At 42.0% G+C, this 57,671-nt stretch carries 52 protein-coding genes (2 of these 52 cut by a window edge); 13 read left to right on the top strand and 39 right to left on the bottom strand.

Translation table 11 applies throughout. The annotated features are described in order from the left end of the window. The 3 genes from CWD77_RS08405 to CWD77_RS08395 form a co-directional block, all read right to left on the bottom strand. Window positions 1-179, bottom strand: the start of a protein-coding gene (locus CWD77_RS08405) for an AMP-binding protein (protein WP_101073123.1). 1,459 nt of this gene lie to the left of the window's left edge; only the first 179 of its 1,638 coding nucleotides appear in the window; the start codon lies at window positions 177-179; its stop codon lies beyond the left edge, outside the window. 259 nt (window positions 180-438) lie between these two features. Then, window positions 439-780: a DUF5615 family PIN-like protein gene (locus CWD77_RS08400; protein ID WP_101073122.1), complete on the bottom strand. Its 342-nt coding sequence runs from the start codon at window positions 778-780 to the stop codon at window positions 439-441. Further along, window positions 777-1,001: a DUF433 domain-containing protein gene (locus tag CWD77_RS08395; protein ID WP_101073121.1), complete on the bottom strand. Its 225-nt coding sequence runs from the start codon at window positions 999-1,001 to the stop codon at window positions 777-779. Before CWD77_RS08395 ends, CWD77_RS08400 begins: the two co-directional genes overlap by 4 nt. Window positions 1,002-1,347: 346 nt before the next feature. Here CWD77_RS08395 and CWD77_RS08390 point away from each other — a divergent pair, with 346 nt between their 5' ends. Continuing rightward, on the top strand, window positions 1,348-1,764 hold the full coding sequence (locus CWD77_RS08390) for an OsmC family protein (RefSeq protein WP_101073120.1): 417 nt from the start codon (window positions 1,348-1,350) through the stop codon (window positions 1,762-1,764). A 356-nt stretch (window positions 1,765-2,120) separates the two neighbouring features. On the opposite strand, the gene CWD77_RS08385 is transcribed toward CWD77_RS08390, so the two are convergent. The 24 genes from CWD77_RS08385 to CWD77_RS08270 all read right to left on the bottom strand — a co-directional run bounded on the left by CWD77_RS08385 (window position 2,121) and on the right by CWD77_RS08270 (window position 30,203). Next, window positions 2,121-3,995 carry a glycoside hydrolase family 13 protein gene (locus CWD77_RS08385; RefSeq protein ID WP_101073119.1) on the bottom strand — a complete coding sequence of 625 codons (1,875 nt, stop codon included), beginning with the start codon at window positions 3,993-3,995 and terminating at the stop codon, window positions 2,121-2,123. Window positions 3,996-4,124: 129 nt separating this feature from the next. Further along, complete coding sequence (gene gap, locus CWD77_RS08380; protein WP_101073118.1) at window positions 4,125-5,123, bottom strand: type I glyceraldehyde-3-phosphate dehydrogenase; 999 nt, start codon at window positions 5,121-5,123, stop codon at window positions 4,125-4,127. A 261-nt stretch (window positions 5,124-5,384) separates the two neighbouring features. Then, on the bottom strand, window positions 5,385-6,074 hold the full coding sequence (locus tag CWD77_RS08375) for an ankyrin repeat domain-containing protein (protein WP_101073117.1): 690 nt from the start codon (window positions 6,072-6,074) through the stop codon (window positions 5,385-5,387). A 147-nt stretch (window positions 6,075-6,221) separates the two neighbouring features. Continuing rightward, on the bottom strand, window positions 6,222-7,148 hold the full coding sequence (gene fmt / locus CWD77_RS08370; RefSeq protein WP_240596742.1) for a methionyl-tRNA formyltransferase: 927 nt from the start codon (window positions 7,146-7,148) through the stop codon (window positions 6,222-6,224). A 12-nt stretch (window positions 7,149-7,160) separates the two neighbouring features. Further along, window positions 7,161-7,718, bottom strand: coding sequence for a peptide deformylase (def, locus tag CWD77_RS08365; protein ID WP_101073116.1), 558 nt, complete (start codon window positions 7,716-7,718; stop codon window positions 7,161-7,163). 5 nt (window positions 7,719-7,723) lie between these two features. Beyond that, on the bottom strand, window positions 7,724-8,155 hold the full coding sequence (ruvX, locus tag CWD77_RS08360; protein ID WP_101073115.1) for a Holliday junction resolvase RuvX: 432 nt from the start codon (window positions 8,153-8,155) through the stop codon (window positions 7,724-7,726). A 4-nt stretch (window positions 8,156-8,159) separates the two neighbouring features. Then, window positions 8,160-8,516 carry an HU family DNA-binding protein gene (locus CWD77_RS08355; RefSeq protein ID WP_240596741.1) on the bottom strand — a complete coding sequence of 119 codons (357 nt, stop codon included), beginning with the start codon at window positions 8,514-8,516 and terminating at the stop codon, window positions 8,160-8,162. A gap of 133 nt (window positions 8,517-8,649) precedes the next feature. Then, window positions 8,650-10,893: a RelA/SpoT family protein gene (locus CWD77_RS08350; RefSeq protein WP_101073113.1), complete on the bottom strand. Its 2,244-nt coding sequence runs from the start codon at window positions 10,891-10,893 to the stop codon at window positions 8,650-8,652. A gap of 112 nt (window positions 10,894-11,005) precedes the next feature. Beyond that, complete coding sequence (locus CWD77_RS08345; RefSeq protein ID WP_101073112.1) at window positions 11,006-11,596, bottom strand: hypothetical protein; 591 nt, start codon at window positions 11,594-11,596, stop codon at window positions 11,006-11,008. Between the two features lie 117 nt (window positions 11,597-11,713). Continuing rightward, window positions 11,714-12,226 (bottom strand): cupin domain-containing protein, encoded by a 513-nt coding sequence (locus CWD77_RS08340; RefSeq protein ID WP_101073111.1) that lies wholly within the window; start codon window positions 12,224-12,226, stop codon window positions 11,714-11,716. A gap of 13 nt (window positions 12,227-12,239) precedes the next feature. Next, window positions 12,240-13,448, bottom strand: coding sequence for a GAF domain-containing sensor histidine kinase (locus CWD77_RS08335; protein WP_101073110.1), 1,209 nt, complete (start codon window positions 13,446-13,448; stop codon window positions 12,240-12,242). A 2-nt stretch (window positions 13,449-13,450) separates the two neighbouring features. Then, complete coding sequence (locus CWD77_RS08330; protein WP_101073109.1) at window positions 13,451-13,813, bottom strand: response regulator; 363 nt, start codon at window positions 13,811-13,813, stop codon at window positions 13,451-13,453. A gap of 27 nt (window positions 13,814-13,840) precedes the next feature. Continuing rightward, the gene (locus CWD77_RS08325; protein WP_101073108.1) at window positions 13,841-16,015 is read right to left on the bottom strand and encodes a PAS domain-containing sensor histidine kinase; all 2,175 of its coding nucleotides are present in this window, start codon (window positions 16,013-16,015) and stop codon (window positions 13,841-13,843) included. A gap of 148 nt (window positions 16,016-16,163) precedes the next feature. Further along, window positions 16,164-16,568 carry a response regulator gene (locus tag CWD77_RS08320; protein WP_101073107.1) on the bottom strand — a complete coding sequence of 135 codons (405 nt, stop codon included), beginning with the start codon at window positions 16,566-16,568 and terminating at the stop codon, window positions 16,164-16,166. Window positions 16,569-16,667: 99 nt separating this feature from the next. Beyond that, the gene (locus CWD77_RS08315) at window positions 16,668-17,330 is read right to left on the bottom strand and encodes a response regulator transcription factor (RefSeq protein ID WP_101073106.1); all 663 of its coding nucleotides are present in this window, start codon (window positions 17,328-17,330) and stop codon (window positions 16,668-16,670) included. A 5-nt stretch (window positions 17,331-17,335) separates the two neighbouring features. Beyond that, entirely contained in the window at window positions 17,336-21,562 is a 4,227-nt protein-coding gene (locus CWD77_RS08310) for a PAS domain S-box protein (RefSeq protein WP_101073105.1), read from the bottom strand. A gap of 86 nt (window positions 21,563-21,648) precedes the next feature. Continuing rightward, a complete protein-coding gene (gene pheA, locus CWD77_RS08305; RefSeq protein ID WP_101073104.1) occupies window positions 21,649-22,797 on the bottom strand; it encodes a prephenate dehydratase in 1,149 nt (382 codons plus the stop codon). 3 nt (window positions 22,798-22,800) lie between these two features. Further along, a complete protein-coding gene (locus CWD77_RS08300) occupies window positions 22,801-24,516 on the bottom strand; it encodes an ATP-binding protein (protein ID WP_101073103.1) in 1,716 nt (571 codons plus the stop codon). Between the two features lie 61 nt (window positions 24,517-24,577). Beyond that, window positions 24,578-25,861 carry a hemolysin family protein gene (locus tag CWD77_RS08295; RefSeq protein WP_101073102.1) on the bottom strand — a complete coding sequence of 428 codons (1,284 nt, stop codon included), beginning with the start codon at window positions 25,859-25,861 and terminating at the stop codon, window positions 24,578-24,580. 14 nt (window positions 25,862-25,875) lie between these two features. Further along, window positions 25,876-26,661, bottom strand: coding sequence for an enoyl-CoA hydratase/isomerase family protein (locus tag CWD77_RS08290; protein ID WP_101073101.1), 786 nt, complete (start codon window positions 26,659-26,661; stop codon window positions 25,876-25,878). Next, entirely contained in the window at window positions 26,658-27,542 is an 885-nt protein-coding gene (locus tag CWD77_RS08285) for a hypothetical protein (protein ID WP_101073100.1), read from the bottom strand. Before CWD77_RS08285 ends, CWD77_RS08290 begins: the two co-directional genes overlap by 4 nt. Continuing rightward, complete coding sequence (locus CWD77_RS08280) at window positions 27,535-27,987, bottom strand: hypothetical protein (RefSeq protein ID WP_101073099.1); 453 nt, start codon at window positions 27,985-27,987, stop codon at window positions 27,535-27,537. The genes CWD77_RS08285 and CWD77_RS08280 overlap by 8 nt, the downstream gene beginning before the upstream one ends. A 30-nt stretch (window positions 27,988-28,017) precedes the next feature. Beyond that, complete coding sequence (locus CWD77_RS08275) at window positions 28,018-28,782, bottom strand: PspA/IM30 family protein (RefSeq protein ID WP_101073098.1); 765 nt, start codon at window positions 28,780-28,782, stop codon at window positions 28,018-28,020. Window positions 28,783-28,856: 74 nt separating this feature from the next. Further along, complete coding sequence (locus CWD77_RS08270; RefSeq protein ID WP_101073097.1) at window positions 28,857-30,203, bottom strand: thymidine phosphorylase; 1,347 nt, start codon at window positions 30,201-30,203, stop codon at window positions 28,857-28,859. A gap of 98 nt (window positions 30,204-30,301) precedes the next feature. On the opposite strand from CWD77_RS08270, the gene CWD77_RS08265 reads away from it, so the two are divergent. The 6 genes from CWD77_RS08265 (at window position 30,302) to CWD77_RS08240 (ending at window position 37,707) form a co-directional block, all read left to right on the top strand. After that, on the top strand, window positions 30,302-31,432 hold the full coding sequence (locus CWD77_RS08265) for a 4-phosphoerythronate dehydrogenase (protein WP_101073096.1): 1,131 nt from the start codon (window positions 30,302-30,304) through the stop codon (window positions 31,430-31,432). A gap of 284 nt (window positions 31,433-31,716) precedes the next feature. Further along, on the top strand, window positions 31,717-31,914 hold the full coding sequence (locus CWD77_RS08260) for a hypothetical protein (protein ID WP_101073095.1): 198 nt from the start codon (window positions 31,717-31,719) through the stop codon (window positions 31,912-31,914). Between the two features lie 137 nt (window positions 31,915-32,051). Further along, a complete protein-coding gene (locus tag CWD77_RS08255) occupies window positions 32,052-34,772 on the top strand; it encodes a UPF0182 family membrane protein (RefSeq protein ID WP_101073094.1) in 2,721 nt (906 codons plus the stop codon). Between the two features lie 75 nt (window positions 34,773-34,847). Continuing rightward, the gene (gene fabF / locus CWD77_RS08250) at window positions 34,848-36,095 is read left to right on the top strand and encodes a beta-ketoacyl-ACP synthase II (protein WP_101073093.1); all 1,248 of its coding nucleotides are present in this window, start codon (window positions 34,848-34,850) and stop codon (window positions 36,093-36,095) included. A gap of 160 nt (window positions 36,096-36,255) precedes the next feature. Beyond that, entirely contained in the window at window positions 36,256-36,543 is a 288-nt protein-coding gene (locus tag CWD77_RS08245; protein WP_101073092.1) for a sll1863 family stress response protein, read from the top strand. Window positions 36,544-36,612: 69 nt separating this feature from the next. Then, window positions 36,613-37,707 (top strand): site-2 protease family protein, encoded by a 1,095-nt coding sequence (locus CWD77_RS08240; protein WP_101073091.1) that lies wholly within the window; start codon window positions 36,613-36,615, stop codon window positions 37,705-37,707. Between the two features lie 9 nt (window positions 37,708-37,716). Here the strand turns inward: CWD77_RS08240 and mscL are convergent, their stop codons facing one another. Together mscL and CWD77_RS08230 are read right to left on the bottom strand one after the other, a co-directional pair. Then, window positions 37,717-38,118, bottom strand: a complete 402-nt coding sequence (gene mscL / locus CWD77_RS08235; protein ID WP_101073090.1) for a large-conductance mechanosensitive channel protein MscL — start codon at window positions 38,116-38,118, stop codon at window positions 37,717-37,719. Window positions 38,119-38,308: 190 nt separating this feature from the next. After that, a complete protein-coding gene (locus CWD77_RS08230) occupies window positions 38,309-39,358 on the bottom strand; it encodes an ABC transporter ATP-binding protein (RefSeq protein ID WP_101073089.1) in 1,050 nt (349 codons plus the stop codon). A gap of 210 nt (window positions 39,359-39,568) precedes the next feature. Here CWD77_RS08230 and CWD77_RS08225 point away from each other — a divergent pair, with 210 nt between their 5' ends. Further along, window positions 39,569-40,054 carry an SPOR domain-containing protein gene (locus CWD77_RS08225; RefSeq protein WP_101073088.1) on the top strand — a complete coding sequence of 162 codons (486 nt, stop codon included), beginning with the start codon at window positions 39,569-39,571 and terminating at the stop codon, window positions 40,052-40,054. 74 nt (window positions 40,055-40,128) lie between these two features. Here the strand turns inward: CWD77_RS08225 and CWD77_RS08220 are convergent, their stop codons facing one another. Further along, window positions 40,129-40,665 carry an outer membrane protein gene (locus CWD77_RS08220; RefSeq protein ID WP_101073087.1) on the bottom strand — a complete coding sequence of 179 codons (537 nt, stop codon included), beginning with the start codon at window positions 40,663-40,665 and terminating at the stop codon, window positions 40,129-40,131. A 398-nt stretch (window positions 40,666-41,063) separates the two neighbouring features. On the opposite strand from CWD77_RS08220, the gene CWD77_RS08215 reads away from it, so the two are divergent. From CWD77_RS08215 to CWD77_RS08205, 3 genes are read left to right on the top strand one after another with little or no spacing between them, the layout of a single operon-like run. Then, a complete protein-coding gene (locus CWD77_RS08215) occupies window positions 41,064-41,417 on the top strand; it encodes an STAS domain-containing protein (RefSeq protein WP_101073086.1) in 354 nt (117 codons plus the stop codon). Between the two features lie 6 nt (window positions 41,418-41,423). Then, window positions 41,424-41,846 (top strand): ATP-binding protein, encoded by a 423-nt coding sequence (locus CWD77_RS08210; protein WP_240596740.1) that lies wholly within the window; start codon window positions 41,424-41,426, stop codon window positions 41,844-41,846. 11 nt (window positions 41,847-41,857) lie between these two features. Continuing rightward, on the top strand, window positions 41,858-43,582 hold the full coding sequence (locus tag CWD77_RS08205; RefSeq protein WP_101073423.1) for a SpoIIE family protein phosphatase: 1,725 nt from the start codon (window positions 41,858-41,860) through the stop codon (window positions 43,580-43,582). On the opposite strand, the gene CWD77_RS08200 is transcribed toward CWD77_RS08205, so the two are convergent. The 7 genes from CWD77_RS08200 to CWD77_RS08170 form a co-directional block, all read right to left on the bottom strand. Then, a complete protein-coding gene (locus tag CWD77_RS08200) occupies window positions 43,575-45,116 on the bottom strand; it encodes an MltF family protein (protein ID WP_101073084.1) in 1,542 nt (513 codons plus the stop codon). The genes CWD77_RS08205 and CWD77_RS08200 overlap by 8 nt on opposite strands. A gap of 313 nt (window positions 45,117-45,429) precedes the next feature. Beyond that, complete coding sequence (locus tag CWD77_RS08195; RefSeq protein ID WP_240596739.1) at window positions 45,430-46,344, bottom strand: DMT family transporter; 915 nt, start codon at window positions 46,342-46,344, stop codon at window positions 45,430-45,432. Window positions 46,345-46,349: 5 nt separating this feature from the next. Then, window positions 46,350-46,757, bottom strand: coding sequence for a DUF4293 family protein (locus CWD77_RS08190; protein WP_101073083.1), 408 nt, complete (start codon window positions 46,755-46,757; stop codon window positions 46,350-46,352). A 110-nt stretch (window positions 46,758-46,867) separates the two neighbouring features. After that, a complete protein-coding gene (locus tag CWD77_RS08185; protein WP_101073082.1) occupies window positions 46,868-50,650 on the bottom strand; it encodes an efflux RND transporter permease subunit in 3,783 nt (1,260 codons plus the stop codon). A 43-nt stretch (window positions 50,651-50,693) separates the two neighbouring features. Further along, on the bottom strand, window positions 50,694-51,812 hold the full coding sequence (locus CWD77_RS08180; protein ID WP_165779113.1) for an efflux RND transporter periplasmic adaptor subunit: 1,119 nt from the start codon (window positions 51,810-51,812) through the stop codon (window positions 50,694-50,696). Between the two features lie 17 nt (window positions 51,813-51,829). Then, window positions 51,830-53,422, bottom strand: coding sequence for a TolC family protein (locus CWD77_RS08175; RefSeq protein WP_101073080.1), 1,593 nt, complete (start codon window positions 53,420-53,422; stop codon window positions 51,830-51,832). Window positions 53,423-53,511: 89 nt separating this feature from the next. Next, window positions 53,512-54,165, bottom strand: coding sequence for a TetR/AcrR family transcriptional regulator (locus tag CWD77_RS08170; protein ID WP_101073079.1), 654 nt, complete (start codon window positions 54,163-54,165; stop codon window positions 53,512-53,514). A gap of 125 nt (window positions 54,166-54,290) precedes the next feature. Between CWD77_RS08170 and CWD77_RS08165 the strand changes: the two genes are divergently transcribed. After that, window positions 54,291-55,190 carry a DMT family transporter gene (locus tag CWD77_RS08165; RefSeq protein WP_101073078.1) on the top strand — a complete coding sequence of 300 codons (900 nt, stop codon included), beginning with the start codon at window positions 54,291-54,293 and terminating at the stop codon, window positions 55,188-55,190. Here the strand turns inward: CWD77_RS08165 and CWD77_RS08160 are convergent. Further along, complete coding sequence (locus CWD77_RS08160; protein WP_240596738.1) at window positions 55,185-56,141, bottom strand: aspartate carbamoyltransferase catalytic subunit; 957 nt, start codon at window positions 56,139-56,141, stop codon at window positions 55,185-55,187. The two genes, CWD77_RS08165 and CWD77_RS08160, sit on opposite strands and share 6 nt — an antisense overlap. Then, on the bottom strand, window positions 56,134-56,721 hold the full coding sequence (gene pyrR / locus CWD77_RS08155) for a bifunctional pyr operon transcriptional regulator/uracil phosphoribosyltransferase PyrR (RefSeq protein ID WP_240596737.1): 588 nt from the start codon (window positions 56,719-56,721) through the stop codon (window positions 56,134-56,136). The genes CWD77_RS08160 and pyrR overlap by 8 nt, the downstream gene beginning before the upstream one ends. A gap of 96 nt (window positions 56,722-56,817) precedes the next feature. Here pyrR and CWD77_RS08150 point away from each other — a divergent pair, with 96 nt between their 5' ends. Beyond that, window positions 56,818-57,671, top strand: the 5' portion of a protein-coding gene (locus CWD77_RS08150; RefSeq protein ID WP_101073076.1) for a CynX/NimT family MFS transporter. The gene runs 322 nt beyond the window's last position; 854 of the gene's 1,176 nt are visible here — the first part of the coding sequence; it begins with the start codon at window positions 56,818-56,820; its stop codon lies beyond the right edge, outside the window.

The raw sequence follows: 57,671 nt of genomic DNA, 5'->3' as shown, positions 1-57,671 counted from the left end.
TCCCCGGGCTTTAATCCCGCCTTCTTCAGGGTGACTTTTAGCGCCTCAATCTGATTGGCCACTTCACCATATGTTGATGTTTGACCACCATAATCCGTAAAAAGAAGACTCTCCCAGTTTTGCTGAAATGCCTCAGTATACATTTGATCTAACCTGTTCCGGGAAGCTGATTTTTTCATTGATGAGCGATGAGATTAAGAGTTGTCAGATCTCCTTTTTTTTTAAAGAACTGTTCTTCCAACTCTAAAGTACTACTCAAAGATTGAATTGCCAACCAGCTTGATGGGAGTACGGACTGACTTAGTGCTACCAAGGAATATGTAGTACGGGCTTTATTGCTGCTATGATACTTAACGGATTAGCCGGCTAACAGGCCGGACGAGTAATTTTCCAAAACTTCAAAATGAAAACTCGTCCGCTTGAATCACTTTGTTAACCTTATTTATCACTGATTTCAACGATATTCTCACCACTTTCTAAAAGCTCTTTTGCCTTTAGAAACGTTGTCGACAAAATTTCTCTCATTTTAGCATTCGAAGTGTTACCGCAAGTAACCCAGATAAGTTTTGGTGGTGTACCTTTTTGCTCAATAAGCTGGATGAAATCATCATCTTTACTCATGACAACTGCATCTGCTTTCTTTACCTTTTCAAAAATCTCAGGATCTGTTGCATCACGAAGACCAAGGGCACGAACTGACTTTGCTTCTATATCATTAAATGTAAGGTTGATCCACGCGGCAATAGCAGGTGAGAGTTGTGCATCAATCCAAAGCTTCATGCCGCAACTACTGGATGATCAATTTTCCCTCGGGCATACTTGATGGATGCTTCAATATCATCTTTTTCCAGGTCAGGCAATTCTTCCAAAATCTGCTCATGACTGAGTCCGGCTGCGAGCAGATCCAATACGTCAACGACACGAATTCTCATGCCCCTGATACATGGCCTGCCGCCACATTGATCGGGATTTGTCGTTATGCGTTTTCTCCAGTCTTTCATTTTGGTAGAATTTTGTAGTTAATATCGTAAATCTACTCAAAACAAGGCAGATATCATAGATTGAGGAAAATGAGGTAAACATGTATTTACCGGCAGTGCATTTGCACGTCTGCTGCCAGATAATAAACCAATCAATCCCTCAAAGCAAACAAAAACAACATTTTGTCGGGTAAATTACCAACTTATGATAGTGCAACACCCGAATAATCCGCCAAATAAAAATTTTATGCGGTCTACCCTTAAACACACTCCCAAAACATCCACCCACCAATCTCTCTGCCATCCCTCACGAAAATTCGGTATTTTCAGACCACAAAATCTTTAATCAAACCTATTTCACAACAGTATGAAAATTACGATTCAGCGCCTGAATGATGACGTTCACATGAAAGCCACTAACGAAGATGGAGTAAGCCTGGAGATGGATGGTTCGGATGACATTGGTGGTAACAACAGTGGCTTCAGGCCCATGCAGATGCTTTTAGCGGCAGCCGGCGGATGTTCAACTATCGACATCATCGGAATCCTGAAAAAGAAGCGCCAGAATCCGGAAGACATTAAAATTGAAGTGACCGGTGAGCGAATCAAGAAAGGAACCTACACGGAGTTCTCTGAAATCCACCTACACTATATTTTTAAGGGAGATCTGGACCCCAAGCAGGTAGAAAAAGCGATTGACCTATCCCTTGGCAAGTACTGCTCTGTAACCAAAACCCTGGAGAAGACGGCAACCATATCGAGCAGCTTCGAGATAGTTGAATAGTCTTTGATATTGAGATGTGAGTCAAGGTAGTAGCGTTATGTTTGGAATGAGAAGCAAATCTCCCCCCATTTTCAAGGAGGGGATTAAGGGGAGGTTAAAATAATTGAGTTTCAAATTTTTTCGATTTATGCCTTTTAGGAACGGATTCTTAAAACAGGTTATTAAGCTCAGTTATCATTATGAAATCATTCTCTCTTTTCTCAACCACCCCCGGCCCCTCCTTGAAAAGGAGGGGAAGCTCTACTTTCAAACAAAACTCAAAAAGTCATCCCCTAAATCCCCCTCCTCACTTCGCTGAAGCTTCGAAAGGCAGGTCGAAGGGGGACTTTTCGGGAGTTTACTTTTTTTAGCTCATCTTACTCAAGCTCTAGAATCATCGCATCCATTCCGGATACTTCCAGTACTTCTCCGATCTGAACGGTTTGATCGCTCACAACATCATAGGCGGATGAAGTACCATCCAGAAGTTCTGAGAATCTGGCTAAATCCAGTTCCTGAGTCTCTTCGTTCGCATTCAGAACCACCATCACGGTTTTGTCATCATTATGTCGGAAATAGACATAGACATTGTTTTGAGGAATGAAGTGGGTCAGCTCCCCGCTGTGTATCACATCCTGATTCTGGCGCCAGTTGGCTGCCCGTGTTAAAAACTCATGAGCATCCACAACCGGAAATCCTGTCTCTTCGACCAGCTCCTCTCGTCCTTCCTCGGTAAATCCATCGATCGGATCCTCTTCCCATCCGCCGGGGAAATCTTTCCGCTTCAGCCCGTCCGGACCACCGCCGGTCATCAAAATTTCATCACCGTAGTAGAGCTGAGGAATTCCGCGGGTGGTCAATACAAAGCTGAGGGTAATTTTAAACTTGCCGTAATCTTCACCTACCACCGAGAAAATCCGGTCCAGGTCGTGATTTCCCGGAAAGATCACATTCAGGTTTGGATCAGGGAACAGAAAATCCTGACTCAGAACATCATACAGCCTGTAAATCCCGGTATCCCAGGATTCATCTTCATTCAACCCGGCGGCAATTGCATCGTATAGCGGGAAATCGGTTACGCTGGGCAGGTAGCTCTCATAACCGTCAGAGCTCGGGAAGCCGGTCTGCCAGTACGCGGTTGACGGCGGGTTAGACATCCACGCTTCACCCACCATATTGAAATCGGGAAACTCTTCCAGAACGCGCCGGCTCCACTCAGCCATATACTCTTTGTAGGGATACGGATGAGTGTCCATTCGAATTCCGTCAATTCCGGAGTATTCAATCCACCAGAGTGTATTTTGAATCAGGTAATTTGCCACTAATTCATTCCGCTGATCTATATCAGGCATATCCACCACAAACCAACCCTGTACCATCGCGCTGTAGTCAAAATCGGAAGCATAGGGATCCATCACGGTTGCGGCTCTGAAATTAGTTGTCCCTTTCTCTTCAATATCGTGCACCCAGTCGGATGTGGGTTGGTCTTTCACAAACCAGTGTTCGGTCCCCACGTGGTTGTGAATCATATCCATAATCACTTTTAAATCCATATCGTGGGCTTTATCAATCAGCTCCAGATATTTTTCATTGCTTCCGAAACGGCGATCAACCCGGTACATATCGGTTGCCGCATATCCGTGATACGCTCCATACTCCGGCGGCATATCATTTTCCAGGATCGGAGTAAACCAGACCGCCGTCATTCCCAGATCCTTGATATAATTCAGATTATCGATGATTCCCTGGATGTCTCCACCGTGACGTGCATTCGGATTGGATCGGTCCACACCTTCCAGCATTCCCTCGATGTTGTCATTTCCGGGATCACCGTTTGCAAACCGGTCGGGCATCAGAAGATAGATCAAGTCCGTAGAGTCGAAACCCTGATTCCGGTTTGTATCACTGCTCCGCTCTTTCAGTTCATAAGGTATGGTTGTTGTATCTCCGTCTCTTTGAAATGACAACTCCACAGTTCCCGGTTCAGCCTTATCATGAATCCTCAATGTCACAAACTGATAGTTGGGATTGTCGACAAGTGTTACACGCTCAATGGTTACCCCGGGGTAATCAACAGACGGAATTGCGGATTGAATATCCTCACCATAGATCAAAAGCTGAAGATCAGACTCCTCAAACCCAATCCACCAGTTTTCCGGCTCAACCCGGTCAATCTCTACCGGCTGAGCAATCAGGGTGTTTATTGAAAAAAGAAGAATCAGAATAGATAAAATAGTCGATAATTTTTTCATAACAGGTTATTTATTAACGTGGGTGTTCGTCCTCACTTTTGTAATAATCTCTTCTAAAAATAAAAAAAAGCCCGCATAGTTTATATACGGGCTTTCGTACAGATTCAACATCTGAGAGTCTGCAACAGACTACATTATTTTTGTAACCAGTTCCGCAGTTCGTGCAGAGTATCCGGCTTCGTTGTCGTACCAACCAACAATTTTCACCATCTTACCATCTACTTTGGTAGATAAGCTGTCAAAAATGCAGGAATGTGGATTTCCAATAATGTCCGTGGATACAAGCGGCTCATCACTATATTCAAGAACTCCTTTCATTTCACTACTTGCAGCTTTCTTGAAAGCTTCCTGAACTTGTTCCTCAGTAACATCTTTACTTACCAATGCAGTAAAGTCTGTCAGTGATCCGTCCGGAACAGGTACTCGAACGGCCATACCGTCCAGTTTACCATCGAGATGTGGAAGCACCAATCCAACAGCGGCGGCAGCACCCGTTGTTGTAGGTACGATGTTGGCAGCAGCAGCACGAGCCCTGCGAAGATCTTTATGCGGACCATCAACAATTTGCTGGTCGCCTGTGTAGGCGTGAATGGTTGTCATAAATCCTTGCTCTACACCAAAGGCATCATCAAGCACTTTCACCATGGGAGCAAGGCAGTTTGTGGTACAGCTTGCATTAGAGTAGACGGTTTTGCTTTTATCCAGTTCATGATCATTCACACCGATAACAATGGTTTGAAGATCACCTTTACCGGGTGCAGAGATAATTACTTTTTTAGCACCGGCTTCGATGTGTTTGGCAGCTCCTTTATCATCACGGAAAATACCTGTGGATTCCACAATCACTTCTGCACCGCGTTCGCCCCATTTTAGGTTTACAGGATCACGCTCTGCGGTAACTCCAATTTTACTTCCGTTAATAACCAGGTTATTTCCATCAGCATGAACCTCTCCATCAAACTTACCATGTACAGAGTCGTATTTAAACAGATGGGCGAGTGTTTCAGTATCCGTCAAGTCGTTTATTCCAACAACTTCAATTTCATCACTCTGATATTTCAGGATGGATCGCATTACTAGTCGGCCGATCCGCCCAAACCCATTAATTCCAACTTTTACTTTAGCCATAAATTTTTGCTCCTTTTCATTTTAAATTAACTGCTGGTTTGCAGTATTTATAACAATAAAATAATGGTTTAGATTCATTCAATCCATTAATTCATCAAAGTTACGCTATTCATTTTTATAAATTTAGGGTGGGAGCGCTTTTCCAAAATTTTGACCACTCTACCTCATAATTTTATATGGCTAAAATTATGGCCCAAAATTAAAAAAGCCTTCGAATTTCTCCGAAGGCTTTTGAATCTGATCAACAGTGAATACCGATTCTTAATCATCCAAATCCATTTCATCAGGAATATCTTCATCATCGCCCGACATCAGCTCATCAACGCTGTCAACATCCGTGTCGTCATCTTCATCGTCTTCAATAACCGGGGCAACCTTCTTTTTAATTTGAGCTTTTGCTCCGGCCCGTTTTAACTGCATTGCTATATCGGCGTTGTCATTATCCAGGGCAATGTTCAAAGCCGTATCGCCATTTTTATCTTTCAGTCGGACATTGGCTCCTTTTTCAATCAAAAGTTTCACTACTTCAGAATGACCTTCTCTTGCAGCCAGCATTATTGCGGTATGTCCCCACCGCTGCTGTGCATTTACGTCCGCACCTGCATCCACCAGTAACTTAACCGCGTCTGTATTTCCTTCGCGAGCAGCAACTATCAGAGCAAGATCACCGATTGGAGTACCATTATCCAACAGATACTTTATGATATATGTACTTCCACTTTCGGCAGCACGGTTCAGTGCAGTACCGCCCATTTTAGTCTGCACAGCCGGATCAGCTCCCTCTTCAATCAAATATTTAATCACATCCAAATGGCCATTTTCTGCAGCGTAGATCAGTGCTGTATTGCCATTCTTGTGAGTTTGATTAAGATCCTCTCCTTTCTCATGGAGATTTTGAACCTCGTTTAAATTTCCATCTTTTGCGGCTTTTAGTAGTGGCGAAAGCTCCATAATGATGCAGTAATTGAATTATAAATATGTTTTCTTTTGAGAAAGTGTATCCCTGTTAATTCTGAACAGTATATCTAAAATAAATCACTTTAAAGCAATAGGGATTTCGCGCATTTTTAAATTAAACTGTCCGCTCAAGAGTATCTTCTATTTTAAAACTACAGAAGTATCGTAACCATTCATAAAATCCAGGCCTGAGAATCTCTTCGTTCCGGGAAGTTGCAGCTCCTTCAGCTGCAGCAAACCATCCTTGCACTGCACAAACAGTCCCTCGTCCAGTTCAACAAGCTCACCCGGTTCTCCCGTTTTCTTCATGGGCCCGGGCTTGGAGCGATGTACATTCAACTTTTTATCATCGTACATGCACCAGGCGGTGGGAAATGGATTCAATCCTCGGATCAGATTGTGCACATTTTCAACCGATTCGCTGAAATCTATTTTTGTGTTCTCATTGAATAGTTTGGGCGCCGGGGTCGCGTCCTCATGGTTCTGAGCCATTCGTTGATCATTCCCTTCAGCAATCTGATCGATGCACTGTTTCAACAAATCTGCTCCTTTCACCTTTAAACGATTGTAAAGATCTCCGGTGGTTTCCATCGGACCAATTTCTGTCTTAAACCTTCCAATAATTTCACCGGTATCCACTTTTTCATCCAAAAAGAATACGGTGCACCCTGTCTCTTTTTCTCCGTTGATGATTGCCCAGTGAATCGGGGCTGCGCCACGATATTTAGGCAGTAGAGACGCATGTAAATTGATAGAACCGATGGTGGGAATCGCCAAAATATCTTTCGGAAGAATTCTGAAGGCAACGACAACCAGTAAATCCGGTTTCAGTTCTTTCAGTTTTTCTTTGAACACGTCCGATTTTGGATCTTCCAGATCAAGGGTTGGGTAACCCAGCTCCACAGCTTTTTTCTTCACCACGGTTGGCTGTGGCTTGCCGCCTCGGCCGCGCCTCTTATCCGGATTGCTAACTACAGCAATTATCTTATGATCTGAATTGTGAATAGCCTCAAGAGATGGAATCGCAAAATCGGGCGATCCCATAAATACAATTCGCAAACTTTTCATCTTTCGTATAGATCAGCTTTTAGAAACAACCGGATATTCAATTTCCAGTGTGCCTTTATCAATTTTCTTTAGAAGAGATTTGTGCAACCGTTTCCGAAACGCACTCAAATAGTCCAGAAACAAGACGCCCTGAAGGTGGTCGTATTCGTGTTGAATTACACGCGAAACCCACCCGGTAGCGGTAACCGTCTGTTTTTTAAAATCCCGATCCAGATACTCCACAACCACTTTGTCCGGGCGAACAACATCGTCCCGTACATCTGGAATACTTAAACAGCCCTCCTCAAGCTTCACTTTTTCTCCACTCTTCTCAATGATCTTGGGATTTATAAAGACCATCGGCCCCATATTCAACTCATCCACCTCTTCGGTGATTCCGTCTGCATCCATCACAAAGAGTTGAATCTCTTTACCAATTTGCGGAGCTGCAAGTCCCACTCCGCTGGAATTGTACATGGTATCAAACATATCATCAATCAATGTTTGCAACTCTTCCGTATTCTCTTTTACCGGCTGAGTCTTTTCTCGTAAAACCGGGTCATTGTAGGTGATAATGGGTAAAACTGACATAAATTCTATAGTTCTGGATACGCTTCAAGAAATTGCTGTAAAATAAGGGCTGCAGATGCCTGATCCAACCTGCCTTTTTTTTCCCTGCGTTTTTTTGATACTCCCGCATCCATCATCGCTTCCATTGCCTGTTTGGATGAGTAACGTTCATCCATTTTATGGATTGCAAGATTTTTGTAGCGTTTCTTCAGATGATTATAATAATCCTGGGCAAGATGAGTTGCATTTGTGGGTTCGCCGGTGGGTGTTAATGGCCACCCCACAACAATGGCTTTATAAGGTCCTTCCTCTCTGATCTGTCTCTCAACTTCGATAAAAGATTCCTCGGGAGAAAATGTACCCACAGGATTCGCAACTGTTCTTAAAAGATCAGTTCTGGCAATGCCAACACGCTTCCCGCCTACATCTATCCCGAGGATTCTGCCAAAATCAGCCAATCACTTATTTGTTACTTTTCTTCTTTACTTCTTCAAGTGGCTGTTTCAGAAACTTTTTCAAGCGTTTGCTTGGTTTGAAATGAGTTTTTCTATGTGCAGGCACATAAATAACTTCATTTGTTTTTGGGTTTCTGGCCTTTGGCTTGGCTTTTGTCTCCTTAACTTCGAATACACCAAAATCACGGAGTTCAATCCTGCAAGTAGGATCTGCAGCGAGCATTTTACTTCTTAGAGCATCTATAACAGCATCTACCCACGGTTCGGACTGATTGAGCGGAACGTCCATTTGGTCGGCTACTGTTCGCACGATATCACGTTTTGTATAAGTCACCATCTTCTTGTTTTGTTTTATAGTTTTCACTCCTAATACACGTTTAACAATGTATCATATCTACAAACAATTATTAATAAAAGATTTGAAAATAAAAATAGGTGAATCAAACAAATTTAAATACGTAAAAACGCCTACGCAATCGCAAGACACAAACCTTTGATTATTCGTAACGCATTACATTTTTAACTCCCTCAATACGTTCAAGGCGGTTTATGATCTCTTCGAGGTGTTTCAGGTCGCTCACATATATAGTAAGTATCCCTTCAAACATTCCTCCTTCGCTGCTCACGTTAATACTTTTCATATTGGTTTTCAGTGATTTAGAGAGCACCTCAGTAATATCATTTACCAACCCAACACGATCTTCCCCAATAACCCTGACTGCGCCGAGGAATTGAGAATCAATATTTTTGGCCCAGCTTACATCTATAATTCGTTCACTGTCTGTCCGAATCAGGTGATGAGCATTTTTACAGTTCGACCGATGTACTTTTACATCGCCATCTCGACTGATAAAACCTATGACTTCATCACCGGGTATTGGATTGCAACAATTAGCATAGCTGTATTTAACACCACTTAACTCACCTTCAACAAGCAGCGCCTTTGTATCACCTACAGCACGCGCTGTTGAAATATACTTTTCTTGAATTTTGTCTTCATCTATAGCTTTGTCATCCTGTTCATCCGATTCAATCCGGCCTTTACTTTTCAGCTCTTTAACAACCTTATAGAGGTCTTGAACATCAAATGCACCGGCTCCGATTTCATAAAACATCTCTTGGGTATTCTCGAATTTGAACCGATGGGCTACTTTCATCAAATCCTGATCCGTAATCTCGATTTTCCCTTTTGCAGCTTTCTTCTCCCAAAGCTCACGCCCCTCTTCAGCTACCTTCACCTCTTTTTGCTTGATAAACTGGCGGAGCCTGGCTTTCGCTTTATGAGTCACAACATCCTCAATCCAGTCTGCATTGAGGTTAATTTTATTTCCGGTAATAATTTCAACCTGATCGCCACTGTGTAACTTCTGGCGCAGGGGCACCATCTTTCCATTTACTTTGGCAGCAACCGCACGTTCCCCAATCTCACTGTGTATTTCAAATGCAAAGTCGATACAGGAAGCACCTTTCGGCAGGGTTTTTAATTCACCTTGGGGCGTGAAAACATAAATCTCATCCTGGTAAAGGTTGAGCTGAAAATCTTTTACAAATTCTGTAGCAGCGTCCGGTCGCGGGCTGTCTAATACATCGCGCACCCAATGCACAAATTTGTCCAGCTCTTCACTGCCACCGCTTTTGCCCTCTTTATATTTCCAGTGTGCCGCTACTCCGTGTTCGGCAATATCATCCATTTTCCGGGTACGAATCTGCACCTCTACTTTACGTCCCTGTTTGGTAATTACTGTAGTATGAAGTGATTGGTAACCATTGGCCTTCGGTACGGAGATAAAATCTCGAAATCGTTTGGGGATCGGGGTGTACTTGTCGGTTATGATTGAATAGACCCTCCAGCAATCCTCTTTTTGGTGTGGATTTTCCAGAATGATCCGGATAGCAAAAAGATCATAAATCTCTTCGAACGGCTTCTGCTGACGCTGCATTTTCCGATAAATAGAGTAGATATGCTTTGGCCGACCCTTGATCTCAAACTTAAAATTTTGAGCTTTCAGTTCATTTTGAATCGGATCCATAAACTTTTCAATAAACTCTTCGCGGGCGTCTCTTTTTTCTCTCAGCTTACGGACAATAAACTTAAACGAATTCGGGTCTATAACTTTGAAACAGAGATCCTCAAATTCATTCTTGATTTTAAACAGTCCGAATCTGTGCGCCAGTGGAGCATACAACTCCATTGTTTCAGTGGCTTTTTTGAGCTGTTTCTGGCGTGGCAGCGCGGAAATAGTCCGCATGTTGTGCAAACGGTCGGCAAACTTAATCAGCACAACCCTGATATCCTCTGCCATGGATAGGATCAGCTTCATGAAGGTTTCAGCCTGTTTTGTATCCCGGCTTTCAAATACTCCGGAAATTTTTGTCACACCGTCGATGAGGTTTTTGACAATAGGCCCAAACACTTCTTCTGCCTGCTCCAACGTAACAGATGTATCTTCAACTGTATCGTGCAGAAGTGCTGCGGTTACCGATTCATCATCAATATTAAAATCACCGGCCATAATTTTGGCAACTTCAACCGGATGAAGATAGTAGGGTTCTCCTGAAGCTCTATTCACACCCTCATGAGACAAACAACAAAGCTTAAATGCCCTTGTAATAAGATTATCATCAACTTCATCCAGCGAATCATGGCATAGGTTCAGAAGGTCAGTCAGCTCAGTCTGCTGCTGTTTATCAAGTTTGAACTCATCAATCTGTTCGCGGATATCTGTATCCACTTTTGCCATAAACAGTTACTCACGGTTATTTATATTAATAATAAACATTTGGTATTTAAAAACAGTTCAGAAACTGTAAAATACGTAATTCACAAAAACACTGCCTCACTAACTATAAGAGTCAAAATCTAAGCATAACCCCCATAGAAAATCTTTCAGAATCTTTGAAGTCGATATTTTTTGGCTTCACCAGCTGTATAAATCGATATTCAAAAAAGGGTTTCACGTAGGGAATCAGATCTAATTCAGCTCCAAAAAACAGATTCCAAAACAAATTTTCCTCATTGATTCCCTCCAATCTGTTTGGATTTGACAATGAACGCGCAGTCACAAACTCTGAACTGTCTAAGCCTAATCCAATACCTGTGTAAGGCTTAATCAGGCCGAGATTAAACCCTGCCAATGCCGCACTCCCAACATCAAATGCCGATTTTTCCTCAAACACATCCGTACTTAAACCGTTCATTTCGTAACTCACTTTTTTTGTTTCAGAAAAGTAGCTGCCATGAACCCTGATTCTTAAATCCGCAACTGGCGGCAGTTTTAAAACTCTGTATTCCAGCCTTAAGCTGTAGCCGCTTGTCGGAGCTTCACTTCTAATATCCAGGCCGCCACCAATTCCGGTTTGTGAATGGGCCACAATTGGAAGCGATATCGCTGCTGTAAACGCTATGAAAACGATAAAGGATATAGATATTCCGCGATCATACATGTGTTAACGTCCAACATTGAGGTAATAGAGTATATAAATCTTTATATACGTAAAGAATGGAATATTAAAGCTTAAAACAATCTTTCTAATCGCCGCGGCAACGCAAGAAAGAGCTTTTTATCTCCCGAAATCATCTTCCAGACGCACGATATCATTCTCATCTGAAGGGTTTTCCGGGTCAATATGCTGCCAGATTTCAGCGATGATCGCCCACTCATCCAGCCCGACAAGCCGGTGGCGCTCACCCTGCTCGAGCCTGATTGTATCACCGGTATGAAGTGTTTTTAGGGGAGTCTGTTCGTCAGTCTGGCTCACAATAACACCAACTGTTCCGTCTATCACTCTCCAAATCTCTGAACGGCGATAGTGATACTGCCAGCTCAATCTTTTTTCTGGAGCGACCATCAAAAGCTTGGGGCTTAATTTCTTGAACTGAGCAAAATTCGATACATTTAAATCAGGAAAGAATGTCTCAATGAATGCAGAAGCCTGATCTTCTTCTATCACAAAAAATCCACCCCAGGGTCGATCTTTATCGGATGAAATAATTTTAAAATCTTTTTTCTTTAGAAGCTCTTCAGCTTTTTTAAAAACATCTGCCTTGTCTTCGAGGTAATTATTTTGACTCAATGATCAATGTAGTTTATTTACAATCTTCAGTTAATGGAATGTTGATTGAAAATTCAGTTCCCTCGCCCGGCTTACTTGAAACATCAATCGATCCATCGTGAAGATCTACAAAATATTTAACGATCGCTAAACCTAACCCGGTACTTTTTTCGCCGGAGGTTCCACCAGTTGGAGCAGCTGTCCCATTTTGAAACAGGTCTGAAACAGTCGACTTATCCATTCCAATGCCGCTATCTTCTACATTTAGCTGTAGTGAACCGTCCGTCATTGAAAGATCACATTTTACTTGTCCGCCGGCCCTGGTAAATTTAATCGCGTTAGAAAGCAGGTTGCCGAAAATTTGTTCAAATTTATCTTTATCTAAGCAGACTCGCTTTTCAATTTCGAGGTTAATGATCAAATGTACATTCTTGGATTTGGCAACGGGTTTAAAGAGACGTCTCATAGATTTAGATATTTCATCCAGATCCACCTCTTTTAAATTCAAAGAAAACCCTTTCGACTCCATCAGTGAATAGCTAAGTATCTCATCTACCATTTGGTTCAACTGCATGGCACTCTGTTCAAGAAGTTCAATCATCTCTCTCTCCTCTTCTCCTTCAACAATCTCACCCAGCATATTACTCATGCCAATAATCCCATTCAATGGAGATCTCATATCATGGCTGAGCATTTTCATAAGCTTAAGCTTGTGCTCATTCAACTTCTGCAGCTCTTGATTCTGCTTACGAAGTTCCAAACGGGCCATCACTTCTCCGGCTAAAATCTGAAGTTGCTCTTTCTGCTTATCTGACATTTCTCTCTCTTTGTAATCCAAAACACAAAGAGCTCCAACAGCAAATCCCTCCGGGTTAAGAAGGGGGGCACCGAGGTAGTATCTTAGTTTAGGGTCATGAATTACGTAAGAGAAGTTTTTAAATCGAGGATCTTCAGACAGGTTTTTAACTTCCAGTACTTCATTTTGTTTAACCGTGTACTGACATACGGTAATTTCCCGGGCAACTTCACGGGTATCCTCTTCCATTCCCAAGATAGATTTCGCCCACTGACGATCTTTATCAATTAAATTGATTCTTGCAATCGGCACATCACAAATATCTGCTGCTAATTTGGTCAGATCGTCAAACTCTTTTTCGGGAGCTGTATCCAAAATAGAGTAGGAGTAAAGAGCCTCAATTCTTTTCTTCTCAATCTTCACTGGAACATCATTCAAGCTGGACATGATTATGAACCAGCCTTTTCTTTTTGCAGTACTTTCTTTAATTCTGTAAAAGTAATAGGCTTAACAAGATAGCTTAAATAGTCTGTTTCATCGGCTTGCTTGCGGTGATAATCGTCCGAGTTACCCGTGATATAAATCACCGGAACATCTTTGTTCTCCTGCACTTTCTTTACCACATCAATTCCTGAAATACCTGCACCCAGAAAAATATCAACCAGCATTAAATCAGGCTCAAAATCAACGATCGTCTCAAGAGCTTTTTCGCCGGTATGAGCTTTCTTAACTTCGGTATAACCAATTTTTTTCAACATAATTTCAAGGCTTAGCGCCAGAATCATGTCATCTTCTATAATGAGAACTCGCATATCTTTTTTTAAAATTTCAAAGTGTATTTAATTCAGTAAAGAACTTTGTTCTGATGTCAATGAGCTGCTTGAGCCTTTTACATCCATCTGCTCAAACTCTAATATCAATCGGTCTTTTTCATTTTGGTCAAATTTCATCGATCCTTTAATCTGGGATAAGAAAATACTGATCAACAGACTCGGAAATGATTCAGTATTTCCATTTCGCTCAAATAGGCTCACATCCAGTGCATCTCCTTCAAATATCAGGGTGATACGTTCCTCATCTCTTTTGAGTTTCAGAGATAAGTTTTCCCCTTTCAGATCCTTTGAAAACAGGATGTTCATTAATTCATTTACTGCAAGGCCAAAAGGCACCGCTTGATTCAGATTCAAAATCAAAGGAATTGTGTCCATTGTAACCTCGAGCTCACCGGATCCCAGCAAACCCTTTTGCGGCAGTGCCTCCATAATGGTCTTTAGATATTCATCAAACTGAATACTGACCATACTTTCACTGTTGTATAGATTTTCATGAATTTTAGCGATGGAAAAAATCCGGCTGCGAATTTCATTCAGCTTGACCTCCACCTTTGGATCCGGTTCTTCCATAATCTGAAGGTCAATCAACCCGGCCATAACTGCAAGATTATTCTTCACTCTGTGGTGAACCTCCTGCAGAAGTATTTCCTTCTCTCCGAGTGATTTCTGAAGGTCATTTTCCAGTTTTTTCTGATCCGTCAGATCAACATAAATAACGTATGCTGCTTCAACTTTACCCTCATGAACAATTGGAATAGCACTCATTAAAATCGAAAGCTTTTTACCGGTATTGGTAAACCGCACAACCTCTTCGGTGTATGTTTGGCCGGAAAATACATTTTCACTGATTTCTTCAGCGTCGTCCAACTCGTCACCCTCAATCAGCAGTTTATGAACATTCTGACCAACGGCATCCAGTTTTGTATATCCATACAGTTCTGTAAAACTATTATTGATTTTCAGAATTTTATCATCCGGACTAAACATCGCCATTGCAAGTGGAGAACTTTCAAAAAGCTGGGAAAGCATGTCATAGTTTTTGTCCTTCTCCTTTTCAATTTCCACTAAGTCCGTTACATCTGTACCCGTTCCAACTATGAACTCACCTTCATCTGTTTTAAATCTGTTAGCCAAAAAGTGGTAAACCCTGATCCCATTATTCATTGAAATTACTTTTGAAACAATGTGAGTTGAACCAACCTCAAATGCTTCTTTAATGGATCGTACAATTTTTTCATGCTCATCTTCCGGGAAAAACAGTAGTGCATTATTCTCTTCAATTTCATTTTTTGTATAACCCAGATCCTCCATAATGGCATCGTTATACCTAACCATATTCATCTCACTGTCGAGCACATAAAACGTGCCGGGTATACTGTTAATAACCGCCTCTGTAAAAATCTTCTCGTGCTCTAACTGCTTCAGGGTTTCCCGCTGACCTGACACATCTTTGAACGTGTTCAGAGAACGGAGTTTACCATCTTCATTTTTATAAAGAACGGATGAAGCCTCAACAGTCAGCTCTTTTCCGGATTTATGGATGTAGATTTTCTCACCTTCATAAACCGACTTCTTCTCTCTGATTTTCTGAGCTTTTTTGTTTGTAGGATGAGCGGGATCCATGATTAAAGGTCTGCCACCCTCTTTCAATTCACTTCTCGAATATCCCAAAATTTTGCAGGCAGCCGGATTAGCATCAAAAATCTCACCATCAGGAGACGAGATTAAAATTCCGGACATTGAGTTTTTGAACTGCTGTGTATATCTCTCTTCCGATTCACGAAGTGCACGAACCACACTCATGTTTTTACTCACATCCTCAAAAAAGATTAAAACACTCGGTTTGTCTCCCTCTAATAGTGTAATAGAAAGTTTACACCAACTTTTTTTAGGCCGACTTTCTTCCTCAGGGCAGGGCATTGTCAATTCAAACGACTCTTTTTCTCCATCAAAAATACCCCGGAGTCCAAATATAATTTTCAAGGCATAATCATCTCCGGCTTCAACAGCTCGCTGACAGTGCTCGAAATAGTTACTCCCCGGTTGAGCTAAACCCAGTTGGTGAAATACGTCTTTTCCATTTTCCCACTTTTTATTGGTCTCCGCAATTTCACCATCTTCATATACTATTGCCGCCGCACCCGGTAGCGCATCAAAGACTGCATCTTTAATTTTATTCATATCTTGAAAACTTACTCTATTGTCCCGCTCTGATCCATTATTCTAAGTAAGATAATGGCCTCGAGCCTAACATATAAGACGCCGAACACTTAATTTAAATTTAACAGAAATAACGTAGTATTATCTCAATAGCACCTACGCAATACACCTATTCCGTAAAATTCGGTTTGTATGTTTTACCATTTAGAACATGTCCCATAGCTCTGAAAAATTCCTTCCTGGTTGGGTCACTTGAAACGTAGCCGTCAACACCTTTTTTAAACAAAGGTGTTACCAATTCTTGCGATTGATAGATGTGCAGTGCGAGAATTTTAGCTGATGAATATTTTGTCTTTAATTTCTCGATGATATTAAAAGCTGACCGTTCGAAATCCATCAAATCAATTACAAATAGTACATTTTCTGAATTCATATCCAGATCAAACAGTTTGTCGTAAGAAGTAATTTCCACACTGGCTGAATTGTGATACTCTTCCTTAATCAAACTTTCGAAATACTTTGCCCGCGGAGTACGCTCAGCTACAATGATGATATGTGATTTTGCCAACTCCATTTAATGTCAATCTATATAGAGTTGAGCACAAACGGTATCAGTAGTTAAACTTAAAATCCAAATGAATGAATACGTTTATTCACCTAATTGTAAAATGTTTTAATTTCCTTTTCCGGATGATATTAAATTATGCTGAAACGCATATTTGACAAGCCCCGCAGTATTGCGTGCGCCGGTCTTCTGCAGCAGGTTTCGTCTATGAGCATCCACAGTTCTGGAACTAATGTAAAGTTTTTCTGCAATTTCCTGATTGGTATGCTCCTGAACAATCAACTCCAATATTTCCAATTCCCTGTCTGTGATATGTATCGGGTCGGGATCGGTAGATTTGCCTTTCCCTTTTACCAGGTCCATCATGATGCTTTCTGTCGCCTCATCACTAAAGTAATGTTTACCATCCATAATGGCATCAATAGCATCTTTAAGCTCTTTGCGGCCGGCACTTTTCATGATATAGCCTGATGCACCGGCTTGTATCATTTGCCGTATGTGAAGATCATCGTTACTCATGGTTAGTGCTAAAACCTTCACTTCCGGAAATTTCTCTTTCACCTTTCTGGTTGCTGTAATACCATCCATTTCGGGCATATTGATATCCATAACTACAATATCCACGAGCTGGCTTTCGAGCTTTTCCAGGACTTCTTTACCATTCTGTGCTTCGTCTACCACATCAATCCCCGCCTGTGGTTCCAGCATCAATTTAATGCCATCACGCACAATTTTATGATCGTCGGCCAGTAGTATTTTAATATTTGCCATAACAGTTATTCTGATTTTAATGGAACAACGACAGATACAATGGTACCTCTGTCTAAGGTACTGATAATATCTAAATTTGCAGACATTGCACCAACTCTTGTTTTCATACTCCGTAATCCAAGTCCGCTGTTTTCCTTTTCTTTAAGGTTAAACCCTTTACCATCATCTTCTATCGTCAATAAAATTTCCCCCATCGAGTGAATTAACTGCACATTAATCGTTTTTGGTTTCCCGTGCCGAATAGCATTATTGAGCGCTTCCTGCGCAATTCTATACAGGTTGATCTGGATATTCTCGGGCAGTTCTACATTCTCTAAATTGCGATAAAGATAAAACGTGATGTTTGTAGATTTCTTCAATTGATTGACTAACGACTCAATGGCGAGCTCCAATCCATAATCCTGAATCGCCTTTGGCAGCAGGTTTTGTGAAATATTTCGCGTTTCTGAAATAGCGTAATTCAACAAATGCAGTCCATTTTCAAATGTATCCGAAAGTTTACCGGATAGCTTGTCGGCATCTTCAAAAACAGATTTTAAATTCATATTTGCTGCAGAAAGATATTGACCGAGTCCGTCATGCAGTTCTTTTGCAATCCGCTGGCGTTCGCGCTCTTCCCCTTCAATAATGGCGCTGATTGCGCGCTCTTCAGCTCTTCTTTGTTCTGTAATATCATTAACAATAACCAGGCGTTGATGTTTGCCCTGGTAAAAAATATCCGAAGCAGAAATCATCACCTTTAATTTCTCTCCATTTTTTTTGATATGTGTCCACTCCTCAAAGAACGACGGTCCGTTCATCCGATTCTTAGCAGATACTCTTTTTACTTTATTAACATCCTCTTCCGGACGAATATCAAGAATCGTTAACTCTTTAAACTCATCCCGGCTATACCCATATTTTTGAATGGCTGCATCATTCACTTCAGAAAATTGGAAGTTATCAGGATCATAAATCCACATCGGAATCGGATTTTGTTCGAAAAGCAGTCTATACTGTTCTTCCGACTCTTTGAGATGCCGTTCGGCTTCTTTCTGTTCTGTGATGTCATTGGCAATAATCAGCCTATGAATTTTGTCTTCATAAAATATCTCCGAACCGGATAACTCAACCACAAGATGCTCACCCGATTTGGTGACCTGAATCCATGGATCAAACCCGGTGCTTCTCTGTTTGATACTACGCTGAATCTCTTTTTTTATCTCTACAAGATCTTTTTCCCGATGGAGATCATAAATTTTTAACTGCTTGAACTCCTCTTCACTAAACCCATACCTGTTGATGGCTGCCTGATTAACAGTAACGATAAATAGTGTTTCCGGGTCATAAATCCACATTGGAATCGGACTTCTTTCAAACAAAAGTCTATACTGCTCTTCTGATTTTTCAAGTTCTGTTTTTGCAACTTCATCAGCTGTAATATCAGAAATTGTTCCTACCAGGTGTACCGGTTTGTCCTCATCCCCTCGGATAAAATATCCTTTATCCGAAATGATCCTGTAATCACCGTTACCATCTTTAATTCTGTAATTCCCCGCCCAAAATTCATCACCCGATTCCAGGGCGTCCTTTACGCTCTGCATGATGTATTTTTTATCATCAGGATGCAGAAGTGACTCCCACCAGCTAATGTGATTCTGAACTTCTTCTTTATCAAACCCAAACCGGAGTACCCAGCCTTCACTCCACCAAACCTCATCACCATCAAAATTGTGATCATACAAAACGTCATTTGAAGATCTGGCAATAAGCTCAAATCGGTTTCGCTCCGATCTTAGCATCTCCTGATACTCTTCAACCGGCGTCACATCAACCATCGCCCCAATAATTCGCAGCAATTTCCCCTGTTCATCCCGAAACAGTACGGCCGAATCTTTGATGGATCGTACCTGCCCGTCAGCTGCATAAAATCGATATTCGGCGTTCCATTCTTGCTGATGATTTTTTACAGCTTGGTTTAAACTTTCAATAGTAGCTTTTCGGTCTTGCTCGTGTATATGATTCTCCCAAAAATCTTTTTCTTTTTCAAAATCATCTTTTTGATATCCCAGTCCCGTTTCCAGACCCTCACCCCACCAAACCTTATCTGTTTCCGAATTCCATTCCCAGATCACATCCGACACACTGTTTGCAGCTATCTCAAATCGTTGTCGTTCAGATGCTAACTGCTCTTGGATTTGTTTTAATTCAGAAATGTCCTGTACTGTAGTAACCCTGTATGGTTCAGACATTCCGCCGTCATCAACCAAAGACATATTGACCAACCCTGTAATCGTTTCTCCACCCTTCCTTACCATGTCTATTTCAAAAGAAACGGATCCTTTCTTTTCCAAAACCTCTAACTGTTTCTGAACTTTACCGGCTTTTGATTTGTCGTAAAAATTCATGACAGAAATTCCAATTAAATCAGAATCATCATATCCAAATAGATCAGCATAGGCATGGTTTGCCCGCTTTATAACATTGGAATGATTTCCACAAACGGCCAATGCGGTGTTCGATTTTCTGAACACATTTGCCAGCAACTGATTCTCTTCCTCATACTCTATACGCTCCGTTATATCAATATGAGTACCAACCAGCCGTGCAGGATTCCCTTTATCATCCCACTCCACAGTTTTCCCCCTGTCCAGTATCCAAACCCAGTGACCATCCTTATGCCTCATTCGAATTTCACATTCATAGGTTGGCTTTTCACCTTTAAAATAGTCTTCTACTGCTTTTTCGAATACTTCAAAATCATCCGGATGTAACAGATCATTCCAGGTCTCGATGCTGACAGGTTCGAGCTCCTCAAGTGTGTATCCTACCAAATTTGCCCAAACCTCATCGAACTTTGTTTCACCTGTCTGAGGGTGCCACTCCCATAGACCTACATTTGCACTGGTGGTGGTTAGATGCAGGCGCTCTTCATTCTCTCTAAGCTGCTCCTCCATTTTTTTCCGTTCGGAAATATCAAAACCGATCCCGATAGACTTTTCTTCACTAAGGCTAACATTAATCCAGGTCGTTGAGATAATTTCACCGCTTTTGGTCACCAGGTCAAAATCAACCCAACTCCCATCCGATCGTGAAATCTGCTCCTTCGCTTTTTGATAATCTTTTTTCTGAGTTATCAGCTTTAGAATATTTTTTTCGGAGTGGCTGTCGCTTGAGTACCCAAATTTTTCTGCAAAGTATTTATTGACCCTACCAATCTCAGCATCTTTATCGTGCATATTGATAAATACCGGCATGTTATCAAAAATGATTTCAAGATCCTCACGCTCTTGCTTGAGCTGATCTTCCAGCATTTTCTGCTCAGTGATATCGTACCCAATCCCAACAAATGTATTATCACTCAGTACAATATTGGTCCACATCTGCCAGCGGATATCACCATTTTTAGTTGTTACATGATACTCCTTCCAACCCTTGTTTAGGTTTACAATATCTTCAACAACCTCCTCCCGGTATTCCGGATCAGGGTAACACAACTCTAATAGAGATTTTTCATCTATATCATCTTCAGTCCAGCCTAATACATCCTCGTGGTACTTGTTGATTAGTATCAGGTTTTGATCGCTGTCGTACATATTGATCAGTACCGGAATTCGTTCAAAGAGCTTTGTAAACCGCTCTTTTTCCACATCAAGCTCCATTTCAAGCTCTTTACTCTCGGTAATATCTATCGTTACCCCCCTAACCTTCTCTACCGTATCGTCAATACGAATTGACTCACCTCTTGTCCAAAGCCATTTAATTTCGCCGTTGGGTAAAACAATTCTATACCTCACATCGAGCTCTGACCCTTTATCAAGCAGAAAATTTGCCTCCTTTTTAAAAAAATCGATATCTTCGGGATGAATTCTCTCATAAACATCTTCCAGGGTTAAATCCACATTTGGATGATAACCGAAGAGAACATGGTGGTTTTCTGATGTTTTATATTTATTCTCTTCAACAAAATACTCCCATGTAGCCATTTTAGCGGCGTTCAGAGCCATATTCAGCCTCTTTTCTTTCTCTTCCAGCTTTTGCTGATTTTTAGTCACATACCTTTCATAACTCTTCATCATAAAAAATAGACCAATAGCCGTAAGAGTAATGTAAAACAGACCTTTCGCGGTTTGGAATGACGTAAGCATTAATGGTTCTTCAATCAACCATTCCAGAAAGGCATCAGTTGTTGTGATCCATATAACTGCAAATAAAAAGTAGATCAGCGTTATTCGAAGAGGGGTAAACTTCATAGAAGATATAATTCTGTTTTCAACACTTTACCAAATAGAACTTTAGCTGTCAAGCAGCAAGGGGAGTTTAATCTAATACGATTCAGTTACCACTTCCCTTTTCTTACAGGATAGCTGCCCAAAACTTTAATGTATTGAGCTTTTTTGCTCAGTTTATTCAAGGCTTCTCCCAATTGATGATCATTCTTATTCCCGGCCAAATCCAGATAAAAAAGAGATTGCCATGGATGGCCCAATCTTGGCCTCGACTCAAGCTTTGTCATATTGATTCCTGAATCACCCAATATATTCAGGCATTTTAGAAGTGCCCCTTTCTCATCAACTGTAGCAAATATCAGAGACGTTTTACAGTCGAGTTGCGGATCACACTTAATCGACTCGCGGCTCACAACCACAAACCGGGTGTAGTTTTCTTTTTGGTTGGCCATATCCCGGTGAATAATTTTCAAACCATAGATTTCTGCTGCGTAAGAGCCCGCAATTGCCGCCTGTGACAGATCCGCATCATCCCGTACTTTTCGTGCCGCCATTGCCGTGTCAAAGTAAGATTCTACATGGCATCGGGTTAAACCGGCCAAAAATTTACTGCACTGTGCAATTGCCTGCGGATGAGATAAAATTCGCCGTATATTTGACAGCTCTACATGTTCCGGGGCCATTAAACAGTGATTAACCTGCAACACCTCTTCCCCTATTATAAAAAGTTCTTTCTCCGCCAGCAGGTCATAGGTATCGTTAATAGAACCCGCTGTTGTATTTTCGATAGGCAAAAATGCCACATCTGCATCTCGCTTTTCAACGGCCTCTGCAGCCTCATCAAACCGTTTATACCCGATGCACTCCACCGTTCCGTACCTCGGCTCAAAATGCCTCATTGCTGCTTGATGACTGTAGGCACCATCTGTCCCCTGATAAGCAACTTTAATCGACTCCTCGCCCGACTTTTCATTTTGATGATCGACCAGTGCATGAGTCTGATATCGAACAGAATACTGAATAATTTCGCGGTACATCTGCTCCAAAAAATAGGGGTCTACGCCCTCTTTTGCCGCTATCTGCTTTAACTTTTCAATTAACTTCTCCTCTCGTTCCGGATCACGCACCTCTGTGGCTGATGAGAGTTTATCGGTCAATACTTTTTTAACAATGCGCTGTCGCTCACCCAGCGATTTAACAATCGTTTCATCTATTTGATCAATCGCCTGCCGGATTTCATCAAGTGATTTTTCAGCCATGAGCTATCGAATTGTCATTTTCAGTTCTTCAATTCTGTTTAAAATCTTCTCCCTGTCCATCTTTCTGTACTGTTCCGGTAAAAGAGCTTTCGAGGTACACTCTGTAACCGCAACTAGAGTTTGAAGTTCCACTTCCTCGGGATAGGTTGGGGGGATAAAATCTTCAAAAACGTCATCCAGAAGTTCAGGAGTAACTTCCTCCAATCCCTGCGATGCGGCTCTGAATTTAGCCCGCGTCAATGCAGCTTCCATATCAGCACCTGAGTACGTTGTTTTATCTTTCTTAACCGCTTTAGGAACATACTCTTCAGATAATTTCAGATTTGTTTTTTTCTTCATTACATCAAAAAGTTCCACTCTCTCTTCAAGTGTATCCGGCGGGAAAAGTGAAATATGTTCTTCGGCTCGTCCCTGACGTTTCAGGTCTATCGGCATCAGATCCGGGCGTGCAGTCATTAAAAACCATAAGATCCTCCCCCGGTTGGATGTATCACTCATAGCCGTTGCAATTTGTGAAAACACTCGGCTCGACACACCACTGTCGCCCGAAGCCGACCGATCGCCCAGATAGGCATCTGCTTCATCAATCATCACGGCTACAGGGGCCATCGCTTTCAGCAGAGTGAGAATTTTTTCCAGGTTTCCCTCTGTAACTCCCTGCCACTGACTTCTAAAGTTTTTCAATTTTACCATCGGTATTCCAACCTCACCGGCAAATGATGTTACCAGAAATGTTTTTCCTGTTCCTACCGGTCCGCAAACCAGGTATCCCATAGGGAGTACATCCCGCCTGCCGTGCTTCAGGGCCTCCACAGCACTTCGCAGATGCTTTTTCACGTTTCCGTGGCCGGCAACGGCGTCCAAAGAACTTTGTGATGGAATAAACTCAATCAACCCGTAAGCTTCTGATTCAATCAGCTCTTTCTTGATTGTTGTTAAGGATTGAAAAGTAATGGTTTCACCGTTTTCAACGGCATTGGAAAGTATGGATTTGAGCTTTAAATAACCCAACCCGGCAGTCATCTGAGCAACAACGGGCTTGGGTACTTTTGATATCTTTTCAAATTCATCAGGATGAATTTGGTTTACCAGGTAATTTAACCTTTCGTCCTCGTTTGGAAGAGTAATCCGCACACTGGATGTGTATGGATTTTGAACCAGTGACCGGTTCAGATCCGCCATATTCTCAGTCAAAAGTGTAGTGGTAAAGTCTGATGCCAGAAATAGCGGATCGTGTGCCCATTTCAACAGATAGACCAGGGCATTTCGATCTTCTGTCCCTGTGCTTCCCGCTTCATTTGCCGGAATTATCGTTTCAGCATAATCAATAATCAGCGCAATGCTCTTTTTCTGCTCAAGCCGAACTCTGAAATATTGCTCAAGTACAGAAAAAGCTCCTACCGGATCTTTAGGTAACTTTTTTGAATAGTCGGTTCCGGCAATGGTATCCCGACCCGAAAGTGCCCGGTTAAAATCTTTTTGAGTCTCCTGATCCCGAAAATAAATCCCGGACGAGCGATCATAAAAAATGACGATATCGCGGGCCCCAAAGAAATCTTCTGCGAGGAATGTTTTTAACCGCAAAAAATTGTTTGTGCTGCTTCCATCACCCACAGAAACTAAATCGTGAACATTTCCATGCAGAATAAACTGGTTGAGTGTTCGGCTCAGATATTTTTTAGCTAAAAACTGAGCCCACCGTGGATATTGAGTTAACATATCAATTGGGTTAAGTGATGTTGCAGAATTGTTTCTTTTGACTCGGCAGCTTTTACGAATACTACGCAGTAGATCCGTAAATGATCTTTACCGTTTCAATTCGGCTTTGAGTAGCCTTACTGATTATGAAAATATTACCCTGGATTAAAATTTCTTCGTTCACCTTTGGGATTCGTCCTACATGGCTGATAATGTATCCTGCCAGAGTTTCAAATTCATCTTCTATATCCTGGAGTTCAATTTCCGGGTACTTCTCTTCCAGTTCATCCAACTCAACATTACCCGACACCACATAAGTGTTATCTGCGATCTTTTTAATCACCTCATCAGTCTTGTCATACTCATCCTGAATGTCGCCAACAACCTCTTCTATTAAATCTTCGATGGTGACCATTCCCGCCGTACCCCCATACTCATCAATCACTATGGCAACAGAAACATTACTTTGGCGAAACTCCTGTAATAGATCCTTCGATTTTTTACTGGACGGAATCAACTTAACGGGGCGCAGAATATCCCCGATATTTTCCGGATTATTGAACAGATCGTAAGCAAAAACCACCCCGATCACATCATCAATATTATCCTGATAAACCGGTATTTTTGAGTAACCTGAGGTGATAAATAGATTTTTCAGATCCTCTATTGAAGAATTTCTATCTATTGCAACAATTTCGGTCCGGGGAACCATCGTATCCCGCACTCTTTTATTCGAGAGCTCAAGAACATTGTGCAGTATTTCAGAATCATCCTGATCGATATACTCACTGCCTCCACTGTCTCGCAACTCTTTGAATATCATTTCAACATCCTGACGCCTGAATATTTTTTCACTTCGTTCATTTCCAACCTTCAGCCATTTCACTAAAATACCTGAGCTTGAATTGGAAAGTATTATCAGTGGTCTCAGGATAAAATTCATAATCCGTAAAGGCACAGCTATCACTTTCACCATAAAATCTGCCTGGATTCGGAAGATCGCTTTTGATAAAATTTCACCAAACAAGAGGATGATAACTGAAGCTATCATGGTTTGAATAAAAAGCACCATTCCCACAGAAGGCTCATATTCAAATAAAGAGTTGTAGATTCGATTCACCGGCTCAACCAGGAAAATTGCCATGAGCGTTGCATAAAGAACATTGACGATATTATTTCCCACCAGGGTTGTTGTAAGAAAAATCTCCGGCTTTTCACTGAAATAGGCTAAAGAGCGTCCGGTTAATGTATTCTTTCGCGATTCAATTTCGAGCTTTAGTCGGTTAGCAGAAACAAACGCCATTTCTGATCCCGAAAAGAATCCACTCAACAGAATGGTAATAGTAATAATGATAAATTCAGGCATTCTATATGTTCAGCTTATCTGCCTTGAAAATTTGCTTTTCTTTTTTCCAGAAAAGCGGTGGTTCCTTCTTTAAAATCTTCTGTTTCGCAAAGTTCACCAAACAGTTCAGCCTCGTCAGAAAACCCTTTTACCCTGAAGCCTGTATTAACTGAAGCAATGGCTTTGGAAAGCGCGACAGGTCCGTTTTTTAACATTTTTGAAGCCAGTTCCCTCGCTTTCTCCACACCTGCTCCCTGAGGTACTACTTGACTTGCTAATCCTGTACTCAAAGCTTCTTCAGCTTTCATCTGTCCGCCGGTCAGGATCAGTTCCATCGCCTTGGATTTTCCTACTAACTGAGGAAGCCGTTGGGTGCCACCGTATCCGGGAATGAGGCCAAGCCCTACTTCCGGCAGACCAAACACCGCGTTCTCTTCAGCAATCCGAATATGGCACGCCATCGCCAGCTCCGCTCCGCCACCAAGAGCATATCCATTCACTACTGCAATGACGGGTTTTGAACAGTTTTCAAGTGCAAAAAATACTTTTTGGCCACGCACCGACTGCTTTTCTCCCTGTTTCTTATTTAATGTATTAAGCTCCTTGATATCTGCCCCTGCAACAAATGCTTTCTCACCGGCACCGGTTACAACCACTGCCCGGATATCTTCATCCTTTTCTATTTTCTTTACGGCTTTCTCCAGTTCGTCGAGAACTGTGTTATTTAGAGCATTTAATTTATCAGGGCGATTGACCGTCAGAACTGCGATTCCATTCTCGTCCGTTTCGAGCAGCAGCGTGTCAAAATTGTATGATGTCATGATTTGGTTTTTACTTTTTGTTCTGTCTCTTTATGAAGGGCTTCTGCCTCTTTTCTTAATTCAGCAAGTTCAAGTTCATGGTCAATATTTTCAAATCCCGGCATGAGATCTTGATCCAACTCCTCAATAATTTGAGTCGTCTCTTCCATCTCTGTTACAAGGTGGTCGAGCTGCATTCCAACATCCTCTGCGTTTGGCATGGTAATAGATTGCTCATAAATATAGCGAATTGCATCTTCAATCGTCTCAAGGTGTGTTTCACAAATCAGAAATTTCTCTTTGGCTACATCAAATTTTTTCAATCTCTTTTTCAGGATTTCGAGTCTCCGTTCACGAGTCTTTTTAAGCTTTTCAGACTCCGTAGCGTCCATTTCTGTTTCCTGATCAGCTACTTTTTTACGAATCTCATCTTCCACTTCAGAGTTCATATAGATCAAAAAACGCCGGTTCATCTCCAACAGTGTCAAATAGGTTGAGAGGAGATCCTCCATTTTATTTCGGATATGATCCAGCATACCCTGTGAACTGTAGGGCAGAGATTCAAAGTTTTTCCGAACCTCATTGGTGATATGTTTCAAAACTAAAAATCTTTTCTGCGAACGGGCATCCAAACCGTGAAAAAGGTTTTTGTCACCGTTAACTTCCTGACGCTCCTTCTTCTTTTTCAGGCGAATGTTTTTACGAAAGGCGGGTAAATTTGGAACTACGCCAAGGTAAATTAACTCCGCACCAAAAGTAAACGACAGAATTGTGCTGGATATAAAGCCCATACCACTGAAAACCAATGCAGAGATAGTACCTGCCAATAAACACACCAAATTGATTGGGTAGAGAAATGCCTCTTTTGTAAAATTGATTTTTTCTTCGGTCTCTTTACTCATCTTCTTTCAGTTTTTCACCGGAATTATCCAGATCAGTGCCTTCCTTTTTACCTACAGTTTTATCAACATGTAATCCATTTGCCTGCTCTTCAATTTCACTGTAGAGCAATCCCATCTCCAGCTTAATCTGCTTCAGTGTATCCTTAGCCTTCTCTTTTTTCATCTGCTCATCAAGCTCAGCTTCGTCGGGTTGATCCGTCATCAGGTGATCCATGGCAACGTCTAACCGTGCTTCCATGCCCGCCATTTTAGTTCGAACCTTACCCAAAAACTCATCCACAGAGGCGAGCAGTTCATCCGCGTTCATCTGATGTAATGCATTACTCACATTTTTCACATAACCTGAACGGCGAATCTTCTCTTTCGCATCCTTAATTTTACGATAGTGCTCTTTATACTCCTCTTTGAGCCTTTCGCGTTCCTGTTCACTGTTTGATGATGACATAACTATACACCTTTAATTCAGAGAAATCGGTTACGACTTCGTGCGATCGCGACCCACTGTTTTTCCGGAATCTGAAGATTCTTTACTGCTTTCCTCAACATCAATTTTCTTCTCTTCCTGATCAACCTTGGGAGCCTTGCCCATTTCTTGTTTAAACTGGCTGACTAACTCCTGGGCGCGTAATTTTTCGGCATTGGCTTCAATTTCCATCGTTTCGGTATCCACGCTTTCCAGGGCAATTTCCATCCTTGCCTCGTTCCGGGCCGTGTTTTCATTCAGGCGACTCAGCATTTCGTTATGAGTTTGATCCAGCCCGCCGGTTTCGAACGACTCCAATGCGTCTGCCACTCGCGACTGCCACTCGGCTCGCTCACTTGCTCTAAGTGCTTCACGCGCCTCTTTTATTTTGCGGTCTTTCTCACGCATAAAAGCTTTCTTTACCTTTAGCGCTTTTTCGTATGCCTGATCCGCAAATTTCAGCTGCTCTTTGGAGTGCTCAAGATTTTCGCGAGCTTTTTCGAGCTGAAGAGCATAACCTTCTGCTAAATCATCCCGATCTGCATTGATGGCTGATTTAATTTTCGCCGTTACCTCACTGATCTGCTTTTCATAACGATCCACCTCTTTTTTAAGCATGACAGCATTGGCTTTCACCGTGGCAATATTTTCATTCATTTGGGGAATCTGATCATTCAGTTCCCGGATATTTTGCTCAAGAATGAGTTTTGGATCTTCCATTGAGCTTACAAAACCGCCAAACATTGACTTAATTGCGCGTATAAATCTTTGAAACATGGTATTTAGATTAATTTAATGCCCGTATCATTCGTAGTTATAAATGTACTCTTTTTTCCGGGTTGAGCAACGTTTTATCCATCAAAATCATGAATTCCATCTTTATCAACCCGATGTGTGATTCTGCGAAGAGGTTTAGGCTCAATGTCTCTAATTGTTATCGCCTCAACTATTCCTTTTTTAGCAGCATCTAACATTTCTTCCTTGTTCGTGTGAAGAGTGGCAATTGTTTCACCCTTTTCAACATTATCACCGATTTTTTTGTGTAAAACAAATCCGGCCTGAGGGTCTACCTCATCTTCTTTTGCCCTTCTTCCGGCTCCAAGTTCAACCGAAACCATGCCCAGTGCAAAAGCGTCCATCTCTGTAACGTATCCCGAGCGATCAGATTTCACCGGTGTGACTGACTCAGCTTTTGGATACGATTCCGGATCTTTTACAAAACTTGAATCTCCTCCCTGCTCCTCAACTATATCGATCCATTTTTGAAGAGCGGCCCCGCTGTCTACAGCTTGGTAGCTCATCTCAATTCCTTCCTCTACTGAAGAAGCTTTCTCTCCAAGATAGATCATGGTTCCTGCAAGCAAATGCGTAATCTCCATTACATCATCCGGACCGCCGCCATTTAGGCAATCGATTGACTCTTTTACTTCCAGCCAGTTTCCAACCGCATTTCCGAGAGGCTGTTCCATATTTGTAAGGTAGGCGATGGTTTGTTTTCCAAACTCCTCACCAATTCCAACCAGTGTCTTGGCCAGTTCTGCGGCATCTTCATGACGCTTCATAAATGCACCTGATCCAAATTTAACATCCAGAACAAGAGCGTCAATACCCTCAGCCAGTTTTTTACTCATAATGCTGCCGGCAATCAGTGGAATAGATTCAACAGTTGCCGTCACATCACGCAGGGCATATAGGCGTTTATCGGCCGGCGCAATTTCTTCGGTCTGACCCACCAAAACCAGATTCTGTTTCTGAAGAATTTCCTTATAACGATCCAAATTCACATCAACCGTAAAGCCGGGTATGGATTCCAGTTTATCCAGCGTGCCTCCGGTATGCCCTAAACCCCGCCCGGATATCATCGGCACCGGCACTCCACAGGAGGCAACAATCGGGGCCAGAATCAACGAAAGTTTATCGCCAACTCCCCCGGTCGAGTGTTTGTCCACTTTGAGTCCGGAGGTTTCACTCAAATCGACCACAATACCGCTGTGAAGCATTGATTTTGTAAGGTAAGCCGCTTCTTCAGTATTCAGGCCATTCAAAAATGAAGCCATTAAAAATGCACTCATTTGATAGTCGGGCACTTTATCATCGGTATAGGCGCGTATCAGATAAGAGATCTCCTCTTCAGACAGTACTTCTCCATCTCTTTTTTTTCGAATCAGAGTAACAACGTTATAACTTTGGTCAGACATTCAACTAATTTCTTTTCAATCTGTTTAAAAGACAGTGATTTGTAAACTTACTCAATATACATAATTTGATCGTTCATCACGGAATCAAACATGCATTTATGACTGTCAACTTACTGGCTGATCAATACCTTCAATATTTAGATGAGCTTCTCCCGGAAGAAGTTCGGCTTACTCGTTTTGATCCTGCAAAAGGCCTTCCTGATCACACTTCCTCTTTTAATGCACTTTTGGTTCGTACGGTAACCCCGATTAACGCCGAATCTCTACCGGATGTAGGCAAACTTAAATTTATAGGAACCGGAACTGCCGGAACTGACCATATTGATCACGGATTCCTGAAAAGAGAAGGAGTTGCATTTTCACAGTCGGAAGGATGCAATGCAAATGCTGTGGCCGAATTTGTGATCACCGGTCTGTTCTATTGGGCATGGAAAACGGATACGGACCTTTACTCAAAAAAGGTAGGCGTTGTTGGGTGCGGCAATACCGGAGGTTCTGTGATTCGACTTCTTAAAAAACTGAATATTGATTATGTAGCGTACGACCCTCCAAAAGCGGAAAGTGAAACCGGTTTTATATCAGCTGCTGAAGCTGAACTACTGAAAGCCGACATTCTTACTTTTCATACTCCGCTCAATCCATCCGGCAAGCATCCCACCGTACATCTGGCTGACAAAAAATGGCTGCAAAACGGGTTTGATTTGATCATCAACACCAGCAGGGGTGGTGTGGTGAATGAAAAATCGATGTTTGAACTTTGGCAATCGCAAGCGATTCGGAACTACATACTGGATGTCTGGGAAGGGGAACCCGACTTTAACAATCAAATTGCAAAACATGCTCTGATTGCCACTCCGCATATTGCCGGTTACTCGGAAGAAGCTAAATTTAAAGCCACTGAAATTGTTCTGTCGAAACTGCTTAATTTTTTCGACTTAAACGTGAATCCAAACGCTCGGCCAAAACAGTTTAAAGCATCACAATTTAAATACAGCTCCGGCTATTCAATTGCTGAACTCCTCTGGCAAAACAATCAAATTAATTTCTACGATACAGAACTTCGGAAACTCATTGGGTTACCCTCGGAAAAGAAAAGCAAAGGATTTGCTGACCTGAGATCTAAAACCGCCCTTCGTCATGAATATAGTGCGATGCTCAAATCGAAAGAAGTACAGCAAAATGCGCCTCAAGAGTTTCAAATATTTGATCATTCTGCAACTGACAAATAATTCACCGTAAATATCTTAAGCAGAATTCAAACCTCTAAAAAAAGACCCACATCAAGGTTAGAATAATAAATAACCAAACTGCAATTTTTAGCGATACCGGCTGTTTGGGAAATTCATATCCGCAAATGGGGCAAACTTCAGCCTTTGAATCTACCTCCATTGCACAGCCGGGACACTCTTTTTTCTTCATATTCCTAAGCAATCTCGGGGTTAAATTTTTTCTGCTAACAATTTTCTGCTATTCTCGTAATGGATTAAAAACCGAACATAAAATACAAAAAGATATGGCAGGACAAGGATCAGGCGGCAATGTGATTGCTGCACTCGCAAGTTTAATCATCCCGGGGCTCGGGCAACTTCTACAGGGACGACTCATAATATCTGTCGTAATGTTTGTTTCGGCAGCTGTTCTTTGGGTTATACTGCTTGGATGGGTAATCCATCTTTGGTCAATTCTGGATGCTGCAAAATTTAAACCCTAATTCTTTGGGTGTAAATTCAGATTCGTAAAAGGCACTAATATACTGAGCTCTCTTTAGTTTGAATAGAATTCGAGCTTGAAGCCGTAAATTCGTATTTTTACTCTGAAATTATCAACGGCCGACCTTAATACTCTTATATGAATTTACGCGTACTTCGCATAATCGCTTTCATTGCGATACCACTATTCATCCTTACACTCTCATCCAGTTACATTTTCGAATGGCTTTGGTTGAGTGAAGTGGGTTATTCCCAAATCTTCTGGACACTGAGGGGTACTCAGGTTGTATTAACCCTATTGGCATTTATCATTGCCTCACTCTTCTTTATTCCAAACTTTCGATTTTTAGCTGAGCAACTAAAAAATGCAAATTTAAGTGGATCACCACTTCAAGGCTCAAATATTGACCTTAACACCGATTTTGCCAGTAAACGGATAAAACAGTTTTTTACGCTTGGCGGATTGATAATGGCTGTTATTTTTGCACTCAGTTTTTATATCCGCTGGGATGAATCTCTTCGATTTATAAGCAGCGTCCCTTTTGGAGAAGTTGATCCTATGTTTGGACGGGACATCAGTTTTTTCATGTTTGAACTTCCGTTCTGGGATCTGGCTCAATCATCCTTTACTTCTATAGTCTTCATTACACTCATCATCATTACCATGGCCTATATTTTTACAGGCTTGTTGATGGTGCGATCATTCACAGATTTTAATGCCGGCAAGAAAGTTCTCAACCATATTAAGATTAACGTGGTTGCCTGGCTTGGACTTGTAGCATGGGGACTCTACCTGGATCGTTACAATCTCGTATACAAAGCAGATGGAATTGTATTTGGCGCGGGCTACACGGATGTAATGTACCAGCTGCCTGCCATTTGGATCATGTTTGTACTGACAATTGCCCTAGCTCTTTTAATTCTGGTCAGTCGCTGGGTCAATACAAGCAAAGCCATACCCGGTCTTGCAGTCCTCACTGTGGTTGTTTTGATTCTCGGGCGTGCGGCTCTCCCCGGAATGGTTCAGAAGTTCAATGTTGAACCCAATGAACTGGAGTTAGAATCGCCCTATTTGGAGCGTAATATAGAAATGACCCGCCTGGCCTATAATCTCCACAATGTTCAGGAAGTGGAGTATCAGGCAAATGACACACTTACGGTTTCCGACATTACAAATAATCGCGACGCCATTGACAATATTCGTCTCTGGGATTCTCGTCTGCTGATAAATACCTACAAACAGCTGCAGGAGATCCGTTCATATTACGAGTTCTATTCAGTCGATAACGATCGATACACGGTAGATGGTGATGTAACCCAGATGATGCTTTCTGCCCGCGAAATTGCCAGAACGCTTCCCAGTCAATCCGATACTTGGGTGAATCGCCATCTTCAATACACCCACGGTTATGGACTGGTTATGAGTCCGGTTACTGAAACAAACAGTCAAGGTGAACCCAGATTAAGTATTCGAAATCTTCCTCCATCTTGGGATAGCGACGATTTGAAAGTGGACAATCCGGCTATCTATTATGGTGAAAACAGTTCGGGTTACTATGTAGTAAACTCCGGTATTGAAGAGCTCCATTACCCGGATGGTGATGCTAATGTGTACACTCATTACAGTGGAAATGGAGGAATTCAAATCAGTGATTTTTTCAGAAAACTATTGTTTGCCTGGGAACTGGGGGATATAAATATTCTGCTCACCGATTATATCACCGAAGATAGCCGGCTTCAAATTTGGAGAAGCGTTCAGGAAAGAATTCGTAAAATTACACCCTTTTTAGAATTGGACAGGGATCCCTATCTGGTACTGAATGATGGCAGGCTCTACTGGGTTCAGGATGCCTACACAACATCCTCACATTTTCCATATTCTCAGCGATATCGCAACAGTTTCAACTACATCAGGAACTCAGTTAAGATTGTAGTGGATGCTTATGAGGGAACTGTCGATTACTATATTGTGGACGAAAATGATCCGGTTCTGGAAGTTTATGACTCCATCTTCCCCGGTGTTTTCAAATCGCTGGATGAACTGCCGGAAGGGATAGAAAATCAATTCAGATATCCTCAGGATCTTTTCGAAATTCAGATCGAAACATTTTCGAGATACCACATGACCACACCTCAGGTTTTTTACAACCAGGAAGATTTGTGGACTCGGCCAAACGAAAAATATGGTGGCCGTCAAATGCTGATGGATCCCTATTATGTACTGGCCAGACTCCCGGGTGAAAATGAACTGGAGTTTATGCTTATCAGTCCGCTAACGCCTGAAAACAGAGATAATATGATTTCGTGGATGACGGCAAAATCTGATCCCGGAAATTATGGAGATCTGATTGTTTATAAACTGCCAAAAGAGCGATTGATCTATGGGCCTGCTCAGATTGAGGCTCGAATTGATCAGGACCCCGAAATTTCCCGCCAAATTGCACTTTGGGATCAAAGAGGCTCAAGCGTAATTCGTGGAAACCTGATGGTAATACCCATTGAAAACTCATTCCTTTACGTAGAGCCCGTGTTTCTGATTGCCGAAGGAGTTGATATTCCGCAATTACAACGAGTTATTGTTGCTATAGGAGATGCAATTTCCATGCAGCCAACTCTCGACGAAGCACTTTTTGACCTCTTCGGAGACGAAGCCGCACCAATTATTGCAACATCACCATTAGTAAATCAAGATAATCTGCCGGAAACCGCTCTCACTGAAGAGACTGCTATTAACAGGCAGGCACTTGATGAAATACGTTCCATATGGAATGATTTAAAAGAAGCTCTTGAAAATGGAGATTGGAACCGATATGGTGAATTGCTTGGCGAACTGGAAGATAAAATCAACGATCTGCAGTAAATAAAGACCGAAACTTTGAAGGGTATTTGCTCTTCAAGCAAAGAAATTATAATAACGTAAATCAAAAACAACACAATGAACGATACACGAGTTGTGATTACGGGCCTTGGAGCCCTCACCCCATTGGGAAATACCGTTGCCGATTACTGGGAAAATGCTGTAAATGGCAAAAGTGGGGCTGCACCCATCACCAAATTTAACCCGGAAAAATTTCCAACTCACTTCGCTTGCGAAGTAAAGGGTTTCGACCCGAAAAGCCGCCTCGACAGAAACGAGATTAAACGCTCCGATCTGTTTACACAATACGGGCTATACGCTTCAGCTGAAGCAATAGAAGATTCCGGACTAGACCTCGATAAAGAGTCACCATTTGACATGGGTGTCATCTGGGGTACCGGCCAGGGAGGCATGGGAACGTTTGAAGACGAGATGAAAAACTATGTCAAAAATGATTTTAATCCGCGTTTCAGTCCGTTCTTTGTACCTCGCCTGATTCCAAACATGGCTTCCGGATTGATCTCCATGAAGTTTGGTTTAATGGGGCCTAACTACACCACGATATCGGCTTGCGCAAGCTCAAACACAGCCATTATGGATGCTTTCAACTACATTAAGTTGGGCAAGGCCAAAGCATTTGTTGCCGGCGGATCAGAGGCCCCAATTACCGAGGCGACCATTGGCGGATTTACAGCCATGAAAGCGATGAGTACTCGAAACGACTCTCCCGAAACCGCATCCCGTCCATTCGATCCCGAACGCGATGGATTTGTAATGGGTGAAGGTGCATGCGCATTAATATTAGAAGAGTATGAACATGCCAAAGCGCGGGGAGCAAATATCTATGCTGAAGTATGTGGTGCGGCAATGACGGCAGATGCCTATCACCTTACGGCAACGCACCCTGAAGGACTCGGTGCACTGCGTGGGATGAGGCTTGCCATGGAAGAAGCCGGAGTGAATCCCGAAGATGTGGACTATATCAATACTCACACCACGTCAACTCCGGTTGGTGATATCAGTGAAACCAAAGCCGTTTCCAAACTGTATGAAAATAGCAGTTCCCGACCGGTAATCAGTGCCACAAAATCGATGACCGGTCACCTTCTTGGCGCTGCAGGTGCCGCAGAGGCTGTACTTTCAGTTCTAGCTGTTAAGAATGATGTTATTCCTCCAACCATCAACACCAAGACAATTGACCCCGAAATTCCGAAAAACATCGATATTGTTTTAGGGGATGCACGGGAGACAAAAGTGGATGTATCCATGAGCAATAATTTCGGCTTTGGCGGTCACAACGCGATTGCCATGTTCAAAAAAGTGTAATTCTTTACACCTTTTTAAAGTTCTGGTTTAAAGGATATCTGTCATCGGCAGATATTCTTTTTTTATGTTCACCCTAATAGAGTGGGGGGGAACGTAATTTCCTCAATAGATTGTTATCCAATTACATAGAGTGTAGTGAAAAATCAAATAAGAGGAAGCCATGGAAAAGAAAGAAGCGTATAGGAAAAAATTTGAAGCAAAATTGGATGAATGGAAAGCCGAGGTTGATAAACTGAAGGCCAAAGCTAAGCAAAAGCAGGTGGACGCTGAAACAGACTATAAAGATGAGATAGAAACCATTCGAGAAAAACGTGAAGAGCTGAAGGGGAAACTCAAAAAATTGGAAGAAGCCGGTGAAGAAGCTTGGGAAGATTTAAAACAAGGTATTGAAAAATCGAGTAGCGAGTTGAAAAACTCGGTGGATAGAGCAATCAAAAAATTCTCCTGACTCTTTTTAAATTCAAGCTGTCTTTCCATATTGGGAGGACAGCTTTTTTTATATATAAACCACATTTAAATGAGCGCTTCATTACAACTTGGTAGATTTGCAGGAATTAAGGTTCAGATTCACTGGACATTCTGGCTTCTCTTCCTTTTTATCGGGTTTATGGTTCTTTCCAATGATGGATCATACGCAGATCTCTTCTGGAATTTTGCCTTTATCACCGCACTTTTCATTTGTGTTGTACTCCACGAATTTGGTCACGCACTGGCTGCTAGACGATACGGTGTTGGAACCCGAAACATCACCCTGTTCCCCATCGGTGGCGTTGCCAATTTGAAGGATATGCCCGAAAATCCTAAAGAAGAATTTATTATTGCCATTGCCGGACCTTTGGTGAATGTTGTCATTGCTCTTTTACTTTGGATGGTGGTTCCACTTGATCAATTTTTAGTTGATGATCCGGAAATGCTGGAAGAGCAGTTAGTCAGTATCAATGCACAAAATTTTCTTTTCTACCTGTTTGCCATCAATGTGGCGCTCGTTGCATTTAATATGATACCTGCATTTCCCATGGATGGTGGACGTGTTTTCAGAGCAATTCTTGCAACCCGAATGAGCCGGGTTCAGGCTACAAAGGCTGCAACCGCACTGGGTAAATTTTTAGCACTGCTCTTTTTTCTTTTTGGGCTGTTTTCAAACATTATCCTTGCCGTTATAGCTGTTTTCATCTACTTCGGAGCTCACTCAGAAAATATCATGATTCAGCAGATAAGCCTGCTGGAGGGAAATGACATAGAAGATGCCATGATTACTGATTTTACTATACTAAAACCTGACGATACACTTCAAGTTGCCATTGATCGAATTCTTTCCAGTACAGAGCAGGATTTTATCGTTCAGGAAAATGATAATGTGGTAGGCATTCTTTTTATGTCTGATCTTGCACAAGCCGTTCGAGAGAAGGGAAAACAGACTGTGGTTTCTGAAGTTATGGAACAGAACATCATTACGCTGAATGCCGGCGATCCGCTTCCATCAGCCTACCGTGAGTTCAAACGCGGTAATAAGAACTTTTTCCCGGTCATGGATAATGGAGAAATCGTAGGCGTTTTGGATATGAATAATATCAACGAATTTCTGACATTCCGTGCCGCCCACGATTATTAATTTTGCTTTCTACTTCTCTTTTAGCAAATCCCGTATTTCAGTCAGTAACTTCTCTTCTGCTGAAGGTGCAGGCGGTGGAGTAGGTTTAACCTCTTCTTTCCTTTTCATTCTCTCAAAGGCTTGGATCACCATAAAGATAGCAAATGCAATGATTGTGAAATCAACGATATTTTGAATAAACGACCCGTAGTTGATAGTAACTGCAGCCGCATCGCCCGTTGCCCTTTTTAGCGTTAATACAAACTCCGTAAAGTCTATACCGCCCAGAAGCAATCCGATGGGTGGCATTAATACATCATTTACGAAAGAGGTTACAATCCTCCCGAATGCCGCACCGATAACAACTGCAACTGCAAGATCCAGTACATTGCCACGCATGGCAAATGATTTAAAATCCTTCAATAGTCTCATTTTAGATCAGGGTTAGTTAATGTTTAAAAACAGATATTCTAAACAATATATCTATCAATTACTGACATATCCTACAACTTAAAGCTTATTTGGCAGTCGTAATCAAATATTTATTACCCGAGAAGATTTATCTTAGAATAGTTACCGGAACGAGTGCAGAGATGGTAGCCGAAATAAATAAGAAGAGTAATTAAGCACCTGTAAGAACAACAGCAGGCTCCAATGGTTTTACCATCACCTCTTCGTTGGTCTCAAAAACCACCCTATTGTCGGTGTGTACAATATATCGTTCCCCACCACACTCCACATGATAGGTAATGTCATGACCTTTAAACTCTCTTGATATTACTATGCCTCTTTTACACCTGTTTAGAGAAGTATTACTCCCATTTGGACGCTCTATGGTAAGATGCTCCGGACGAATTGAACAAGTTACACGTCCTTTTGCCCGGCAATTCAACTGTAAACACCCTAAATTTGTATCAATGCAATCTGTATCGTCTACGTCTCCCTCAAATAAATTTGTCCGACCTAAAAATTGTGCTACAAATTTTGTTTTCGGCTTATAATAGACCTCTTCAGGAGTTCCGATCTGTTCAATTTTACCGTCATTCATTACGGCAATCCGATCAGCAAAAGAAAGAGCCTCTTCCTGATCGTGAGTCACCAGAATTGCGCTCATTCCGGCTTTTTTGATGATTGACCTGACCTCTTTCCGGGTAGATTCACGCAACATTGCATCCAGGTTTGAAAATGGTTCATCCAAAAGAACGAGCTTCGGTTCCGGGGCAATTGCTCTGGCTAGCGCCACTCGTTGCTGCTGCCCGCCAGACAGTTCTGCCGGGCTCCGGTGTTTATAGTCACCCATTCCCGTGCGACACAAAACCTCTTCGGCAAATACTTTTCGTTTAAACTTCGGCAGGCTGGTTAAACCAAATGCTACATTATCAAGAGCAGACATGTGTGGAAAAAGGGCATAGTCCTGAAATACAAAACCAATCCCTCTCTTTTGGGGAGATACGTGGACACTATTTGATGAAATCTCTTTCCCTTCAAGTGCAATAGAGCCTTTGTCTGATCTCTCAAATCCTGAAATCATTCTCAATGTAGTTGTTTTACCACAACCACTGGGACCAAGCAGAGCAAAAATTTCATTTTCGCCAACAGAAAATGAAACATCATTTACGACAGGATTCCCCTTTTCGAATGATTTTTCAATATTTTTTACTTCTAATAGCATAATCGAACCTCTCCAAGAGATCAAAAAAGGCTTTTTATAACCTTATTTAAATTCAGTCTATTTAAATTAAGCATTTTTCCTGAGCCATTAAAGAGTATTTCATCAGAAAATTTTCGTCTTGTTGTTAAAGACCACATAAAGAATTAAGTTTTTAATACTGTTGGTTCTACAAATAACTACATAAGGCGATTACAAACTTTCTATATCATTATGAAAACAATATTAACATTTTTGGGTACAGCCATTTTTGCAATCACACTCATTGCGGGGTGTGGTCCAAGTGAAGAGGAGTTGCAGCAACAGCAACTGGAACGTCAACAAGCTGAAAGAGATTCACTTGAGCGGGTCTATGAAGCTCAAATGGAGCAGATGGTTCAAGATAGCATAGCACAGGTGCGTCAGGACAGCATTGCAGAGGCAGAACGGCAAAATCAATTTGAATTCAGCGACAGTGGAAATTTTGCTGTTCAGGTTCAATCATGGAGATCTAAGGAAAAAGCAGATCAGGAATTAAGTGAGTGGAAAGACAGAGGCTTCGATAATGCTTTTGTTGTACAGTATGGAGATGAAGAAACCGGTGATGTTTGGTACCGGGTACGAATTGGTAGGGTTGAGACCGAGGATATGGCAAAAAATCTACAGGATAAGCTGGCTGATGAGTACGATGCGCAATCCTGGATTTCCAGACTTAATTAGTTATTCAGATTTAAAAAGGCTCCCAAATCAGGGAGCCTTTTTTATATCTCGTTTTAGATCATTTTACCGATTGTTCAGAATCGAAGCGAAACACCAAGAGCCAGCCGGCTTACATTATCAAAGTTTATTTGATCTGAACCGGAAATGTTGGAAATTCTGTACTCCACAAACGGACTGATCATTGGCAATAACGCTAACTCAATTCCGCCAAATCCATTCCAAAACAGATTTGTTTCGTCAAAATTAGTCTGACCTTCAAAACTGTAGTTTTCAGAACCGACACCAAGACCAATATACGGCTTGATTAGGGCCAATTTGGCTCCGGCAGTGAGTGCCAAACCGAAATCGTAGGCTTCAACATCACCGCTAAAATTCTGATCGTCTCTCGTTACTACAGCGTCATCATTAAAAAAGCTGAAGTGAGCTCTCATATTGAAGTCTACAACCGGTACCATTGAAAGGATACTTCTTTCAACTCGTAAGCCAAATCCATTTGTTGGATCCTCATTTCTTGTTTCGTAACTGGCACCGATTGACCACTGTGCACTTACCTGTTCAGTAAATGCAAATAGAAAACCGATACTTAAAATTGCAAATAATAGCTTTTTCATAATCGATAGGTTTATGGGGTTTGTTGTTGATATAGCATTTAATTATTCCACTCTCAATAATTAACAAGAAATTGAAGTCTATGTTTCGAGCAGACAAATAATACTCAAAACTTATGCACATATCATCACTCTAACAAACTGTAAAAATTGGTTTTTCACTACTTTACACGATTATTTATAGGCAAAATCAATTATAGTTGTGCTTTTTCGTTCATTTTTGCTAATATTCTTATGCGCTCAAGTAGCGTCTCTCTTGATGAATAGTCAGGGCATCACACCGGATACGTGTGATGCCTTATTTTTTGTAACCTATCTTTTATTTTTTCGTATTCATTGTTTGTACAACCCCACCTAACTTCTATCTTTGAGGAACCCATTAACATGAAATCAACATTGAGATGAAGAATTTTAAAATTAACCACCGGGAATCTTCGGGATTAGACGTGTTGGATCTTCATGGAGAGTTGGATGCACACACCGCTTCTCAACTGGAGGAATCTCTAAAACTCCTCATAAACAGTAACAAATCGAATATCATTGTCAATTGCAGTGAACTCGACTACATCGCAAGTGCCGGGCTTGGAGTATTTATGGCCTATATTGAGGATGTGAGATCCAGCGGCGGAGACATCAAACTGACTAACATGAACGAACGGGTCTACAATGTTTTTGACCTGCTCGGCTTTCCTACTCTCTATGATATTCTCGAGGACGAACAAGACGCTGTTGAACGATTTTCAAACGAAAATTAATCGCTGTTGAATAAAACGGCCACATATCGAATTACAGTAAATGCATCTACAGAAAACCTTTCCGAGGTGCGCGACTTTATTGCATTACATGCAAAAAAGCAGGGATTCTCAAGGAAAGAGGTGTCTGATTTACAGCTTGCCGTAGATGAAGCCTATACAAATATTATTAAACACGCCTATAAAAATAGTAATAACGAGAATGTAGAAATTAATCTTTCTTTCGATCCCGATAAACTTTGCATCAGTCTGTTTGATAGCGGAAATAGCTTCAAACCGGAAAGTTATGATTTGCCCGATATTCGCAAAAAAATGAAAGAGAGAAAACGCGGGGGTATGGGTGTTTACCTGATACACCAGTTAATGGACAGCGTATCCTATCACGCTCAGCCTGACAAGAATGAAATCCGACTTTGCAAAAAAAGAACGTAAAAACCGCACTCATGTCTCAATCCAATAAAGAGCTCCAAAACCGGTTTGAAATGAAGACGGTGCTCGAAACCAGCAGAATGCTCATTGAGTCGCGCAGCAGTGATTTCGTACTCAATAATCTGCTGCTTATCATAATGGGCAAGCTGTTGTCCGCCAAAGCCGCTGTTCTTTTTTATGATCCAATCAAAAAAATTTACAAAATTGAAAAAGCGAAAGGGCTAAAGAATATTTCCGAAGGTGACCAGGTTAAAATTAGCCTTAAAGAGTCTCAAAAAAACTGTTCTCATATTACATATAATGACTTTTCAGATCAGCTGCCAAAACTAGCTGAAAATATGGAAAACAGTATTTTTTTCCCTCTTCGAACCAGCAATCAGCACATCGGGTTTCTTTTTATTGGCCCCAAAGCCACACAAAAACCATTTGCACCTCATGAGCTTGAATTTGCTGAAAGCCTCTGTATTATCTCGTCAGTTGCTCTATCCAACTCACTCCTCTTTGATGAACTTAAGAATACGAACCGTAAGCTGGACCGACGAATTCATGAATTAAACACGCTCTTTGATCTATCAAAAGAGTTTAATTTACTGACTGACCGAGAGAAAATTTCCAGCATTTTTAAATTTGCCCTCCTGGGTCAGTTATTCATCAGAACTTTTTTCCTGGTTTATAAAACCCCGGATAAAAACACCCTGCTTGCATCGAGCGGTATTAAGAAGAGTTTTGATCAGCAGGAAATTGATACACTATTCGAACTATGCCCCACCGAGGTGAAGGCTGTTGATGATCACTGCTACGATAAAGTTGAATCTCTCGAGACCAACCAGATCACAAACATCATCGGGATTTCCATTCAAGGTGAAAAAGTTGCTGTAATTGGAGTCGGTGAACGACTCAACAAAGAGACTTATACAGAAACAGATTTCAATTTTCTAAAGTCTCTTTCAAACCTGGCAGTGGTTTCCATTCAAAAAACATTCTTACTCGAAGAGCGTATCGACAAAGAGAGAATGGAAGAGGAACTGTCTATTGCAAAATCTATCCAGCGAGGCTTACTCCCCGACCCGATTCCAACAATTAAAGGGGTTGATCTTGCAGCACAAACCATTTCATCCCGGGAGGTAGGAGGAGACTATTTTGACATTGCCGAAACACCTGATGGAAGCACAATCTTTGCGATTGGAGATGTAACCGGGAAAGGGGTTCCTGCGGCCATGTTAATGGCAAACCTTCAATCCATGTTACACGTTCTGTTACCTGTCGATATCGGGTTGAATGAAGCAACAGAACGAATTAACGATCTTATCTTTAAAAATACGCCGAGTGATAAATTCATTACATTTTTCTGGGCCAAGTATTTTAAAGATTCCAACGTATTCAGATATGTAAATGCCGGACACAATCCACCCATTCTTCTTCGAGATAAATCTGATCAGATAGAAGAGCTCACAGAGGGTGGGCTTTTATTGGGAGCAATGGAAACCATCTCTCCGTATGATCAAACCGACATCCAATTATACAGTGGAGATATGATTGTATGCTATACAGATGGTGTAAACGAAGCCATGAATCAACATCAGGAAGAGTTTGGAGAAGAGCGGCTTTACGAGTTAATCCTAAACAACAGACATCTTTCATCTCAGGATTTAATGAACAAAATTTTATCTGATGTTCGTGAATTCGCTAAAAACAAGCTGGGTGATGATCTGACCCTATTGATACTAAAAATTAATTAGACAATCCCGTACTGATCATCGCATTGGATATGCTGCCTCTTTGTTGATTTTCTGCCAGAGCAATAATGGCCTCATACGTTCTGTATCGGTTCATTATCTCCTTCACATACTGCACCGGTTCAATACCCCTGGCAAACCCATAACGAGCCTCTTGATAGTACCTGCGCTGCATCAACATCAGCAGAGCACCTGACACATTTTCCCACTCATTGGGATTTTTATTCTGGTCAATCACCAAACGACGTGCATCGGCCATGTGCCCCTGACCAACATTATACGTAGCTAAAGCCATCTGCCATTGATTGGTACTGTCCATATAGGAGTAATGACTCAAATGCTCTTTAATAATTCGTGCACCCTCTTTAATATTTGTAACCGGATCATAGAGCTGCTCGTATTCCGTTTCTACAAATCTTGGAATAACCTGCATCAAACCTACTGCTCCGGCCCAGCTTTTGCTGTTCGGATTAAAACTTGATTCCTGAGCAATCATAGCTGTCAGCATCAACCAATCCAAATTCAGGGAATCCGCAACTGATTTTACGATATCGTCATAAGGCGAAATTATTCCTATGGTTTGGTACTGCCATTCCGGATTGTAAAACTCCGCAATTTGTCTACTCTCTTCGAAATATCTTTTTCTGAGTATATTCAAAAAGGTAGATCTTCTTGGATTTTCGCGGTCATCAGTAAATCTAAAATGTTTGTACAGAAATCGATTCATTGTTGATTCCAAGTCGGGAGCATTTTGACGGATCGCCCACGCAATTGTGTCTCGTTCAGCAATTTTTGGCCCCGGGAAGAGTCCATCCATATAACGATTGGCTGCATCAAACATATTATCGTCGGCTACAGTGGCCATCAACTCACCTTCGCCAACCTGCATTAAAGCAGCTTCCGTATCAATGGCATCGGGCATAATATTTATATCAATTTCATACCCTTCGTCTATCAAATCCTGGAGTCTGGAAAAATAAGAACTGTTCCGTCTTACGGACACAGAAATTCCTGATCCTGAAAGTTCTTCCAATGTTTGGGGTTGCTCAGGCGCCTGTGATGAAAATACCAACATCTGGTCCACCAAGTTATAAGGACGTGTAAAACGTACAATATCGCGTCGTTCCGGCGTAATGGTGTAGTTTGCCGCAATCAAATCTCCTTGCCCACTGTTTAACAGGTCGAATGGATTCTCGTCAGCACCTACTATCACCACTTCAAGCGCCAGGTCATTCTCTCTTGCGAACTCTTTTACCAGTTCATACTCAAATCCAACTTCAATTCCCTGATTTAAGAAATATGTATTGGAACTGTAGTAGGTAATCATTCGCAATACACCGCTCTCTTTTATCTCTGCTAAATCGCGTTGAACGGGTTCGAGGACAGAAACAGGCAGTGATGCTTCATCTTCTACCTCCTCATTTTCAACATTCTCTTCTACACTGCAAGAAACAGCAAATAGAAAAGAGGTCAGAAATAAAGAAAGCAGGAGATATACTCTGCCTTTCACTAAATTTTCATGTAAGATTGCCTTCATTAAGTACAGGTTCGTTCCTGTTGAGAAATAGCAAGTTATTATTATCTCTTAAATATTAACTTTGCCACCGAAATTCGTCTGAATAACGAAACTTAAACTAAAATCGTTTGTTATCATCAATTTCAAATACCGTAAACCCTTGATATAATTGACTATATATGCTTTTAGATATACTCTAATCACAGTTCATTCTTTTATTACAAGGGCAAATTACCTGATTTTTTTAAGAGGAACAAAAGAACGGCTTATCGTTAGGATTATTTAAAAAGTGTAAGGTTGACATACCAATATTTATCAGTTGTTTATGCATTCTTTACGTTGGACGACTCATTCTTTTCATCCAGGTAAGAGTCACCCCAAAAACAATAATCAGCATCGCAACGATAGAAAAGCCTGACGGAACCTCACCAAAAATAAAAAAGGCCGCAATTGCTGCAACCACTGCTTCAGACAAAACCAATGTAGATAACAGTGTTGGGGAGATGTACTTTACAGCGTAATTCATAGCTCCATGACCCAAAATTGTTGGGCCAATCGCCAAACCTAAACCTACCAAAATAGAGATGGTTGTTATTGCCGGTATTCCACCCACCCAAAGCACTGTTAAAATAACACAGGTGATGGCGGCATAAGTATAAACGTAAAACACATAGTCGATCCACTCAGTGTGCTGTCTGATCTTACGACCCAGCATAAAATACACCACAAAAATTACAGCAGATGAAAAGGCCAGCGTATTACCAAGAACTGCCTGTGGAAACTGGTTCATTTGTGTATCGTCTGCCAAACCGAGCAAAACAGATCCGGAAAAGGCGATCACTACCCCAAGCCAAACTATCGGCCTGAATTTTGATTTAAAAAATACACTTTCAGCAACGATCAACATTACAGGATGGATGGTTACCAACACTGAGGCTGACGCAACAGAAGTATAGTGGAGCGAAGCGATCCAAAGAGTGAAATGGAGCCCCAGACTAATTCCCGCTGCAACTAAAAGATAATTCTTTACTCCCAAACCCTTCAGTTTTTGCAAAGACATCCGTTTTGGCAGCCAGAATGGAAGTAATAACAGTGCGGAAAAACCTGTGCGCATTGCTGCAAGCGCCAGAGGCTCAACATCCGTAGCAAAACGAACCATGATAGGAGCAAACCCAAATGTAAGAAGGCCTGCAAAGAGCAGTAAAACTACCTTCGTGATGGGAACATCATTCTGTGGTGAATTACTCAAATAATTTACCGTATACGGTCCATAGATTGAACAAGCTCTTCATCCTTTTTAATCAAACGGCCGGCTTGCCATAAAGATGCTAACGAGAAGATTACAATTCCTGAACTGAGGACTTCTTTCCAGAGGAACTTGCCAAAGCCCCCTAATGAGAACAGAGTACCTATAGCAAAACCCAATGCTACAATCTGTAAATAAGTGGCGATTTTCACCCATTTCAATTGATTCGATCTGTTTTTGTACAGAAAAATTGAAATTAAGGCAATGAGCATTGGCAACGTTAAAGAGAGTGCCATTCCTATCCCAAACCAAGCTGCGGGGTCATTAACTGCATGACTGTAAATCGGAGTAAAGAAAACAGCGAGGTTAAGAATTGCTGTCAGTATCAGAAATATAGTTTGAGGTCTTTGAATCACGGTAAACTTTTTTTCTTCTTTGTTTTGATCAAAAATAAGAATATTCAGCCAGATCTCATTTATTAAATATGATCCGGCCGAAAGATCTGATTTCTCAGAATAAATCCGTTTTAGGATTTCAAGGCACCCAATCTTTGAGCCAGGGAGTCAAATGCAGAATATAGAACCGGCACTACTATCAGTGTCAGAAATGTTGCGAATGTCAACCCGCTGATAATCGCAATTCCCATGGGCCCCCAGAAACCTGTGCTTTCTGACCCAAATTGGAAATTAGGATCAAAGTTCACAAAAAGGTTCACAAAATCGATATTTATTCCAAAAGTAAGAGGTACCAGACCAAGTATAGTGGTCAGTGCAGTTAAAATTACCGGTCTGAATCGAATTAATCCCGCTTCAATAATTGCGTTCTTTTTCTGTAAACCCTGCTCAGTTAACTGTTTTACATAGTCGAGGAGCACAATATTATTTACACAGACAATACCGGCCAGTGAAATAATTCCAATAAATGTCATCAGTCCAAATGGTGTTCGGGTAAGAATTAACCCCAGCAACACACCTATCAAACTAAGCCCTACTGCAACCATAATTATAAACGGTGACACAACACTGTTAAACTTGGTAAGCATCACCAAAAATATCAATGCAAACCCTACCATCAGAGCTGTGGTCAAAAAGCCGAAGGCCTCTTCCTGCTCTTCATTTTCACCGGTATATTCCATTGAGTATCCTGACGGCAGATCGGCCCTGTAATCGCTCAGAAGTTCCTGAGCATTGGCGAGTACTTCCGGTCCACTGAATCCGGGCGCTGCCTGTCCCTCGATGGTTGCAGTTCTTTGTAGGTTCAATCGGGTGATAGACCCCAAACCGGTACCTTCTTCAAAACTTGCAACGGAAACAAGAGGCATCGAAGCTCCCATTTGTGTTACGATATTGAGATTTCTTAGACTCTCAAGATCCTGCCGATCTTCAGGTCTCAATCTGACCATGATATCATATTCATCTTCCCCATCCCTCCATTTGCTGGTTTCCAATCCATTATTGGCTATCCGAATGGTTTGAGCTATATCTGACATACTTAAACCAAGCCGGCTCGCCTTTTCATAATCGACCAGAATTCGGTATTCGGGAGTTCCTCCACTTACATTATTTCGAACATCGACAAGACCCGGAACAGATTGTGATACAGAAGCATCAATCAGAATTTGAGTAACCTCTTCTGTGATGCGAACTATCTCGTCAAAGTTTTCACCGGAAACTTCAATGTTTACCGGGGCACCGGTTGGTGGACCCTGCTCTTCACCCTCTATTTTCACAGCTATATCCGGTATATCCCGGATAATCTCGCGTAGTTTCGTAAGAGTATTTGCAGAGGGTTCGGCCCTATCCCCAAAATCTACAAGATTCATCGTGAGCCTTGAAAGCTCCGGGCTTTGACCGCCTCCACCAAAAAATGGATCACCAGAAACCCCAACATTGGTTTGAAGGTTCTCAATATTTGCTTTTACAAGAGGGTCTTCATCAATCAAATTATAGATCCTGTCCTGAACCTCTTTAGCAATTTCATCACTGGCTTCAACATTCATTCCTATAGGTCCTTCCAGTTCGATAATAATTCGACTCGGATCTGTTTCAGGGAAGAATTCAACTCCGGTAGGTGCAAGACTAAACATTCCAAAAATAGCAAGGAGCGCACCCATCACGGTGTTCAGAAGTAGCGATCGATTGTCTGTGAGGATCAATGGCTTGGAAGATTTTCTGAATAAACCAAATATCCCGATGACCACTAAAAGCAGGGGAACAGACATTAATACCAACCAGACATTTAAGCTAACGGAGCCTGAAATGGATACAAGCAGCAGTATAATTGCATTTAGGATCCCCAGCGAAATTCCGGATATAATTGAAATCTTTCCTCCGATAAATATTGCTTCTATGGAATGTATGATCACAAGAATAACACCCAGGGCACCAAAAATTCCGGCCAGTATGTAAAGAATAGTTGATGCCGGAGAAAAAATACCAATCACAGCACCCAGCACACCCAGCACTAAAGCAACAGTCAAACTGCTTAGAGAGAGTGAATTTCTCAGCAACGCATATTTTACTGTGTAGTCTCTTTTTAAAAAGGTCCGCAGCATTACTTTATAATACTTCAGTATTCTTGGAAATGTTCGCTCGTTGAAAACTTCAGAGACCGGCTTAATGATGTATTTAAAGGATCCGACAAAGAATAGTATTGTCAGTACAGTTACAACCAGTGTAGTAACATTCGCCATACCAATGGCCACTGCAATAAATATCGAGAAACCAATAGCTGCTCCTTTAAAATAGATCGACATCGGCTTCTTCTCTTCATCGTCCAGCCTTACCAGGTAAGCCGTGAGAACAGGATAAAGAACTAGTGCCACAAAGAGTGAGCAGAGCAACACAACGATCAACGTCATCGGTAAGTAACCCATAAACTGACCGATAATACCCGGCCAGAACGTCATTGGCACAAATGCGGCCAAAAGTGTTGCAGTCGCTGCAATCAGGGCGTAACCGACTTCATCTGTAGCAAGTTTGGCAGCCTCGAATCTTTCGTAGCCCAATTCTCTGTACCGATAAATATTTTCCACAACTACAATGGAGTTATCAACCAGCAAACCCAATGCAATAATTAAACTAAACAGAATGATAAAGTTGGCCGAGTAGCCCATGGCGTACAGCACTATAAAGCCAACTAAAATAGAAAGCGGTACAGCAGTCCCTACAAGCAAGGCATTTCGAACTCCCAGGAAAAAGACCAATACCAGTACAACAAAGAGCATACCACTGATGATGCTGTTTTCAAGGTCTGATATCAAATCCCTGACATTTTCACTCTGATCACCCGTTATTACCACATTGGTACCGGAAGGAACCGGGTAACCTTCAACAATTTCTACTACTTCTTCTACGGTATCAAGAATGTTCGCACCCGGACGCTTTTTAATATTTAAACTGATAACCTGATTATCCTGAATTTCAGATTCGTCCAGTTCAACCTTTTCCCCGTTCTCATCCATTTTGTAGGCTCTGAGACGCGCAAAGCTTTCTCTATCCTTGAAACCAAACACAACATCCGCAACATCGCGCATGTACACAAGACCGGCACTTTGCGATTGCTCTCCCATAGGACGTGCAATCACCAGATTCTCTATTTCGGAAGGATCTTCAAATTCACCGCTTACCCGAAGCAAGTAGCTCATCTTGTCCACATCCACCGTTCCACCCGGAATGGTCAGGTTTTGTGCCTGAATCGCATTTACAAGCTGACCAAAGCCAAGGCCATACCCATTCAGCTCCCCAAGGTCTACATTCACCTGCACTTCACGTTCAATTTCCCCAACCGTTTCAACTTCCCGAATTCCTGAACCAGCTTCTATCGCATCTTCCAGACGTTCGGCAACTTCAGTTAACCGAGATAACGGGTAGTCAGCCGCCAGGTTCACCGTCATAATTGGAAAATCGTCCAGATCAATTTCAACGATAAAAGGCTCTTCAGCATCCGGTGGAAGTTCTGTTCGGGCCAGATCAACCCGCTCCCTTACTCGCTGACTCGCTTCTGATAGCGGAACATCGAGATCGAATTCAACAACGATACTGCTGAAACTTTCCAACGTGTTTGACCGAATCTCTTTAACTCCATTTATCCCCTGGAGTTCTCGCTCAATCGGCTGTGTGATGAGTGATTCCATATCAGCGGGAGAAATTCCCGGATAAATTGTATTTACAATAAATATTGGAATCTCAATCGATGGGTTCGACTCTTTGGGAATTGAACTGTAACTGAAAGCCCCGGCTAAAATCAGTATCGCCGTAAGCACAACAATAACCGTTCTGTTCTTTAAAGTTAGGTTTGTTAATTTCATACGTTATTTGATATCAATCGAAATTTCTTTTGCTATATCTGATTTAGTAAGAGACGACCGGTCTGTCTGCCGATTTAAGTTTTTCTGCTCTCTCTATGCTGGTTTCGGTATTCAGAATATTTAATACATCGCCTTCACTTAAATTCCTTACACCGTTTACTACTAATTCATCTCCATCAGACAAACCATTTACAATTTGAATCAAAGCACCGCCTGCAGATCCGGTTTCAACATTTACCAACCTGGCCACTTTTTCCCCATCTTGTTCACTTGCAATGTAAACAGACTGTCCATCCTCGTTTCTTAATACGGCTGTTCGCGGAATGATGATTACATTTTCCAGAGTTTGCCGTTCCAATAAAAGGTCTACTACCATATCCGGTTTAATCAACTGTTCGGAATTTCTCATTTCCACTTCTATAGCATAAGTCCGGGTTTCCGGGTCCAACACATTACTCGCGTAGGTGACCGTACTTTCACGAGTCTCTCCGTTTAATCCTCCAAAATTCAGCTGTACCTTGGAACCCTCCGTAATTTCACCGGAGTATCTTTCCGGCACCCCGGATATAACTCGAATCAAATCTGTATTTACAAGTCTGACCACAGGCATACCCGGGTTGATCAATTCGCCTGTGCTGATAAACCGCTCTTCAATCCTGCCTGAAAAAGGAGCTTCTATTTTTGAATCTTGAAGCTGCTTTTCAACTTGGTTCAGTTGTGCTCTCGCCTGATCTCTCTGGGCTCTTGCACTGTTGTAGTCCTGTGTACTGATGATTGAATCTGCATGCAGTGACTCAAAGCGGTTGAAGGTGTCTTCAGCCAGTTCATAGCCTGTTTTTGCCGCTTCATATTGAGCCTGAATCAGTCTGTCGTCTATTTGGGCAATCACGCCACCTTTTTGAACTCTCTCTCCGCGATCTTTAATGGAAAGAATCCTGCCGGAAGTTTCAGAAGAGATCATAGCATCATCGATAGCTTCAACCGTCCCTGTTGTACGGACAAAATCATTAAAATTATCCGGTTCAATTATCACAGTTTCAACCGGCATCAATCTGGCGCCATCCGTCCCGTTTTGCTCTCCATTTTCTTCACCCTGATCACACGAAACCAACGTGAAAGCCAATAGAATTAAGCTTGAAATTTTTATTACTGTATTCATCATTTTGGTCATCAACATTTTTATTCAGCGTCTAATACCGGTTTACCGATAGATTTTTCGTATTGACTGAGTGCGATCAAATAATCGTACACAGCTGAGAGATAGTTAAGTTTACTTTGGTCTAAAAGAGATGAAGCCTGTCGTTCCTGCAATGCCGTACCGGCCCCTTCCTGTAATCTTCGAAGTGAAAATTCATAGTTCAGTTCTGCCTGCTCCAAATTTCGCTCCTGGCTTCTGATTCTTCTCAACGACGTTTCAAGATTCTTCATGGTTTGATCGATTTCCAGATAAACTGCATTCTGTTGAAATTCGCGATCAATTTCAGCCTTTTTGATATCAATCTTATTTTGCTGAACCTGCATTCGAGTCTGGAACCCGTTAAAGATCGACCAATTCATCCTCAAGCCTACTGAAACAGCTTCATTCCAATAGGAATCATCAAAAAACCCTCTGTCTGAAGTTGTAAACGTAAACTCCTGACCCTCAACCGGAGAGATCAAGGTTCGGTTAGATGGCACAGAGCCGATATATGCAAAGTTCGCGAATGCATTTACTGTTGGGAAGTATCTCGATTTTGTAACCTCACCTTCTATTGCTCTCAGTTCCAGCAGGTTTTCTGTCTGACTGATATCCGGACGCTGCTGCATTGCGATTTCATATGCGACATCCTTGTCCGCAACTTCAGGCTGCATAGACTCATCATACTCCAGCGCTCCTCTCAGATTAATCTCATTCTGTGTAGGTATTCCCAGCTGGAGTGCCAGATTCTTTGCAGCCAATTCCGCCTGATTTTCAGCTTCAATCAGATTGGTTTCCAGGTTCACCAATTCAACTTCCGCACTTACTCGATCGTATCTTGATAAAACTCCCGCTTCAACAGATCGCCTGGTTTCCTCTACTGTAACCCGCAGCCTTTCTACACTTGAGCGAAGAACTTCAACCTGCTCCTTGGCAAGCAGGGCAGAGTAGAAGGAGTTTTTCACCTCGTTTACTACCTGCTGTCTGTCGGCTTGAACCTGGTCCTGATTCAGCTCTCTGAATTGCTTAGCTGCTTTAATTGCAGAAAATGCGGCACCGTTATATACCGCCTGAGTGACCGAGAGACCAAATTCAAACTGATTTTCTACTGCAAATGGATTGCTTCCATCCGAACCCGGCGGGGCAATACCCGCATCTTCGTAACCCTGCCGCTGCCGGTCCAGATACTCATCAAAAGAGATAGGATTTGTATTGGGATCGCCATCCGTTCTGGCACTCTCATTAAATGCCAGCCAATCCACTGCCCCGAACGATTCAAATAATCCTCCCGCATCAGATCCGGCAAAAGGGTTTGGAGTTCTAAGGTTTCTGGTATAACTCCCGGAAGCATTTATTTGAGGATACACTGAACCCCATGCCTCTCGAATTTGTGCTTCAGCCCGGTCCAAATCCAACAGACCTTTTCTCAAAAGGTGATTATTTACCAGTGCAATTTGTATCGCTTCATCCAGTGTGATCGTAACTTCTTCACCCGATGTTAGCTCCGATACATCCTGCGCATCAGCATGATATGCCAAACCGGTTAATCCCCAAAGAATGGCTGCCCCCAAAATCTTTAGTTTAAATATCTTCATATGTCTATTCGACTGTCCTGTTTTCGCAAATTATTACCATTGTTCCTACGAGGTTAAAAGCCTCTTGTTACAAATTATTTGACCGCTGGTCAATTTTTTATTCCACTTCCGATTAGCGTGATAAAATTCTCTATTAATGATTCGAAACTAACCTCTACATCATCCAAAAATTTATGGTGCTGCTGCTTCTGTTTCATAAACGCCATATGCATCACTCCCTTCGAAGCTCCCCATATAATAATCCCTAACTCTTTCGGATCGATTGAATCTTTTATAGACCCATCCTGCATCCCTACCTGAAGAGCTCTGACAATAAAAGTCATGGCTTCTCTTGCATTATCCTCACACTTTTCAATCATAGGATTATCAGAGTACTTTTCCTGATCCAAAATACTCTCGTAGTAATTGAAGGCATTAAAATAAAGCGGATTCTCCCGGATAAAGTTCAGATACACCTGCCCAATTTTTTCAACCATTTGCAATCCGTTCAGGTCCTGAGTTAAAACTTTACCCATTTCCTGATTGAGCATGTTTGAACCACGTTCACAAATAGCCAGATAAATAGATACCTTGCTTTTAAAATGAAGGTATAATGTACCCTTTCCAAGCTCTGCCTTCTCGGCAATTTCTTCCATGGTAGCACTGTCAAATCCATGGGTATCGAAAAGATATTCGGCAGCATCAATGATTGCTTCGCGCCGCATTAACTTTTCACGTTCTTTTCGGGATAATTCTTTTATCATTTTGACTCTCAGTCATATTTTGAACAACGGTCATAAAACTATCGCATTTTTTGTTCCGTTCCAATCATTTTCAAAAATTTATTTCAATAAGAATATCTCTATCTTAAGCCCCAATACTTTTATTTATGGCTCAGCTCAAAAAAAACCTTCTTACAGATCTCTCCTTACTCTTTCTTGCAATTATCTGGGGGCTAAACTTCACGGTTATCAAGGCCAGCCTGGCTGAAATCGACCCCTACAGCTTTAATTCCATCCGTTTTGTATTAGCCGCACTGTTTATGTGGACGATTATTGCAAAGCGAAAATCGTGGTTCAAAATTGACAAGAAAGATTTGATTCCGCTTCTGATCCTGGGTTTGGTCGGTAATCTTTTTTACCAGTGGCTTTTTATCATCGGCATTAATTTAACACTGGCCGCCAATGCAGCTGTGATGCTGGGTACCATTCCTATCTGGGTTGCCATCAGTTCACATCTGTTCTCCCTTGAAATGCTCAACCGCCTGAAGACGATTGGAGTATTTCTGGCCTTTACCGGAGTAGCTATTATCATCTTTTTTGGCAAAAACCCGATATCATTCGGTTCCGATAATTTTATTGGTGACCTGACTATTGTATTCGCCGCCGTTGTTTGGGCACTCTATACGATTTTTTCTAAAAAGCACCTCACACGATACACTCCCCTTCAATACTCGGCCATGATGACTTCCATCGGAGCTGTCTCCCTTACGGCCTTAGCCATCCCACATTTTGGTGACACAGAATGGAGTTCCGTTTCCTATGCCGCATTTGGAGGTGCCTTTTTCAGCGGACTTTTAGCCATTGGCCTAGCATACCTTATCTGGAATAATGGCATTAAAGTGGTTGGTGCCGTACGCTCATCAACCTATCAAAACCTGGTGCCTGTTATTGGCTTGGTGTCCGGTATTGTGCTTTTAGGTGAGAGCCTGGAACTCCTTCAATACATTGGTGCTGCCATCGTCATTGCAGGAATCTTAATAACCCGCCACGGCGGACGTATATCATGACATCCGGCTTCCGCCACTCAACAGGTAGAGGATCGCCATCCGTACGGCGACACCATTTGTAACCTGATTTAGGATTACAGCCCGGTCACTATCTGCTACCAGACTTTCCATCTCCACACCGCGATTGATCGGTCCGGGATGCATTACCATAAAATCGGGGTATTTCTCCAGGTGACTCATTTTTATACCGAATGTCTCATGGTACTCACGCAGGCTCGGAAAGAGATCTGTTCCACCGGTTATTCGCTCCATCTGAATTCGAAGTGCCATAGCAATATCACACCAGGCGAGTGTCTCATCGATATTGTAAGATATGCTTGCCCCTAAAGTTTCTACAAAAACAGGCATTAAAGATTTTGGTCCGCAAACCACAACTTCAGCTCCCAGCTTTTTCAACCCGACAATATTGGATCTTACTACACGACTGTGGGATATATCTCCAATTATTGCCACTTTTTTGCCCTTTAAATCGGAGTGGATTTGCTTCATTGTGAACATATCAAGCAGAGCCTGAGTCGGATGTTCATGAGCTCCATCCCCGGCGTTGATGATCGCTGCATCCACACAACGGGTTAAAAAGTGAGGCACTCCGGGACTTTCATGCCGGCTCACCACCATGTCAATCTTCATTGAGCTGATATTCCGGATAGTATCCTTCAGGGATTCTCCTTTTTTAGCACTGGATGTGCCTGCAGAAAAATTCACCACGTCAGCACCCATTCTTTTTTGGGCCAGCTCAAATGAGAGCCGCGTCCGGGTACTGTTCTCATAGAATAGATTCACAATTGTTTTATCTCGAAGAGTAGGGACTTTAGGTACCGGACGATCCAACACTTCCCGAAATGTTTTCGCCTGCTCCAAAACATAATGAATATCCTCAGCACTGTAGTCGGCCAGTCCCAGCAGGTGCTTCTGTTTGAACTTATAATCTGTTTGATCCATGTTACTCATCACCACCTCCCATTACCACGTACACAGCATCTTCACCATCAAGTTCATTTACTTTTACCCGCACTTCTTCATCAGCATGAGTTGGGACCGTCATCCCCACGTAATCAGCAGAAACCGGCAGCTCTCTGTGCCCGCGATCTACCATACAACAAAACCGGATACTTCTGGGACGACCGTAAGCCATCAGCGCATCCATTGCCGACCTCACCGTTCGCCCGGTATAGAGCACATCGTCCACTAAAATGACATCCCGATTATAGAGATCAAAAGGAATTTCCGTCACTTTCACTTCAGGCATTTTCAATTTCGACCGGAAATCATCTCTATAAAATGTAACATCGAGCACACCAAAATCCGGTTTGGCACCTGTTTCATTTTGTATGATCTGCATAATTCGCTTCCCCATATAAACTCCTCGGGTTTGCATGCCAATTATTGCTGGATGAGCGGGGTCTTCGTACGGTTCAAGGAACTGGTGAGCAAAGCGCAAATAGGTACGCTTCACATCCTCTTCCGTCATAATCTTTGCTTGTTCCAAAAAAGTTACCTCAATGGGATTTTTGTTTTCAAAATTAGTCAAAGTGAAATTGGTTTACAATTTAGAATTCCGGTCAAATCATTCTCCGAAATTTGGTTTAACAATCCTTACCTTTAGAGCTTTCAGAAATACGACTTCATGTCTCCCGAGCAAAACAGAAAAATTTTACTGATTACAGCCATTGCTGTTATTGCATTTAATCTGCGACCGGCTATTGGAGCTGTCGGTCCGCTAATTTATGAAATACGGCTGGATACCGGTCTTTCCAATACGCTTTTGGGAATGCTCACCACACTACCCGTACTGGCTTTTGGCATTTTCTCGATTCTGACTCCTTTTTTCACCAAAAAGATGGGGACAGAAGGAACCATGACCCTGGCTCTAATTCTGCTCACAGCCGGTTTACTTATCCGGATTTATCCGGCTCACACAGCTCTTTTTGCGGGTACTGCAGTTTTGGGAGTTGGAATTGCATTAGCCAATGTACTGCTGCCCGGCATTGTGAAAAAGAGTTTTCCAAATCGCTATGGATTAGTGACAGGTATCTATTCAGCTATGCTGGGAACCGGAGCGGCCATTTCATCCGGAATTAGCGTTCCACTCTCCGAAGGGCTGAACTTTGGCTGGAGATGGTCACTCGGCTTCTGGGCGGCCATGTCGTTCATTGCCCTGCTTATTTGGCTCCCACAAATGAGAAAAAATATACCGGTTATCGCCAATCGAAGTTTCAGGAGTGCTCTAAAACATCTGACAACTTCCGGTATTGCCCTGAATGTAGCCCTTTTCATGGGTTTACAATCCCTCACATTTTTCATTATTGTAGCCTGGCTCCCTGAGATTTTAATTGAACGCGGCATGGAAACTGCCCGGGCCGGCTTGATGCTCGCCATTGTTCAGGGATCGGGTGTATTAGGTACATTTTTAATGCCTGCATGGGCATCCAGGCGGCAGAGACAGCGTCTTCCGGTTGGCATCTTAGTCGGTTTAGAAGT

This window comes from Rhodohalobacter barkolensis, assembly GCF_002834295.1.
Taxonomy (GTDB): domain Bacteria; phylum Bacteroidota; class Rhodothermia; order Balneolales; family Balneolaceae; genus Rhodohalobacter; species Rhodohalobacter barkolensis.
The sequence above is the reverse complement of the archived record's forward strand: the minus strand, read 5'-3'. Positions and strand labels throughout refer to the sequence as shown.

Bases quoted from the DNA above. Each gene is read 5' to 3' on its own strand.
- CWD77_RS08400 (WP_101073122.1), bottom strand. From the start codon at position 780: ATGAAGCTTTGGATTGATGCACAACTCTCACCTGCTATTGCCGCGTGG.
- CWD77_RS08395 (WP_101073121.1), bottom strand. From the start codon at position 1,001: ATGAAAGACTGGAGAAAACGCATAACGACAAATCCCGATCAATGTGGC.
- CWD77_RS08390 (WP_101073120.1), top strand. From the start codon at position 1,348: ATGAAAATTACGATTCAGCGCCTGAATGATGACGTTCACATGAAAGCC.
- CWD77_RS08385 (WP_101073119.1), bottom strand. From the start codon at position 3,995: ATGAAAAAATTATCGACTATTTTATCTATTCTGATTCTTCTTTTTTCA.
- gap (WP_101073118.1), bottom strand. From the start codon at position 5,123: ATGGCTAAAGTAAAAGTTGGAATTAATGGGTTTGGGCGGATCGGCCGA.
- CWD77_RS08375 (WP_101073117.1), bottom strand. From the start codon at position 6,074: ATGGAGCTTTCGCCACTACTAAAAGCCGCAAAAGATGGAAATTTAAAC.
- fmt (WP_240596742.1), bottom strand. From the start codon at position 7,148: ATGAAAAGTTTGCGAATTGTATTTATGGGATCGCCCGATTTTGCGATT.
- def (WP_101073116.1), bottom strand. From the start codon at position 7,718: ATGTCAGTTTTACCCATTATCACCTACAATGACCCGGTTTTACGAGAA.
- CWD77_RS08350 (WP_101073113.1), bottom strand. From the start codon at position 10,893: ATGGCAAAAGTGGATACAGATATCCGCGAACAGATTGATGAGTTCAAA.
- CWD77_RS08345 (WP_101073112.1), bottom strand. From the start codon at position 11,596: ATGTATGATCGCGGAATATCTATATCCTTTATCGTTTTCATAGCGTTT.
- CWD77_RS08335 (WP_101073110.1), bottom strand. From the start codon at position 13,448: ATGTCCAGCTTGAATGATGTTCCAGTGAAGATTGAGAAGAAAAGAATT.
- CWD77_RS08330 (WP_101073109.1), bottom strand. From the start codon at position 13,813: ATGCGAGTTCTCATTATAGAAGATGACATGATTCTGGCGCTAAGCCTT.
- CWD77_RS08325 (WP_101073108.1), bottom strand. From the start codon at position 16,015: ATGAATAAAATTAAAGATGCAGTCTTTGATGCGCTACCGGGTGCGGCG.
- CWD77_RS08320 (WP_101073107.1), bottom strand. From the start codon at position 16,568: ATGGAGTTGGCAAAATCACATATCATCATTGTAGCTGAGCGTACTCCG.
- CWD77_RS08315 (WP_101073106.1), bottom strand. From the start codon at position 17,330: ATGGCAAATATTAAAATACTACTGGCCGACGATCATAAAATTGTGCGT.
- CWD77_RS08310 (WP_101073105.1), bottom strand. From the start codon at position 21,562: ATGAAGTTTACCCCTCTTCGAATAACGCTGATCTACTTTTTATTTGCA.
- pheA (WP_101073104.1), bottom strand. From the start codon at position 22,797: ATGGCTGAAAAATCACTTGATGAAATCCGGCAGGCGATTGATCAAATA.
- CWD77_RS08300 (WP_101073103.1), bottom strand. From the start codon at position 24,516: ATGTTAACTCAATATCCACGGTGGGCTCAGTTTTTAGCTAAAAAATAT.
- CWD77_RS08295 (WP_101073102.1), bottom strand. From the start codon at position 25,861: ATGCCTGAATTTATCATTATTACTATTACCATTCTGTTGAGTGGATTC.
- CWD77_RS08290 (WP_101073101.1), bottom strand. From the start codon at position 26,661: ATGACATCATACAATTTTGACACGCTGCTGCTCGAAACGGACGAGAAT.
- CWD77_RS08285 (WP_101073100.1), bottom strand. From the start codon at position 27,542: ATGAGTAAAGAGACCGAAGAAAAAATCAATTTTACAAAAGAGGCATTT.
- CWD77_RS08280 (WP_101073099.1), bottom strand. From the start codon at position 27,987: ATGTCATCATCAAACAGTGAACAGGAACGCGAAAGGCTCAAAGAGGAG.
- CWD77_RS08275 (WP_101073098.1), bottom strand. From the start codon at position 28,782: ATGTTTCAAAGATTTATACGCGCAATTAAGTCAATGTTTGGCGGTTTT.
- CWD77_RS08270 (WP_101073097.1), bottom strand. From the start codon at position 30,203: ATGTCTGACCAAAGTTATAACGTTGTTACTCTGATTCGAAAAAAAAGA.
- CWD77_RS08265 (WP_101073096.1), top strand. From the start codon at position 30,302: ATGACTGTCAACTTACTGGCTGATCAATACCTTCAATATTTAGATGAG.
- CWD77_RS08260 (WP_101073095.1), top strand. From the start codon at position 31,717: ATGGCAGGACAAGGATCAGGCGGCAATGTGATTGCTGCACTCGCAAGT.
- CWD77_RS08255 (WP_101073094.1), top strand. From the start codon at position 32,052: ATGAATTTACGCGTACTTCGCATAATCGCTTTCATTGCGATACCACTA.
- fabF (WP_101073093.1), top strand. From the start codon at position 34,848: ATGAACGATACACGAGTTGTGATTACGGGCCTTGGAGCCCTCACCCCA.
- CWD77_RS08245 (WP_101073092.1), top strand. From the start codon at position 36,256: ATGGAAAAGAAAGAAGCGTATAGGAAAAAATTTGAAGCAAAATTGGAT.
- CWD77_RS08240 (WP_101073091.1), top strand. From the start codon at position 36,613: ATGAGCGCTTCATTACAACTTGGTAGATTTGCAGGAATTAAGGTTCAG.
- mscL (WP_101073090.1), bottom strand. From the start codon at position 38,118: ATGAGACTATTGAAGGATTTTAAATCATTTGCCATGCGTGGCAATGTA.
- CWD77_RS08230 (WP_101073089.1), bottom strand. From the start codon at position 39,358: ATGCTATTAGAAGTAAAAAATATTGAAAAATCATTCGAAAAGGGGAAT.
- CWD77_RS08225 (WP_101073088.1), top strand. From the start codon at position 39,569: ATGAAAACAATATTAACATTTTTGGGTACAGCCATTTTTGCAATCACA.
- CWD77_RS08220 (WP_101073087.1), bottom strand. From the start codon at position 40,665: ATGAAAAAGCTATTATTTGCAATTTTAAGTATCGGTTTTCTATTTGCA.
- CWD77_RS08215 (WP_101073086.1), top strand. From the start codon at position 41,064: ATGAAGAATTTTAAAATTAACCACCGGGAATCTTCGGGATTAGACGTG.
- CWD77_RS08205 (WP_101073423.1), top strand. From the start codon at position 41,858: ATGTCTCAATCCAATAAAGAGCTCCAAAACCGGTTTGAAATGAAGACG.
- CWD77_RS08200 (WP_101073084.1), bottom strand. From the start codon at position 45,116: ATGAAGGCAATCTTACATGAAAATTTAGTGAAAGGCAGAGTATATCTC.
- CWD77_RS08185 (WP_101073082.1), bottom strand. From the start codon at position 50,650: ATGAAATTAACAAACCTAACTTTAAAGAACAGAACGGTTATTGTTGTG.
- CWD77_RS08180 (WP_165779113.1), bottom strand. From the start codon at position 51,812: ATGATGAATACAGTAATAAAAATTTCAAGCTTAATTCTATTGGCTTTC.
- CWD77_RS08175 (WP_101073080.1), bottom strand. From the start codon at position 53,422: ATGAAGATATTTAAACTAAAGATTTTGGGGGCAGCCATTCTTTGGGGA.
- CWD77_RS08170 (WP_101073079.1), bottom strand. From the start codon at position 54,165: ATGATAAAAGAATTATCCCGAAAAGAACGTGAAAAGTTAATGCGGCGC.
- CWD77_RS08165 (WP_101073078.1), top strand. From the start codon at position 54,291: ATGGCTCAGCTCAAAAAAAACCTTCTTACAGATCTCTCCTTACTCTTT.
- CWD77_RS08160 (WP_240596738.1), bottom strand. From the start codon at position 56,141: ATGAGTAACATGGATCAAACAGATTATAAGTTCAAACAGAAGCACCTG.